This is a genomic window from uncultured Phocaeicola sp. (assembly GCF_948499155.1).
In the GTDB taxonomy this organism is placed as follows: Bacteria; Bacteroidota; Bacteroidia; order Bacteroidales; family Bacteroidaceae; genus Phocaeicola; species Phocaeicola faecalis.
The window spans coordinates 115,343-172,316 of sequence record NZ_CAOOSE010000007.1; the positions used below are offsets into that span (position 1 = coordinate 115,343).

The following is a 56,974-nucleotide window of genomic DNA, read 5'->3' on the forward strand; positions in this document are numbered from 1 at the left end:
TACAGCCTGACCACTCAATTCAAAGACGGCAAAGAGGGTATCCTGAATTATACCGCTGTTACTTTCGAATATTCAGGAGGCGCACACCCCAACCAATGGGAAAACTGGCTGAACTTTGACAAGAATACCGGCAAACGACTGACACTGAAAGACGTATTCATGGCAGGTTCAGAAGTTCCGATGAGCAAAATGTTGCTGGAAAAACTGATTGAAGAAATGGCAACAAGACTGGATAATAACAAAATCCAATCCTTGGAAGATTTACAAAATGAAGGAATACTGAACTCAACCAATATATATGTACCCGATAATTTCTTATTGGAGAAAGACGAAGCATCGTTCTTATACAACAAATATGATATTGCCCCGTATGCAGTGGGAACCATCGTCCTTTCACTGCCCTATACAGAAATAGAAAAGTACATGATACATCAACCCAACAACTAAGAAACAGAATGGAATTAATTTTAAAATACTTTCCCCATCTCACAGAGAAGCAAAAAGAACAGTTTGCTGCCCTGTATGATTTATATACTGACTGGAACAGTAAAATCAACGTGATTTCACGTAAAGACATTACTAACCTTTACGAACACCACGTGCTCCATTCGTTAGGCATCGCCAAAGTGATAAATTTCACTCCCGGTACCCGCATCATGGACCTCGGGACGGGTGGTGGCTTTCCGGGCATTCCTTTGGCAATTCTCTTTCCCGAAACTAAATTTCACTTAATAGACAGTATTGGAAAAAAAGTAAAAGTAGCGACCGAAGTAGCCGATGCTATCGGACTGACCAATGTCACCTTTCGTCATTGCCGTGCCGAAGAAGAAAAAGAAAAATTCGATTTCGTCGTAAGCCGCGCTGTTATGCCTTTAGGAGATTTAATAAAAATAATTCGCAAAAATATCTCACAAGAACAACACAATGCCCTCCCCAACGGACTTATTTGCTTGAAAGGAGGAGAATTGGAACAGGAAACAATGCCTGTAAAGCATAAGACTGTTATTTACGACTTGAAAGATGAGTTCTGCGAAGACTTTTTCGAAACTAAAAAAGTAGTTTACGTAACCATCAACGGTTAAATTATATAGATTGAAGCACCATGAAAATAAAGAGATTCGAGTTTAATATGTTTCCGGTAAACTGCTACGTATTATCGGACGAAACCAAAGAAGCGGTAATCATCGATGCCGGCTGTTTTTATGAAGAAGAAAAGCAGGCTTTAAAGAAATATATTGATGATAACGGACTTAACGTGAAACATCTGCTGAACACACATCTGCATCTGGACCATATTTTTGGTAATTCTTTTCTGCTGAAAGAATACGGTTTAAAAGCAGAAGCCAACCAAGCAGACGAATTTTGGCTGAACCAAGCAGACGCGCAGGCACGAATGTTTGGTTTCCAATTGCCCGAACCAACCGTTCCGCTGGGAAAATATGTATGCGACGGAGATATCATTACCTTCGGAAACACCAAGCTGGAAGCAATTCATGTCCCCGGACACTCTCCCGGTAGTATCGTTTATTATTGCAAAGAAGAAAGCTGTCTGTTTAGCGGTGATGTTTTGTTTCAGGGAAGTATCGGCCGCGCAGACCTCACAGGAGGAAACTTCGACGAACTGCGCGAACATATTTGCAGCCGTTTATTTGTTCTGCCCGGTGACACAATAGTTTATCCCGGACATGGAGACCCGACCACTATCGGTGCCGAAAAGAGAAACAATCCTTTTTTCAGATAAAATAAACATAAACCCTGCTGTTTCAATTTATTATGAATCCCGACAACAAGCCCGGAATCATCTGTAAGCAGCAGATACGATATTAAAAATATAAACCTATTATTAAACCATGAAAACAGATTTATTAGCCGACCGACATATCGGCATTCAGGAAGCTGACCTTCCCGCTATGTTGGAAAAAATAGGCGTAAAAAGCCTTGATGAACTGATTAACAAGACCATTCCGTCCAAGATTCGTTTGAAAGAGCCATTGGCATTGGAAACTCCGATGACCGAACGCGAATTTGCCGAACATATTGCAGGACTGGCCTCTCTAAACAAGATTTACACCTCTTACATCGGTATGGGCTGGTATGATACCATCACTCCCGCCGTTATTCAACGTAATGTGTTTGAAAATCCGGCATGGTACACCTCTTACACTCCTTATCAAACAGAAGTCTCGCAAGGACGTCTAGAAGCATTACTCAACTTCCAGACCGTAATTTCCGACCTCACGGCGATGCCTCTTGCCAACTGCTCTTTGTTGGATGAAGCCACCGCAGCGGCAGAAGCCGCAACCATGATGTACGGACTTCGCAGCCGCGACCAACAAAAGAAAGGTGCTAATGTATTGTTCGTAGACGAGAGTATTTTCCCACAGAACTTGGCGGTTATCCAAACGCGCGTTATTCCGCAAGGGATGGAAATCAAAGTAGGCAGTTACAAAGAACTGGAGTTTACTCCTGAAATATTTGCCTGCATCCTTCAATATCCGAATGCCAGCGGCAGCGTAGAAGATTATCGTGAGTTTGTAGAAAAAGCTCACGCTGCCAATTCTAAAGTAGCGGTAGATGCAGATATCCTAAGCCTTGCCCTACTCCTGCCTCCAGGCGAATGGGGAGCAGACATTGTGTTCGGAAGCACCCAGCGATTAGGTATTCCTTTATTCTATGGTGGCCCGTCAGCAGCATATTTTGCCACACGTGACGAATATAAACGCAATATGCCGGGACGCATCATCGGTCTGTCTAAAGATAAATACGGCAAAGTTTGTTATCGTATGGCTTTACAGACCCGTGAACAACACATCAAACGTGAAAAAGCAACTTCCAACATCTGTACAGCACAGGCTTTGCTTGCTACAATGGCAGGTTTCTATGCGGTATATCACGGACAAGAAGGCATCAAGAACATTGCCAAGCGCATCCACAGTATCACTACCTGGCTGAACAAAGCCCTGGCACGTCTAGGCTACATACAGCACAATGAAATATTTTTCGACACCTTGCGTTTCAGCCTGCCCGACCATGTATCGGCACAAAAGCTCCGCACGATTGCATTGAGCAAAGAAGTGAACTTGTGTTACTACGACAATGGCGACGTAGGCTTCAGCATCGATGAAACAACAGATTTGAAAGATGTCAATCTTCTACTCTCCATCTTCTCTATTGCTGCCGAAGAAACCATGCAGGAAGTAACCGACATCCCCGAAGCATCCTCACTGAACCGCGACTTACGCCGCCGCACTTCATTCCTGACACATGAAGTATTCAACAAGTACCACACCGAAACAGAAATGATGCGTTACATCAAACGTCTGGAACGCAAAGATATCTCTTTGGCACATTCCATGATTTCACTCGGCTCATGTACCATGAAACTAAATGCCGCTTCAGAAATGCTTCCACTGAGTAACTTGGGATGGATGGCTATTCACCCATTAGTACCTGAAGACCAAGCAAAAGGATATCAGACACTAATCAATAACTTAAGCGAGCAATTAAAAGTGATTACCGGATTTGCGGGAGTCACTCTCCAACCTAACTCGGGTGCTGCAGGCGAATATACCGGTCTGCGTGTCATCCGCGCTTATCTGGACAGCATTGGCCAAGGCCACCGTAACAAGATATTGATTCCTGCTTCTGCCCACGGAACAAACCCGGCATCGGCTGTACAATGCGGTTACACTACCGTCACTTGTGCTTGCGATGAGAAAGGTAATGTAGATGTAGAAGATTTGCGTGCCAAGGCTGAAGAGCACAAAGACGAGCTGGCAGCATTGATGATTACTTATCCATCCACTCACGGAATATTTGAACCTGAGATAGCCGAGATTTGTAAAATTATCCATAAGTGCGGTGCACAAGTATATATGGATGGGGCCAATATGAATGCACAGGTTGGTTTAACTAATCCGGGCACTATCGGTGCAGACGTCTGCCATCTTAACTTGCATAAAACCTTCGCCAGTCCTCATGGTGGTGGCGGCCCCGGTGTAGGTCCTGTTTGTGTAGCCGAACATCTGGTTCCGTTCCTTCCGGGACATTCCATTTTCGGAAACAGTTCCAATGAAGTTTCCTCTGCTCCTTATGGCAGCGCAGGTATCCTGCCAATCACATACGGGTATATCTGTATGATGGGCGCCGAAGGATTGACACGTGCTACCAAAACCGCTATTCTGAGTGCTAACTATCTGGCTGCATGTTTCAAAGATACTTATGGCATTGTCTACACAGGTGCTACAGGGTTTGTAGGACACGAAATGATTTTGGACTGCCGTTATCTGCATGAAGAAGCAGGTATCAGCGAAAATGATATTGCCAAACGTCTGATGGATTACGGTTATCATGCACCTACCCTGTCTTTCCCCGTACACGGTACGTTAATGATTGAACCTACCGAGAGTGAAAGTCTTTGGGAATTGGATAACTTTGTGAATGTGATGCAGACCATCTGGCAGGAAATTCAGGAAGTGAAAGAGGGCAAAGCGGACAAGGAAGATAATGTATTGCTCAATGCTCCCCATCCCGAATACGAAGTAGTTGCCAATGAATGGAACCACAGCTACAGTCGCGAAAAAGCTGCTTATCCTATCGAAACAGTACGTGAAAACAAGTTCTGGATTAATGTAGCGAGAGTAGATAATACATTGGGCGACCGCAAACTGTTGCCGACACGCTACGGAAAGTTTGAATAAGTCCGTAACAGCATCATAATAATAGAATCCCGAATATTCATTGTTAAAATGTGAATATTCGGGATTTGTTTTTGAGTACTCAGGACTCATGTCTGAAAATGGACCACATTGTTTTCTTGGTGATTTAAATATCATATCACAAACGAAGGGAAGAGTAAGCCTTTTCTTAGGGTCAGCCAAGGTCTTTTAAACGGAAGATTATTACAGTCTGCGGCAATGGACTGTACAGTCTACTGCAATGGACTGTACGGTCCACTGCAACGGACTATACAGTCCGCTGCCGGAGACTGTAGTAATCCGACTAATGGACAGGCATAATCGAAAGGACGAAAACGCTTAGGCCGGCTAATGAAACGGCTTAGGGAGTTCAACACTTGATATTCCCATAATAAAGAGATATGGAGATGAAAGGATTTCGTTCTGAGCTTAGAGGAGTAAGTGACTCAAAATTTTATGTCGTTTGATATTCGGATAGAGATACGGAGAAGAGACAAAACACGGACTTTTGCAGCTGACCCATTTTAAGTGCTATCGGCATTGAAAAAGCATTGCACGAATTGATGACGGATTGCACGAAACAATAAAGGTATCGTATTCCGCATCAATCCGTGCAATCTGTACTAAAAGAAGATAAACCAGCGTTTGGTTATCCATGATGATGGGCACATTCGTGCTCTCCTTCGGCATCATGGTGATGACAACCTTCGCCCGAGTCTTTTATCTCGCCTTTCAGATAAGCATTTGCCACATCAAGAACAGCTCCCGAGCAACCTCTTATCACCTTTATATGATGATTGGTTAGTACATTCAAGGCTCCTTGCCCCATATTTCCTGCTAGCATCACGCTCACTCCCATCTCCTCCAGTTGACCGGCTATATTCGATTTACATCCGCATCCTTCGGGAGAAGGCAACGTTTCGCAGCTCAGTATCTCATGATTTTGTCCAATCGTCAGAATGGTATAAAACTCACAATGACCGAAATGGTTGTCTACGACATTATTTCTGGTAGGAATTGCAATTTTAGTCATAACCATATTTTTATTACTTTAAGAATCAAAATAAGAATTAAAAGACACAGAGAAAGGGATTATGACAACCCCTCTATTTCTCCGTTTACAATATCAATATGCAGTGCTTGCGGCTCTTTCGGCAAGCCCGGCATACGCATGATTTCTCCGGCAATGACAACCAGCATCTCAGCTCCGGCATTCATCACAATATCCTGCACATGGAACTCAAAGCCCTCCACTGCACCATAAAGTTTAGGGTCGGTAGAAAATGAATACTGTGTTTTCGCAATGCAAATGGGGAAATGAGCATATCCCAGTTCTCCGATATGTTTCAACTTCTTGCGGGCAGCAGCACTGTAAGTGATAATATCCGCACCATAAAGATGAGCTGCCACTTTTGAAATCTTTGTTTCTACACTGTCTTCATTATCATAAGCAAAATGCAACGGCTCCGAAGGCTGTTCATCAATAGTCCTTACAACAAGTTCCGCCAGCTCCACGGCCCCCTCTCCACCTTGAGTGAAAGCATTGTTGACAGCAAAACCGACACCTTCTTTCGCACAATGGGTACGTAGAAAATCTATTTCCTCCTGAGTATCATCACCGTAACGGTTGAAGGCAACAATCACTGTCTGTCCGAAGGACCGCAAATTACGCAAATGTTTGTCCATATTGGCAATGCCCTGTTGCAAAGCTTCCAAATTGGGTTCCTTGATTTTGTCTTGGGCTACACCGCCATGCATCTTCAAGGCACGTGCCGTAACGACAAGCACCGTCAGTTTCGGAGCAATTCCGGCTTTGCGGCATTTAATGTCATAGAACTTCTCTGCACCGAGGTCGGCACCAAAGCCGGCTTCCGTAATAGTATAATCACCAAAGGTCATCGCCATCTTAGTTGCAAGGATAGAATTGCATCCGTGGGCAATATTGGCAAACGGGCCTCCGTGTACAAAAGCAGCCGTATGCTCGGTGGTCTGCACCAAATTAGGTGAAAGAGCATCTTTCAAAAGCACCGTGATTGCTCCCGCCACCCCTAAGTCTTTCACTGTGAAAGGCTTGTTATCGTATGTAAAGCCAAGCAGGATATTTTCAATACGACGGCGAAGATCATCTTCATCATTGGCAAGACAGAGAATCGCCATTATCTCTGATGCCGGAGTAATATCAAAACCCGACTCCTGAGTGATGCCGTTCGTTTTCGGCCCCAAACCGGTAACGATATAACGCAAAGAGCGGTCGTTGACGTCCAGTACTCTCTTCCACAACACTTCCTTCAAGCCGAAACCATTGTCGCGATTCTGATAAAGATAATTATCAAGCAAGGCAGAAATCATGTTGTGAGCAGAGGTTATTGCATGAAAGTCTCCCGTAAAATGAAGATTGATTTTATCCATAGGCAAGACTTGGGCATATCCTCCTCCGGCTGCTCCGCCTTTCATACCGAAACAAGGCCCCAATGAAGGTTCGCGCAAAGCAACGATGGCCTTCTTGCCAATCTTGTTCAACCCCAACGCCAACCCGATGGAGACGGTTGTTTTTCCGATACCGGCTTTGGTCGGAGTGATGGCAGTAACTAGAATCAGGTTATTCTTTTGTACCTTTTCCTCATCAATCTGGTTTTCGTCTACTTTGGCTATATATCGGCCATAATTACTAATGTGCTCAACAGGAATTCCGGTTTCGCGGGCTATCTGTTTAATCTTTGTCAGCTCAATGCTGCGTGCTATTTCAATATCCGATTTCATTTTTTTTATTTTAGGCGGCAAAGGTAATATAAATTGGTTACTTTTCAACTCTATTTTCGATTAAATCAAAGAGCGGAATACTATTAAACAGATAATCATGCCTTTTTGTTTTATCTTTATGTTTGCTTCCACCATTCCACAGACGTAAAATAACATTCCAACCAAATAGGAAAAGTACATGCATCTGTTATTCATTCCAACGGATGGTTAATATTTTCAGCTACAATTTGTCCGTCCAGCAATTGGATAACACGGTGTGCATACATCGCATCCCGTTGAGAATGGGTAACAATGACGATAGTAGTTCCTTGGTGGTTTAATTCGCTCAATAACTCCATTACTTCTATACCGTTCACCGAATCCAGATTTCCAGTAGGTTCATCGGCGAGAAGCAATTTACAATCCGTCACTACGGCACGAGCAATAGCTACACGTTGTTGCTGTCCACCAGACAGTTGCTGGGGATAATGGTTGACACGATGCAATAAGTTCACTTTTTCGAGAACTTTGTTTACTTTTTCTTTGCGTTTCCCGGCTTTAACCCCCATATAAATAAGGGGCAACTCCACGTTCTCATACACAGTGAGTTCGTCAATCAGGTTAAAACTCTGGAAAATAAAACCGAGATTGCCTTTCCGAAGAGCGGTAAGCTGGTTCTCGTTCATTTTCTCCACTTGCCTTCCCTCAAAAGAGTAAGAGCCGGAAGTGGGCGAATCAAGTGTACCCAAAATATTCAGCAGTGTTGACTTACCGCATCCCGAAGGCCCCATTATGGCAACAAATTCCCCTTGTTCTACCTGCAAAGTAACTTCGTTCAATGCCTTTGTCTGTACTTCTTCGGTAGTGAAGAGTTTTGTCAGTTTTTCAGTTTTAATCATAATCAGTTCAATATTTATTTGTTATTCATATTTCAAAATACGCATCGGCTTCAGGCGGATTATGCGCCACACTTGTTGAAAGACGGTAAGAAACGCAGTCAACATCAGCAACATGAAAGTAACTGCATATATCCACCAGGACAACGAAATGTGGAAAGCATATGTTTCCAACCAGCCGTCCATCAACACCGCTGATACAGGAATGCCGATGGCAGATGACAATACAATGAGTAGCATCAGTTCCTTAGTCAAGACAAAAAACAGACTGCTTTTATTGGCGCCAAGTACTTTACGGATACCCACTTCTTTCAAGCGCGACAAGGTTGAAAACAGTGTTACGACCCACAATCCGAGACAGGCAACAAACACAGTAAGTAAAGAAGCACAAGCAAATATCCAACCGAAATTACGGTCTGATTTATATAGGAAAGTGCTCAAATCATTCAAAAAGAAATAAGAGAATAAAGAAGTCGGAAAGTATTCACGATACAGCTGCCCAATTTCTGTCAAAGCACTATCTTCTCTTTCACCTGTCAGGCGGATTGAAATATAAGGAGTTGCAATAAACGGTACCCGTTCTTTCATAAAGAAGATAATGGGTTTGTATGCCACAGAAAGTGACTGCTGGTAATAGTTTCTCACCACCCCGATAATTTCAAGCGGATCAGGCACCACCTCCATTTTAACCTGTTGTCCCAATGCAGCTTCGGGCGATTCATAGCCTAACAGTCTAACAGCTTCCTCGTTGAGCACTATCCGGTTGAAATCACCACCAAAATCCTCAGAAAAATACCGCCCACATATCAGATCGGGCATATAGGCAAGCAGATAATCATAATCTACGGCAAACATCTGTATCAGTTTCACCTGCGAAGGATCGCTTCCATAGGGGCGATTGGTGAAGTAATTTGCCACCTCTACCCCAGGAACAGCCCCCGAAACAGTAACATGGCTTACATCCGCCCGCTGCTTCAGACGCTTGGTGAAACTTTCCATACGCAGTGCCAACCCCTCAGTAAATGAAGGATACTTAATGACCAACATATGTGAATGGAAACCAACAGAAGCCTCACTTTGCATATAACGAACCTGTCGGACTACTGTAAACATGCCGGCAATCAGGACAAAAGAAATCAGAAATTGAACCACAATCAGCACTTTCCTTATCCGGTTGCCGCGTTTGCCATGCAATAGTTTCCCCCTCATAATCTCTGACGGACGTATAGTAACCATCAGCCACGAAGGATAGAGCCCTACGACAAACGTACCGATAACAACAATTCCGGCTACAATCCCCCAAAAAGCGGGTAACATAAATATATCCGTCCCGAAGTTTTGCCCTGCCCAACGATAAACAAAAGGTAAAAGAAGTTCCAACCAACCAAAGGCTATCAGTGTAGCCAACAGATTCATAAAACCTGATTCAAAAAGCCCCTGGATGATAATCTGACGGCGCGAAGCGCCAAAAACCTTGCATAATCCGAACTCACGCCCGCGTTCCAGAAAACGCGCCACCGTCAGGTTCAAGGCATTTGCCCAGCCTATCAGTAGCAGGGCAACAGACATCACCGACAGGATAAAAACGGCAGCCCGACTCCCTTTCACTTCTTTCTCGTAGGCTTTTTGCGGAGTAAGGTGAATGTCCTCCAGCGGTATCAGTTCCACCGCCCAAGTCTTATGTTTCAGCGCATCGGTTTTATACTTATCGGATATGTTGAGGAAAGCCTCTTCGATCTCTGCCAGACGCTTTCCAGATATCAAGCGGACATAAGTATAAACCCCATGGATGTACCAAATGTCCTGCCGTTCTTTAGGAATCGTACTATATGAAAGTAAAAAATCGTATTGCAAATGAGAACGGACGGGCATATCCGCTATTACACCGGTTACTTCAAAATTTTGCTGCGATGAGGACGTACTGAAAGTCAATACTTTACCTATCGGATCTTCACCACCGAAATAGCGTTTTGCCGCACTTTCGGTCAGCACTATCGTATTAGGGCGTACCAATTGTCCGGCCTTATCTCCTTTGATTATCGGAAAATTGAATATTTCAAAAAAAGCAGGTTCGGTATAACAGTAATGTCCTTCGGCAAACCTCCTATCGAAATAATTCACCACTTGTTCGCGGTCTTGTGCCGTCACACGGACATACTTATCAATGCCGGCAATCTCGCGCTCCATTGTGGGCGCATGCCCGTAAGCTGTAGTCGCCCAATTATCTGTAAGCGTTTCGCCTTCATACAACCGACTTTCAACACGATATACACGCTCGGTATTGTGAAATGAATCGTAACTCAACTCCGACCATACATAAAGTATGATGAGCAGTGCTGTTGCAATACAAACAGACAATCCCATTATGTTTACCAGTACTAAAGATTTCTTAACTCGCTGGCCACGTATCACTTGCGAAAAGTAATTAATCATATTACAGACTTATTTTAATATTAATTTTTCATTATTACCAAACAATTCATATCCGGAAACAATCACCCGTTCCCCAGGTTTCAGTCCTTCAGTAACCTCATAGTATTGTGGGTTCTGCCGTCCGATACGGATAGGATGGCGAACAGCAAATTTACCACTTTCATCGACAACATACACCCATCGGCCTCCAGTTATCTGAAAAAAACCACCACGAGGAATCAGGACAGCCTTCACCGGATCACCCAACTGAAGATTGACATGATAAGTCTGCCCGGCACGGATATTCTCCGGGCGTCCTGTAGTAAAACGAAAATCAGTACGAAACTGCCCCTCTTTCACCTCTGGATATACTTTAGTCACTTCTAGTTTATAATTTTCACCGTCACGTGTGAAGTCGGCCGGCAACTTCTGAACCACTCGTTCTACATAATGTTCGTCAATCAATGCCTGTACTTTCAAGTCAGCAGTGATGATTTGCCCTATATGCTCGCCTGCCGCAATGGACTGCCCTATTTGGGCTTCAAGGTTTCCTACCTGCCCATCTATCGGTGCTTTTACCTTCAGATTCTCCAGCCGTTCACGCACCAAGGCAAGACTGCGTTTCATATTCAGTATATTCTCGTCAAGACTGGCGATCTGGGTCAAACGGAACAGGCTGTCCTGCCGGATGCGTTCGTCTAGTATAAGCAGTTGCTCACGAGCCGCCTCATATTCCTCGGTTGCCAACCGATAATCTTCACGAGCTATCAGTTGTTCTTCCAGCAAACGCTTGTATTGTTCGTAGCGTCGCCTTTTTGTAAGGAACTCTTTATGTATGCCGATACGTTCCTGTTTCAACCTCAGTCGTTCCTGTTCCATACTGATACGAGTATTTCGAAGCTCATTTTCCTGATAAGCAAGATCAGCTTCACTTTGCATGATGCCAATGTTAAGCAACGGATTGCTTAAACGAAGGATAGCATCCCCTTTTTTCACCATGGCCCCCTCCTCAAAAAGACGTTCCTCCACCCTTCCCCCTTCAATGGCATCCAGATAAATCATGCGACTGGGAAGTACCTGGCCGATGACACGGATATAGTCATTAAACTCACCTTCCTTGATAGTGACAATAGTTATCCGGTTCTTTTCCACTGCCATGGAAGAGCTGGTATCGCGAAAAAATAAATAAAGAATTAGTACTATTAAAAAAACGATGCCCACCCCACCGTAAATTTGTTTTGAGGTAAACCTTTTCTTGTGTTCTATTTGTGTATCCATATATTATTTTTATTAAAAACTTCCTGTCTGATAATAACTGGCCAAGCGCAAAGCCAACTCATACTGCAACCTTGCTCGCACTTGTTCTGCTTTTGCCGAAAGTAAACGATTGCGTGACTCCATCAACTGGAAGACCGAAACAAGCCCCTCCTCCCATTTACGTTCCATCTCTTTCAATACTTGTGTTTCGGTCTGTACTTGCAGCATAGCCTGCCGATGCTCCTCCAATCCTGCATGCAACGACAAAACAACTTGCTCCGTCCCAGTGCGCAAGTTATTTTTTTCCGCCTCAATACGATTACGCACACGTAATACGTTATTTTTTTTCTTTTTCAAAGAAGCGTAACGATCTAAACCGATAAATAAAGGGAACGAAACTCCCACACCTATATATTTATTCCAATGGTCGTGTATCTGGTGCAAGGAAAATAAAGAATTATAAAAATCAGACCCCCACGAAAAACGGGCATAAATAGTAGGACTGAGCTGTCCAAAAGCCACAGCCAACTCCTTACGCGCAGCCCGTTCCCACATTTCCATCTTCTTATAATCTGGCAATACGCGTGTGGACTGCAAATAGAGTTCTTCAGCATTTATCACAGGCAATGCCACCACACTATCTTTATCCGCACACACTACAGCTAATTCTTCGGACGCTTTCATCCCTATCAGGTCTTTTAAATAGAGAAGCGACATCTTCCGGTTCTTTGCATACGAACTGTAACGGGACACATCTCCCTGATAACGTGCTTTCACTTCTTGAAGATCGGAGGCAGACCGTAAGCCTAATGCCAAAAACATCTCGGTCTGCTTTAAATAGCGTTCGCCCAAATGTAATTGCTCTTCGGCCAACTGCAAAAGTTTTTCATCCAATATCACTTTATAATAAGCCTCAACCACTTGATAAGCCAACTCATTCTGTTTAGCCAGACGGCTCCACTCTTTTTCCTTTTGCACCAAACGGGTAAAGCGCAAACGGTTAATCCGCGTAAACCCTTCAAATAAAGAGAGGGTAACATCCATACCTATTGTTCCTTTGTTGTAAGAATCAGAAGTATACCTGTTAGTTCCAGGATCAATAGAACGGCCTATATGCCTGCCCACTTCTGCCTGTAAAGATACACTGGGCATAAACTTTCCCATAGCCGCCACATAATCTGTATGGGCTTCTTGCACCTCTATTTGTGTGTTTTTAAATTCGGGATTATGCCTCCAAGCATAGTGTATGCAATCATCTAACGTAGTCTGCCCACCTGCCGGCAAAACCAATCCGGACAATATATACGCAATTATCATTTTGTTTTTCATACTGTTTTTACTTTGATGGATACAGTAAAGCAAATGGTATGCCATAAACACCAAGCTATTAATTATCAACGATATACAAAATTGGAATTATCGGACACCGTCCATTTTTTAGACGGTACCGCGTCCAACTCATGGACACTCCCATTCCCTACAACCAGAACAAAGCTCGGTCATGGACAAACTTTTACAATGTATTTTAGGCCATAAATACCGACACTTCACTATGAAAGACTGAATTTAGAGGAGAAACTATTAAATAATCCTCCAAAAACGTCCAATTATTAGACACCTCATTTGCAGGAACAGGCAAAAGCAAATATCTTTATCCCCGAAAGCAAATTAATGATGGAAAAAGGAACTATTTTAATTGTAGACGATAATAAAGGAGTACTGGCTTCACTGGAACTTTTATTAGAAACAGAGTTCTGCGAAATTAAAACAGCCAGTAATCCTAACCAAATCATATCCATACTCAATACTTCGCCAATAGATGTCATCATTCTCGACATGAACTTTTCCGCTGGCATCAATAATGGCAACGAAGGCTTGTATTGGCTTAAACGCATCCGCGAAATCGCCCCTACCCTTCCTGTTGTAATGCTCACTGCCTACGGAGATGTGGAATTGGCCGTCAAAGCACTGAAGAATGAAGCCACCGACTTTTTACTGAAACCTTGGGATAATCAAACCCTTGTACGCAAAATAAAAGAAGCATTCGGCAACAGAAAGAAAAACAAAACTCCTTCCTCTATCCTAAACCATAAGCCACAAATGATTGTCGGACAATCGCCCGCCATGCAACAACTCATGAAAATGGTTATCAAAGTAGCACGCACTGATGCCAATATTCTTATCACCGGCGAAAACGGAACCGGAAAAGAAATGCTGGCACGCGAAATCCACCATCTTTCTTCCCGCCGGGAACAAGAGATGGTAACAATCGACATGGGAGCCATCAGTGAGTCACTGTTTGAAAGTGAACTTTTCGGGCACGAACGAGGAGCTTTTACCAATGCTTACGAAAGTCGCCCCGGAAAATTCGAGGCAGCTTCGGGAAGCACTCTCTTTATGGACGAAATCGGTAACTTGCCTTTAGGAATGCAAGCAAAATTGTTAACGGCATTACAAAACAGAAATATCACACGGATAGGTAGCAACAAAGTGATTCCCGTAGACATACGACTGATTTCAGCTACCAACCTTAATATTCAGGAGAGGATAGAATCCGGCCGCTTCCGTGAAGATTTGTTATACAGGCTGAATACCATCCATTTAGAACTTCCCCCTTTACGAGAACGCGGGAATGATATACTTTTATTTATAGATTACTTCATCCGCCGTTATGCCAACAAATACGAACGAAAAGACATTTCTTTGCATGAAAACGCATTAGAAAAGCTCCGTTCCTATCATTGGCCTGGTAACATCCGCGAGTTGCAACATTCCATTGAAAAAGCTATTATTCTATGTGAAGGCAACATAATCCGCCCCAAAGATATTTTTGTGAAACAGACATGGAGCCCCCAACTATCTACGGTTGTCCCCAACTTGGAAGAAGTGGAACGGCAAGCCATTGAAACAGCTATCCGGCAAAATGATGGTAACCTGACAGCAACGGCCGAGCAACTGGGTATCAGCCGCCAGACACTCTACAATAAAATTAAACGATTCAAACTCTGAGCTATTATGTCCTTCAGCCGTCATCTCTACACCGTCATCCTTTGTTATGTCCTTTTGATTTTAGGCGTAGCCGGAACTGGGTTGGTATTGGTCATCACCCACACCGGAATTATTATAGGATGCTTATTGATAACCATTTCCTTCTTTATAATCGGAGCCCTCGTAAAACGACTAAACAAATCTAATGCCAAACTCAGGCTCTTCTTCAATGCCATAGAAGACAAAGAAAACATGATACAGTTCAACGAGTATTCCGAGGACAAGGAGATGAATGCGCTCAGCCATTCTCTCAACCGCATAAACGAACTACTTGCCACTGCCAAATCCGACAGTCGAAAACAAGAAAAATTCTACTATTCTTTATTGGAAGAGATCCCAAGTGGTGTCATTGCATGGAATTCTGAAGGAAAAATCATACTGGCAAACAGTATGGCACTCTTGCTTTTAGGGTTTGAACAACTGATTTTCGTCCGCCAATTAAAACAGCGTTATCCCGAAATAAGAGACTTCCTTCAACAAAATAAGATACAAAAACCAGCTGTCATACATTCCATTGGCAAACGTCAGCTTTCGCTTTCCCTAAACTACATGAAACTGGAGTCGGAAACCATAACCCTGCTTGCCATCAAAGACATCAGCAATGAGTTGAGTGAGAAAGAAAGTGAATCATGGAGCAAACTAACACGCGTACTCACCCATGAAATCATGAATACCATAGCCCCCATTGTATCACTGGCACAAACACTTTCTGCCCGTCCCCAAACCGATGAAAAAATAACACGAGGCCTGAATGTAATACGTGAGCAAAGCGAACGATTAATGGAATTTACAGAATCTTACCGCCATCTTTCTTGTCTTCCTGAGCCTGTAAAAGAAACATTCTCGCTGACAACTGCACTTCATAACCTGGGGATACTCTTACAATCAGATTTCGAAATGGCACACATTCGGTTCACCCTGCGTAGCACTCCAAACGACATAACGGTTGAAGGAGACGAAAAACAACTTTCACAGGTTTTTCTGAACCTCCTTAAAAACAGCATCCAAGCCCTGGAAGGAGAAACTGAAGGGGAAATAGAAATCAACCTGACCCAATGCGAAAAATTGCGCATTCATATAACGGACAATGGGAAAGGGATTCCTATTGGACTACAAGAGAAAATCTTTGTACCATTCTTCACCACAAAAACAGAAGGAATGGGAATCGGCCTCAGCCTGTGCCAACAAATCATTAAAAAGCATGAAGGCAATTTCTACTTACAGGAAAGCCAAAAAGGAAAAACAGTTTTTGTCATAGAATGGCCGGATTCCCCCTGAAAACAAACTTCTAATATCATTAGATACCACTTTCTCCGATAACAGTTTTCACTCAAAGTATGGACAGGTATGTAATGCCCGCCCATACAAAAAAACTATTTTTTTACCCTCAGTTCATATAGGTCATGACGACGATCACGCAAATTACGCACACTGCCATAAGTATGCAATTCGTTCAGCAAGTCTAAATCTACATCCGATACAAGAATCATTTCTGTGTTCGGAGTAGCTTCCGCCCGTTTACCATCCGTCGGAAAAGCAAAATCACACGGAGTAAATACCCCCGATTGTGCATACTGAATGTCCATATTATGCACACGCGGCAAATTGCCCACGCTACCTGCAATAGCGACAAAGCACTCATTCTCAATGGCACGCGCCTGCGCACAGACACGAACGCGTGAGTAACCATTTTGTGTATCCGTAAGGAAAGGCACAAATAGAATCTGCATACCCTGATCTGCCATAATACGTGACAATTCGGGGAACTCTACGTCATAACAAATCAAAATACCAATTTTGGCACAGTCTGTATCAAATGTCTTAACCATCTTGCCTCCTGTCAATCCCCAGCTTTTTATCTCATCTGGAGTGACATGCACCTTCTCATACATTTCATAGGTTCCGTCACGCCTCACGAGGAAACCAACATTATACAGTCCTCCGTCCTCCTTGACATAAGGCATACTGCCCGTGATGATATTAATATTATAACTGATAGCCAGATTAATGAAGCGGTCGCGAACTTCTTCCGTATATTGCGCCAGTCCGCGGATACTCTGCGCCTCGCCCAGATGGTTGAATTTTGCCATCAACGGTGCATTGAAATATTCGGGAAAGAGGACGAAATCACTCTTGTAATCAGATACCGCATCGACAAAAAACTCTACCTGTTCAAAGACATCATCCAACGTCTTGTAAGGTCGCATCTGCCATTGCACCAAACCTACCCTGACGGTAGTTTTCCTGTCTACATAATCCTCTGTAGGTTCTTGATAATAAATGTTATCCCATTGCAGCAGGGTGGCGCAATGCTTTGATTCCTCATCATTGGGAAGATAATTCTTCATCACACGCCGAACATGGAAATCATTGGATAACTGGAAAGTAAGTACCGGATCATAAATTTCCCGAGAACGCACCTTTTCAATATATTCTTTTGGACGCATATCGTCGGCATACTTATAATAATTAGGGATACGCCCTCCAAACATAATTGCTTTAAGATTCAGCTTCTCGCACAACTCCTTACGGTATTCATACATACGTCGCGCCAAACGCAGCCCCCGATACTCCGGATGGATAAACACTTCTATGCCATAGAGGATATTGCCATCGGGCTTATGGGTGCAGAATGTTTCATTCCCCGTGACTTTAGCATAAGTGTGATCGCCTTTCACCATATCATAATCGACAATGATGGAGAGGGCACAACCCACTATTTTATCGTCTACTACTGTTACTACTTGCCCTTCGGGGAAAATCCCGATTAGCGTTTTAATTTGCTCATGTGTCCAGAAAACATCTTTATCCGCATAAACTCGTGTGAATGACTGTGATAACTGGGCATAATCTTCGATCTGTAAATTTCGGACCTCTACTTTGTTGATTTTGTGCATCGGTTCCATAACATTTCTTTTTATACCTTAAAATTGGAAGCAAAGTTATAAACAAAAAGACAAAAACCGATGAGAAACGGCTTTTATTTCTGTTTTTACTTAAATGTCGCCTACACCTAAATTATAATAAAGGAGTAAGTGAGGCATATCCCGACTATCTGAATTGGACTTCAACCTCCGGTCATCATATAAATTGGCTCGACAAACAGAACTCAGCCTACATATATTGATAGGGATTTAAAAACTTTTCATTACCTTTGGAGCGTTAACCCTATAACAAACAAAAAAACAAACAACATGCTATGAATAAAGAACTAGAAATGAATCCCAACCAATTGGTAGCTTTTATCGGTAAGCCTTGTGCTGAATTCACTAAGGCTGATATTATACGCTATATCCAAGAAAACGGTATCCGTATGGTTAACTTTATGTATCCTGCAGGAGACGGACGCCTGAAAACACTTAATTTTGTAATCAACAATCTTGGATATCTGGACGCCATTCTCACATGTGGCGAACGAGTAGACGGTTCCAGCCTGTTCCCTTTTATCGAAGCCGGAAGCAGTGACCTCTATGTAATTCCACGTTTCCGTACAGCTTTCCTTGATCCATTTGCCGAAATACCAACTCTGTCCATGCTTTGCTCTTTCTTTAATAAGGATGGCGAACCATTGGAAAGTTCTCCTGAACATACATTGCAGAAGGCATGCAAAGCTTTTACCGATGTCACCGATATGGAATTTCAAGCAATGGGGGAACTGGAATATTATGTAATTGCCCCCGATAGTGGAATGTTTCCGGCAACCGACCAAAAAGGATACCATGAATCAGCTCCCTATGCCAAATTCAATGATTTCCGCACACAATGCATGGCTTATATTGCACAAGCCGGCGGACAAATCAAATACGGTCATTCCGAAGTTGGTAATTTCACCCTGAACGGCATGATATACGAACAAAATGAAATTGAATTTCTGCCTGTACGGGCTGAAGATGCCGCCGACCAACTAATGATTGCCAAATGGATTATCCGTAATCTGGCTTATAAGAATGGTTATGATATTACTTTTGCACCGAAAATCACTACCGGCAAAGCCGGTTCGGGACTGCATATCCATATGCGTATTATGAAAGACGGACAAAATCAGATGCTACACAATGGTGTATTATCGGATATAGCTCGCAAGGCCATTGCCGGAATGATGGTTGCCGCCCCCTCGATTACAGCTTTTGGCAATACGAACCCGACTTCTTATTTCAGATTGGTTCCGCATCAGGAAGCTCCTACAAATATTTGCTGGGGTGACCGTAACCGTTCGGTTCTAGTCCGGGTACCTTTGGGATGGGCAGCAAAAACAGATATGTGCATGACTGCAAATCCTTTGGAAAGCCAAAGCAATTATGATACCACCCAAAAGCAAACAGTGGAAATGCGTTCACCGGACGGCTCGGCCGATCTCTATCAATTAATAGCCGGACTAGCCGTGGCTTGCCGACATGGTTTCGAGTTGGAGAATGCATTGGACATAGCAGAAAAGACTTATGTAAACGTAAATATTCACCAAAAGGAAAATGCAGACAAACTAAAAGCACTGGCACAGCTTCCCGACAGTTGTACCGCTTCTGCCGAGTGCCTGCAACAGCAGCGTGAGATATTTGAAAAATACAATGTATTCAGCCCGGCCATGATTGACGGAATTATCAGCAAACTGCAAAGTTACAACGATAGAACCCTGCGTAGCGAACTGAAAGACAACCCTGAAGCGATGTTGGCTTTAGTAAACAGATATTTCCATTGCGGATAAAATTTGCCTAACAAACTTTTATAAATAATACTCAGAAAAAAGAACTTGCTCAAACGATGACGATAAACAGTCTTCTGCTTGAGCAAGTTTTATTTTATACAATCTGAATACTATCAGATTCGGTTATCGTGCCTTTTTAGTGATAACCTCAGGCAACGGAGCTTTTTCCACAGAAACAGTCCCTCCCAAGTTCCGCAAGTAATCAATAAAGACAACTGTCGGTTCAAGATTCAAATCATTAAATTCCTTGACCGGTTTCTGAAAGAGTCCTGCATCATAACCATCTCCACCGTCAGTAATAAAAGAATCCAGCACAACAATACATTTCCCTGTATCCTTTATCTTTTTTCCTGTAATCAAATCAGTAACAGAAGTAACGGTCACTCCATCCGATGCCAAATCAAGTGCCAAATGAGATGTCTGCAAGAAGCCATTCTTATTAACACGCCCATCAGTCAACAATTTCTTCAACTCTTTACCAGAGAAATGGAACGCAAGCAAATGTCCTTGGAAGGGTAACACATTTCCTGCACGCAACTTCGTCACCTCCCCTTTCAATATACTTGCACGTAAACCACCGTAATGGTTTACCCCGACAACCGACAGCTTACTATATTTCTTCGATGCCTGAGAATGCTTACGGAAAGCATCCGCATAGGCCGCAGTCACATAAGCACCTACAGAAGTATAATCTCTTTTATTAATATTACGGTCATGGATTAAATCATTTTCAGCCGCAGTAAGCACCTCCTCAAAGCCATACTTGTCCATCTCCTTATTTACCAGCGAGTCAATAGCCGGATTCCCCTCTCCTGCTACCCGAATCGTGTCTCCACCAATATACTGAATGACATACTTGCCTGCATCTTGTTTCACTTCAAAATTCAATTTTCCCAGATGAGTGCCATTCACGCCCGCTTGGACAATGGGAAGATGATTTACCTCAGCCAGCACCACTTTGTGCGAGTGACCGGAAATAATGGCATCCACACCTTCTACCCATGGAAGCCGCTTTGCATTTTCTTCTTCAATCACATCGGGATTGGACATGTCCGTGCCAATATGCATCAGCAACACCACCATATCCACTTTTCCATCCTTTTTAAGACCGGTTGCAACCTGAACACGTGCCGCCTCCACGGGATTTATAAAATCAAGCCCCTTAATATTTTCAGGACTTGTCTTGACTGCCGTATCTGTAGTTGTCAAACCAACAAAAGCGATTCTGATATTGCCGCCATTCTTAAGTGGCTGCACCACCACCTTGCAAGGTGCCAACCACTCCAGCGGAGCATGCCCTTCTTTTGCTACAATATTAGCTGCGATATAATCCATACATACTGCTGCCGTATCCACCAAGAAAGGTAACCCCCAGTCGAATTCATGATTTCCTATTGCCGACATTTTGACATCCATCTCTTTAAACATCTCCGGCAGTGGCTTTCCACGAGTGATTCTAGAGAAATAACTTCCACTAAAGTTATCCCCCACAGAAACAACAACAGTATTTTTATTCTTGGCTTTCTCTTCCAAAACCGCCTGGACCAATTCAGCAGCTCCGGGAACATTGCGGTCTTTCACAAATGCACCATGAAAATCATTGAATGACAAAAAAGAAACAGTATCAGCAACAGTCAAATCAAAATGATGTTCTCCCCCATGAACTTGCCCGAATACGACGAATGGCAAACTAATTAACAGGCCACAACATAAAGCAACCTTTCTCAAAAATGTTCTGTTCATAATAAATATATTAATAGATTTCCTTTTCAGAGGAACAAAGATAGGAATTGTTTCGCCAACACCAATATTTCATCGACAAATTCGGTATGCTGCCTAAAAAAGGCCAACGTATTTCTACATTGACCTTCTCTCTTAGAGCGGAAAACGAGACTCGAACTCGCGACCCTAACCTTGGCAAGGTTATGCTCTACCAACTGAGCTATTTCCGCAATTATTCATCTAATGGTGCCCAGAACAGGACTCGAACCTGCATGCCTCTCGACACACGCACCTGAAACGTGCGCGTCTACCATTCCGCCACCTGGGCTTTTCGTGAGCGGAAAACGAGACTCGAACTCGCGACCCTAACCTTGGCAAGGTTATGCTCTACCAACTGAGCTATTTCCGCAAATATCTATTTTTTGGTGAAGGAAATGAGACTCGAACTCACACGACATAACTGTCACCACCCCCTCAAAGTGGCGCGTCTACCAATTCCGCCATTCCTCCATCAACTAAGAAATTCTTGTGTAACAGTGCCCAGAACAGGACTCGAACCTGCATGCCTCTCGACACACGCACCTGAAACGTGCGCGTCTACCATTCCGCCACCTGGGCTTCTCTGTGTAACTCGCTTGTCACTACGCACAAGATTTCTTTCGTGAGCGGAAAACGAGACTCGAACTCGCGACCCTAACCTTGGCAAGGTTATGCTCTACCAACTGAGCTATTTCCGCAATTTCCGCTTTCGGTTTTGACTGACCAGCAGCTGTTTCCCGATTGCGGTTGCAAAGGTAGTGCTTTTTTCTAAACCTCCAAAACTTTTCCGTACTTTTTATAGTACACTCATTACATTATTTCACCAAATTCCTCATTATCAATACAAATTGGAATTAATTTTTTCTTATATATCACGACATACGGTCCCTATAATCTTCATATCCGAAATGCTTATATACCTCCAAGGTATCATTTGTATGCCAAATGGCAATGGAAGGATGATGAATTCCATTGAACATATTTGTCTTTACCATGGTATAATGAATCATATCTTCCAGCACGATTCGTTCTCCTATCTGTAAAGGATGGTCAAAACGCCAACTGCCCATATAGTCGCCGCTCAAACAACTGTTCCCGCCCAAACGGTAAATATACTCTTCCGGCTTGGCTGTTTTAACCGCTTCCGCCGGCAATGTTTCTGCTCCGCGTACGGTCGGCTGATAAGGCATTTCAAGACAATCGGGCATGTGACAGGTAAAACTGACATCAAGAATGGCTGTCTTAATTCCACGACTCTCAACAATATCAACCACCGAAGCCACAAGGGGACCGGTTTGCCAAGTGAAAGCGGAGCCCGGTTCCAAAATAATGTCCAAATGAGGATAGCGTACTTTCAGGCCCTTGAGGAGAGCCACAAGATGGTCTGTATCATAATCCTTACGTGTCATCAAGTGTCCCCCACCCAGATTCAACCATTTTATTTGGGGAAACCAGCGGGAAAACTTAGCCTCGATATGTTCCAGCGTATGCTCCAGCTCATAAGAACCGGATTCGCAATGGCAGTGGCAATGAAAACCCTCAATGCCGGCCGGCAATGTTTCAGGCAACAAATCGGCTGTCACTCCGAAACGGGTGCCGGGAGCGCATGGGTTGTAAAGTTCCACTTCCACTTCCGAATATTCGGGATTGATGCGAATGCCACAGGAAATCTTATCCCCATTCGCCTCAACCATCGGATAAAAACGACGGAACTGATTGAAAGAATTGAATGTAATATGACTGCTGAACTGCATGATGGCAGGAAAGTCCGTTTCTGTATACGCAGGAGAATAAGTATGTGCCTTGCTCCCAAATTCTTCATAGGCCAAACGCGCTTCATACACCGAACTGGCAGTAGTATAACGGATATATTCCCTGAAAATGGGGAACGACTTCCACATGGCAAAGGATTTAAAAGCTAGAATAATCTCTACTCCGGCCTTGTCAGCAACGTTTTTTATCAAACTCAGATTCTTTCTGAGCAAACTTTCATCCATCACATAGCATGGAGACGGTATTTTATCTATATCTATCATATTTATTAATGTCTTTACTATATTAAAACTACTATCCTACCACCTTAAACCGTGCAAACTTCAATAACAATTGTTTTTCTCCCGCATTACGGAAACGTACGGTCGCTTTACTGTTTTCTCCGGTTCCTTCTATTTTTATCACATCACCGATACCGAAACGCTCATGCTCTATCACCTGACCGGCCTGCACATTGACAGGCAATGAGGCTGATGTTGGCGACTTCACACTCGTCGCTGCTCCTACCTTCGTCAAGTTGCGCGGCACCGTAGGGCGAATCATTTCCACTTTCGGCTTCCCCCCCAACTGCAAGCGTTCATTCTGCTCACGGCGGAAACGCCCGGCCCCTTCGTCTATTCTTCTTGCCATTTGCTCTTCTTGAGGCAACTGCAAGAAATGCACATCAATGTCTTTCAAAAAACGGCTCGGACTGCTGAATTCCATCTTTCCGTATTTAAAACGGCTTTTGGCAAAAGAAAGATAACAATGCTCTTCGGCACGGGTTATCGCGACATAGAACAAGCGGCGTTCTTCTTCCAGTTCCTTATATGAATTAAGCGACAATGCACTGGGAAACAAGTTTTCTTCCAACCCCACCACAAACACATTTTTAAACTCCAATCCTTTGGCAGAATGGATGGTCATCAACGTTACTTTCTCAGCATCCCCTTCCTTATCGCTGTCCTGATCTGTCAGCAGAGATACTTCCGACAAGAAATCCGTCAAGCGGACATTTTCATTACCCTCCTCCTCGCGTGTAGCACAAAAATCATGCATACCATTTATCAGCTCCTCTATATTCTCCTGCCGGCTCAAATTCTCAGGGTCATTACTCTGGTAAATTTCATTCATAATGCCCGATTGACGCACAATCAGCGTACCGGCCTCATACGCGTTCTTTTCCGCCGCCTCTCTTATAAAATTCTCTATCACTTCACGAAAGCCCTGCAACTTGGCATGTGTACCTTTATTAACAGACACTCCATAAGTCAAAGGCTCCTCCAATACTTTCCAGAGGCTGACATGATTCTGCGTAGCGGCATCTATAATCTTGTTCAACGTAGTGTCCCCTATTCCTCGTGCCGGATAATTTACCACTCGCTTGAAAGCCTCTTCATCATTCGGATTGACAGCCAGACGAAAATAAGAAATAATATCCTTTATTTCCTTACGTTGATAGAACGATAGCCCTCCATAGATTTTATAAGGCAAGTTATGCTTACGCAAGGCCTCTTCAAAAATACGGCTTTGAGCATTGGTACGATACAGAATGGCAAAATCATTGTATGAATAATGTTCGCGTGAGCGAAGCCTCAGTATTTGGTTGGCAACAATCTCACCCTCTTCCACATCACTATATGCATTAAACACTCCGATAGGTTCCCCTTTCGCCTTTTCGGAAAACACTTCTTTGCGAATTTGTTCACTATTCTTCTCTATCAGACTGTTGGCAGCGCAAACAATGGTTTGAGTAGAACGGTAGTTCTGCTCAAGTTTAAAGAGTTTGGCACCTTTATAGAGTTGTGTGAACTTCAGGATATTATCAATATTTGCACCCCGGAAAGAGTAAATGCTTTGTGCATCATCGCCCACCACGCAGACATGCTGATGCTCTTTTGTAAGCTGGAGAACGATACTATGCTGCGCAAAATTGGTATCCTGATACTCGTCTACCAATACATAACGGAATTGTCCGGCATATTTCTGACGAATCTCAGGATGGTCGCGGAACAATAGATAAGTGTAGACCAACAAATCGTCAAAGTCCATCGCATCACTCTGCCGGCAACGCTCCCAATAGCGATGATAGATATCGCGTGTAGCCGGCACTTTGGCATTCACATCATTCTGATAAAGATCCGCATTCGATGCATACGCATCCGGTAATACCAAATGATTCTTTGCATTACTGATGCGTGACTGAATCATTCCCGGCTTGTATGTCTTATCATCCAAATGCATCTCTTTTACTATAGACTTTATCAGGCTCTTTGAATCCGAAGAATCATAAATAGTGAAATTGGAGGTAAAGCCGATGACGTGTGCCTCCGACCGCAGAATGCGCGAAAAGATGGAATGAAAAGTCCCCATCCATAAGTAGCGGGCCTCTTCACCCACCCGGCGGGCGATGCGTTCCTTCATTTCACGGGCAGCCTTGTTGGTAAATGTCAATGCCAGAATAGACCACGGCTGATATCCTTGCTCTAACAAATAAGCTATTTTATAAGTCAGCACACGAGTCTTTCCCGACCCTGCTCCGGCAATAACCAAAGAGGGGCCGTCATTGTAAAGCACCGCATTGCGCTGGCTTTCATTAAGTTCTTCTAAATAATTTGTCATACGTTTCATCTTTCGCCCACAAAGATAGAGAAAGTTTAAGTTTATCTGAACATTTCGTGCAGCAATAATGTTGTTATAACAGAAGTTTAATTCAAAACTCGACTTGAAATGAATATTATATTAACAACTTTAATTTCTCTAGTTATGACTTACGAAATGCCAAAACTCCCGTATGCAAACAACGGGCTCGAACCTGTAATCAGCCAGGCCACTATAGATTACCATTATGGTAAGCACCTGCAAACTTATGTAAACAACCTTAACGCACTTGTACCGGGTACTGAATTCGAAGGCAAGAGTGTGGAAGAAATTGTAGCCACTGCCCCCGACGGAGGTATCTTCAACAACGCCGGACAAGTATTGAATCATACATTATATTTCCTTCAGTTTGCTCCGCAGCCCAACAAGCACGAGCCGTCAGGCAAACTGGCCGAGGCTATCAAGCGCGACTTCGGAAGCTTTGACAACTTCAAGAAAGAAATGAACAACGCTTCCACTACCCTGTTCGGTTCGGGATGGGCATGGCTTTCGGTCGACAAAGACGGTAAGCTGCATATCACTAAAGAAGCGAACGGCAGCAACCCGCTGCGCCACGGATTGAAACCACTACTGGGCTTCGACGTTTGGGAACATGCCTATTATCTGGATTACCAGAACCGCCGTGCCGACCACGTGAATAAGTTGTGGGAAATCATTGATTGGGATGCAGTGGAAAAACGTATGTAAAAGGCCACACTAGTTACACATTAATTATAAAAATAGGAGTGCGTTAAAACTAAACCGGCCTATCCAATCGTCAGCTGCAGGGGCAGGGTTTGCCTGCCCGAAGACACAAAGTAAACTGTTTTCGGGCGAGCGAACCTTGCCCCTGCGAACTTAACGACAGCATTATCCACGTTTCGATACACCCTCATCTTTCTTTGCTATTCCCTTTTATAGTAACACAGGGAAAAAAAATCCACTGATTTATAGCATTATTCATTTCTTTTCCTATATCTTTGTGACCGTAAAAACAAAGGGGTGCCCCACGGATAACGATGAATGGGCTGAGATTATACCCTGTGAACCTGATGCGGTTAGTACCGACGAAGGGATTGTTACTTCTTGCCTATACATCCTCCGGCTTAAAAGCAACTCTTTGTATTTACATACAAATTCATAAACTCCTAACTTATGAAACTGAAAGTAAACAGCAAAGAAACAGAAGTGAAGGACGGATGCACCGTTGCCGAACTTGCCTCACAGTTGGCATTGCCCGAGAAAGGTATAGCCATCGCCGTAAACAACAAGATGACTCCCCGCACAGAGTGGAACGAACGCATATTGCAACCCAATGACAGTTTGGTAGTGATTAAAGCTGCCTGTGGAGGATAAGGCCGATGGAACTTCAATTCATTACACATTTCACCGATACTTATTCCTATTATGATTCGGCACGCATGGCTCTCGAAGGCGGTTGCCGCTGGATTCAGCTACGCATGAAAGATACTCCTGTCAGCGAGGTGGAACGCGAAGCGCTGCGTCTGCAACCTTTATGCAAGGACTACGGTGCCACCTTTATCATAGACGACCACGTGGAGTTAGTCAAGAAAATCCATGCCGATGGCGTACATCTGGGGAAAAAAGACATGCCCATAGCCGAGGCCCGGAATATATTGGGAAAAGAATTTATCATAGGAGGCACCGCCAATACATTCGACGATGTAAAGATGCACTATGCAGCCGGGGCTGATTACATCGGCTGCGGCCCGTTCCGTTTCACCACAACCAAAAAGAATCTTTCGCCGGTGTTGGGTCTGGAGGGTTATCGCTCCATTGTGACACAAATGAGAGAGGCCGGTATTCATCTGCCCATTGTTGCCATCGGAGGCATAACTTTCGAGGATATTCCTTCTATCATGGCAACCGGTGTCACAGGAGTCGCCCTTAGCGGAACGATTCTGCGTGCAGACAACCCCATAGAAGAGACAAGACGAATCATAAATATCGAAAAGATAAACAACAAATAAACTATAACTACAATGAAGAAACTCATCATTGCCGGAAAAGAATTTGACTCCCGCTTATTTTTGGGAACCGGCAAATTCTATTCAAACACCATCATGGAAGAATCTATCCTGGCATCAGGATGCGAAATGGTGACAGTAGCCATGAAACGTATCGAGCTCGATAATAAAGAAGACGATATGCTGAAACATATCATTCATCCGCATATCCAGTTATTACCCAACACTTCGGGGGTACGCACCGCCGAAGAAGCCGTTTTTGCCGCACAAATGGCACGTGAAGCATTCGGAACCAACTGGCTGAAACTTGAAATCCACCCCGACCCGCGTTACTTGCTGCCGGATTCCACAGAAACACTGAAAGCTACCGAAGAACTGGTGAAACTGGGTTTTGTCGTATTACCTTACTGTCAGGCAGACCCCACTCTGTGCAAACGTCTGGAAGAAGCCGGTGCCGCAACCGTCATGCCTCTTGCAGCTCCCATCGGTACCAATAAAGGCTTACAGACACGTGATTTCCTGCGCATCATCATCGAGCAATCCTCTGTCCCTGTGGTAGTGGATGCCGGAATCGGTGCTCCAAGCCATGCTGCCGAAGCGATGGAGATGGGGGCAGACGCCTGTCTGGTCAATACAGCCATTGCCGTTGCCGGAAATCCGGTGGAAATGGCAACCGCATTTAAAGAAGCTGTCATCGCCGGCCGCCGTGCATACGAAGCCGGATTGGGTATTGTCGGGCAAAACTTGGTTGCCTCCGCTTCATCACCTTTAACTTCATTTTTAGATTAAAATAAGAATATGATGGACAAAGAACAAGATAAAAAGGCATACGCTCACGCCGAGAAAGCATACATGCAAGGAACCCTGTTTCCCTACATCAAAGTAGGTATGCAAAAGGTAAACCTCACTCCCACCGTCAACATTGTGAACGGTGAGAAAATGACAACACCCAACAATCCTGTCTACATCTATGACACCAGCGGTCCCTTCAGTGACCCTGATATTGAGATAGATTTGAAAAAAGGGCTCCCCCGTATGCGTGAAAGCTGGATTACCGGACGCGGCGATGTGGAACAACTTCCTTCCATTACAAGCGAATACGGAAAAATGCGCCGCGACGATAAAAGCCTGGACCATCTACGCTTTGAGCATATCGCTTTGCCCTATCGCGCCAAAGCAGGAAAAGCCATCACTCAAATGGCATACGCCAAAGCAGGTATCGTTACACCGGAAATGGAATATGTAGCTATCCGCGAGAACATGAATTGTAAGGAACTGGGAATTGAGACATACATCACTCCCGAATTCGTCCGCGACGAAATAGCTGCCGGACGCGCCGTACTTCCTGCCAACATCAACCATCCCGAAAGCGAACCGATGATTATCGGCCGCAACTTCCTTGTCAAGATTAACACGAACCTCGGAAATTCGGCCACCACCTCTTCTATAGACGAAGAAGTAGAAAAAGCGGTATGGAGCTGCAAATGGGGAGGCGACACACTGATGGACCTCTCGACAGGAGATAATATTCACGAGACACGTGAATGGATTGTCCGCAACTGTCCCGTACCCGTGGGTACTGTACCCATCTATCAGGCATTGGAAAAAGTAAACGGAAAAGTAGAAGACCTCAGTTGGGAGATTTATAAAGATACATTAATAGAGCAATGCGAACAGGGAGTGGACTACTTTACGATTCATGCCGGGATACGCCGACAGAACGTACACTTGGCAGACAAGCGGCTTTGCGGCATCGTGAGCCGTGGGGGAAGCATTATGAGCAAGTGGTGCCTGATGCACGACAAGGAAAGTTTCTTGTACGAACATTTCGACGACATCTGTGATATTCTGGCACAATATGATGTAGCCATATCCTTAGGTGACGGACTCCGCCCCGGCTGTATCCAGGATGCCAACGATGAAGCTCAGTTTGCCGAACTGGATACGATGGGCGAGCTTGTGCTTCGCGCATGGGACAAGAACGTACAGGCATTCATCGAAGGCCCGGGACATGTGCCTCTGCATAAGATTAAGGAAAACATGGAACGTCAGATTTCACATTGCCATAACGCACCGTTCTACACCCTCGGCCCATTGGTTACGGATATCGCTCCGGGCTATGACCACATCACTTCGGCTATCGGCGCAGCACAAATCGGTTGGCTGGGCACTGCCATGTTGTGTTATGTCACTCCGAAAGAACACCTCGGACTGCCCAACAAAGAGGATGTTCGCGTGGGCGTAATTACTTACAAGATAGCCGCTCATGCCGCAGATTTGGCAAAAGGCCATCCGGGTGCACAAATCCGTGACAATGCATTGAGCAAGGCACGATATGAATTCCGTTGGCGCGACCAGTTCCATTTGAGCCTCGACCCGGAGCGCGCGTTGGAATACTTCAATGAAGGGCGCCACACGGACGGTGAATATTGCACCATGTGCGGACCGAACTTCTGCGCCATGAAACTGAGCCGCGACCTGAAGAATGTAGAAGGCAAGGGATAAATCGTGTTCTCGTCCATCGTAGGGGCAGACCCATGTGTCTGCCCGAATGCATCCACAAATGCACCATTCGGGCGGACATTCGGGATGCATTCGGATAATTAATCGTCACAGAAAAAACAAATGGAAGAAGATTTCAAGAAAGCACTGGAAGGCGCTTTAGGAAGAAAATACATAGACAGCATAGTGGAACAGGTGATGGATTCACCTGCCCGCTTTGACAACCTCTATGCCCTCACCCGGCACGAAGACAAAAAGATAGCCTGGCGTGCTACATGGGCTTGCGAAAAACTGAGCATCCTCGCCCCTTCCCTGTTGATAAACAAAAGGGAAGAGCTGATGCAGCGAGCCATACAATGCCCTCATGACGGCATACGGCGGTTGCTATTGAACACGCTTCTTCATCTTCCTGTCTCCGAGCCCATTAATGTAGCTTTCTTCGACTTCTGTCTGAACGGAATGTTATCGCCTGCCGAAAGTGTAGCCGGACAAGCCGTATGTATGAAACTGGCATACACCATCTGCCTGAAAGAACCGCAACTGATGGGAGAACTGGAAGCATACTTGCAGAACATGGAACCGGAATACTATACAGCAGCCGTGCAATGCGCACGCAACAACATCCTAAAGAAAATAAGGAAATGAATAATCAGAAAATCAAGATGTATAATCCTGAAATCCATCACCGTCACAGTATACGCCTGAAAGAATACGATTATTCATCAGAAGGTTTGTATTTCATCACGGTTTGTGCACAGGACAAGAAGTGTATGTTTGGAAAGATTATAAATGGAGATATGTATTTGAATGAAGCAGGAAGGTTAGTAGAAAAGTGGTATTTAAAATTACAAGAAAAATACCCGGACATTATATGTATGGAACATATAATCATGCCCAATCATTTCCATTGCATCATCCGTATTGTAGGGGCGGGGTTTGCCCGCCCGAATGCATCCACCGGAACATCCGCACATATTGATAACGATGAAATGCCCTATGCGGAAAACAGGGCGGGCAAACCCCGCCCCTACGAGCCGACAATTGGTCAAATAATAGGTTTCTTTAAATATCAAACAACCAAAGAAATCGATTTGCCTATACGTTTGTGGCAACGCAACTATTACGAACACATCATCCGCAACCAGCATTCATACGAAGAAATATCGGATTATATCATCACCAACCCATTACGATGGGAGAAAGACCAATTATTCATTGAACAATAACAGAACAATAAAAAAAATAACTATCATGTTTTCAGAAGAACTTGAAAAAATAGATTGGGAGGAAACCACCAAAGCCATCTACTCCAAGACAGAGAGTGACGTGCTTCGCGCCCTCAGCAAAGAGCATTGCGACGTAGACGACTTTATGGCACTCATCTCTCCCGCAGCAGCAAAATACCTGGAGCCGATGGCACAACTAAGCAAGAAATACACTGAAGAACGTTTCGGCAAGACCATCTCCATGTTTATACCTCTATATATAACAAACTCCTGCACCAACTCATGTGTGTATTGCGGTTTCCATATCAGCAATCCGATGGCACGCACCATCCTCACCCCCGAGCAGATGGAAGATGAATACAAAGCAATCAAGAAACTCGGTCCGTTTGAAAACCTGCTGTTGGTAACCGGCGAGAATCCTGCCAAAGCCGGAGTCCCTTATCTTGCCAAAGCACTGGACATTGCCAAAAAATACTTCAGCAATCTGAAAATAGAAGTAATGCCCCTCAAAGCCGAAGAATATGCCGAACTGAAGGAACACGGACTGAATGGTGTCATCTGCTTTCAGGAGACTTACAACAAAGCCCGTTACAACGTATATCATCCGCGCGGAATGAAATCCAAGTTCGAATGGCGTGTCGACGGCTTCGACCGTATGGGGCAGGCAGGCGTTCACTCCATCGGTATGGGTGTCCTCATCGGACTGGAAGAGTGGCGCACCGACGTGACCATGATGGCCTACCACCTGCGCTATCTACAGAAAAAGTACTGGAAAACAAAATACAGTGTCAACTTCCCCCGTATGCGTCCGGCAGAGAACGGCGGCTTCCAGCCGAATGTCATCATGAACGACCGCGAACTGGCGCAACTCACTTTCGCCATGCGCATCTTCGACCATGATGTAGACATCTCCTATTCCACCCGCGAACCGGCACACATCCGCGATAACATGGCAGGACTGGGCGTCACCACCATGAGCGCCGAAAGCAAAACCGAACCGGGAGGCTACTATACGTATCCGCAAGCCTTGGAGCAATTCCATGTAAGCGACGAGCGTACGGCCGTAGAAGTGGAACGCGCACTGAAATCATTAGGACGAGAACCGGTATGGAAAGACTGGGACGCTTCCTTTGACCAATTCACGTTAACGCGATAAGCAATACAGACAGTATCAAACCTCCTCACACAGCCTTTCGATATAATCGTATCACCTTAGTGATGAAACTACATCACCCGGCAGATTCAATTATATCACTCTGGTGAGGAAATATAATCACTTGAATGAAACGATAAACGCGACCATAAGATATGGAAAGATACAACCGTCAAATCCTTCTCCCCGAACTGGGAGAAGGAGGACAACAGCGCCTCCAACGCGCCAAAGTCCTTATAGTCGGTGTAGGCGGGCTGGGCTCCCCCATCGCCTTATACCTGACAGGAGCCGGAGTGGGCACCATCGGACTAATGGACGATGACGTGGTAAGCATCAGCAACTTACAACGCCAGGTGCTCTATAGCGAAACCGAAGTAGGTATGCACAAGGCTACCCAAGCCAAGAAACGTCTCGAAGCCCTGAACAGCTCCATACGAATCAATGCCTACCCTCATCGGCTCACCATAGAGAATGCCGTCGAAATTATCAGCCAATACGACATCGTGGTCGACGGATGCGACAACTTCGCCACCCGCTACCTCATCAATGACACTTGCGTACAGTTGGGCAAGGTCTATGTATATGGTGCCATCCGCGCTTTCGATGGGCAAGTGTCTGTATTCAATTACCAAGGCGGCCCGAACTATCGCCACTTTTTTCCGGAGGAAGACGAAATGCTCTCCATGCCCCACCCGCCCAAAGGCGTACTTGGAGTGACCCCCGGCATGGTGGGATGCGCTGAGGCAACCGAAGTACTGAAAGTAATAGGCGGATATGGTGAAGTGCTAAGCGGCAAATTATGGGTTATCGACCTCATGACGATGGAGACGCACATCCTCTTCTTAGAAAAATAAAATCTTTTATGGTGCAAAGTATTGCTTTATCCATTTTTTATATTACCTTTGTAACCATAATAAACCCTTAATCTTCATTTGCCTGTGAAGGTCGACGAAGATTTTTTTATTTATAGCTTCTCCCCCAACCGTTAAATAAATACAGCAAACTACTAGGAATATTACATATTGATTACTATCTTTGCTTAGCAATTAATTGAAAAGTATGAAGTTAATTCTAATCACAACCCCCACATATTTTGTGGAGGAAGACAAGATAATCACGGCCCTGTTTGAGGAAGGACTGGACACACTCCATCTGCGCAAGCCCGACACAGCGCCCATGTTCGCCGAACGGCTGCTCACCTTGATTCCCGAACAGTACCATAAACGCATCGTGGTGCACGGACATTTCTATCTGAAGGATGAATATAAGTTGAAAGGCATTCACCTGAACGGCCGCAACCCCAATCCACCCGAAAACTATAAAGGGCATATCAGTTGCTCATGCCACTCTTTAGACGAAGCAAAGGAACACAAGCAAGCGTGTGACTATGTTTTTCTGAGTCCTGTATTCAACAGCATCTCCAAGATGAACTACAACTCCGCTTATACGGCCGAAGAACTTCGTGCCGCCGACAAAGCCGGCATTATCGACAAGAAAGTTATCGCACTGGGTGGCATTGATGTGGACAATATCTTAGAGGTAAAAGACTTCGGCTTTGGCGGAGCAGCCATCTTGGGCGCGTTGTGGAATAAGTTCGATACACGCTGCGACCGCGACTACCGATTGTTGATAGAACACTTCCGCAAACTGAAAAAGTTGGCGGATTAACTAAAAGCAAAGAGAAACAGAGAAAAGAAATGCATATTCTTGCCCGAAAAAAGGCGTTTAAAAGAATACGAATTAATTTTTAATGTTCGATTTTTAAATTCTAATTATAATATGTACCTTTGCACGCAAATTAACAAATAGGTAATATCTATTACAAAATGAGTAAAACATCTCCTTTTAAAGTATTCTCGGGAACAAACTCGAAATACCTTGCAGAAAAAATTTGCAACAGCCTCGGCTGCGAACTGGGAAACATGAACATTACACACTTTGCAGATGGTGAATTTGCTGTTTCCTTCGAAGAGTCAATTAGAGGTGCCCATGTATTCTTAGTGCAATCTACCTTTCCTAATTCTGACAACCTGATGGAACTGCTGCTGATGATTGACGCAGCAAAAAGAGCTTCTGCCAAAAGCATCGTAGCCGTTATCCCTTACTTCGGATGGGCTCGCCAAGACAGAAAAGACAAACCGCGTGTTTCTATCGGTGCCAAACTGGTGGCTGACTTGCTGAGTGTAGCAGGTATCGACCGTTTGATTACCATGGACTTGCACGCCGACCAGATTCAGGGTTTCTTCAACATTCCGGTAGACCACCTGTATGCATCAGGCATCTTCTTGCCCTACATTCAGTCGCTGAACCTTGAAAACCTTGTAATCGCCACTCCCGACGTGGGAGGTTCCAAGCGTGCCAGCACATACGCCAAATACCTTGATGTGCCTTTGGTATTGTGCAACAAGACTCGCGAAAGAGCAAACGTAGTGGCTACTATGCAGATTATCGGTGACGTGAAAGACAAAAATGTCATCTTGATTGACGACATGGTGGATACAGCCGGTACAATTACCAAAGCTGCCGATATCATGAAGGAAGCCGGAGCCATTTCTGTCCGCGCCATTGCTTCCCACTGTGTGATGTCCGGCCCTGCTTCCGAACGCGTTCAAAATTCCGGTTTGGAAGAAATGCTGTTTACAGACAGTATTCCTTATTCTAACCGTTGTGCCAAGGTGAAACAGCTGACTATCGCTGATATGTTTGCTGAAACAATTCGCCGCGTGATGAATAACGAGTCTATTTCAGACCAATATATTATCTAATTTCAGTAGATAAGAAGATAGAGAGAAACAGAGGGTTGTGTTAAAACGTGGATAATACTGTCGTTTAGTTCGTAGGGGCGAGGTTCGCTCGCCCGAAAACAGTTTGCTTTGTGTCTTCGGGTAGGCAGACCCTGCCCCTACAGCTGACGATGGGATATAGTTTTGACACACCCTCTGTTGTTTTTTATAAAATCCGTGAGCCCGGCATTTCACCGGCAGCAAGAAGGATTATCTCCTTTTGCGGTGTCTCCTGCGGCGACGTTGTGATTTCTCATATTGATAGCGCTGTATCCGTCTGTAAACCGTATACACCAGCATCACTCCGACCGATACAAATATCACGACCACAATTCCCAATCCAAGATTATCCCCTTTCACACGCGACCACATTTCCAACACCGCCTCCGTACGGTCACCCGAATCACGAATCATGGCACAACGTTCCACCACACGACGATCAGGATACTGCACCTTGTCAATCCGGACACTATCTGCTTCCGGACCAAAGAAATAGCTCAAATCGGAATAATAGTTCAGAGCCGTATCTATCTTCTCTTCCAATATTTCGGGAGTGGCAACAGAACTCACATAACCGCAGGCGTCCATATTGCGCAAAGCAACTTCAGGACGGCACAGGTAATTGATAAAATAACTGGCAGCCTTCACATTGCGGGCATACTTGGGAATCACCCAACCGTCATACCACACATTACTCCCCTCCTCAGGCACTTCATAATCCAAGTTTACTCCCACAGCATCGGCTTCTTCGATTGCCCATACTGCATCTCCACTCCAAGTCATGTTGAGCCATGCCTTGTTTTTAGTCATCATCTCCTTTCCAAAATCAGCTTCCCAACCGGCTATCAGAGGCTTCATGGCCTTCAAGTACTTCTCTACCGTATCGACAGATGCCTGTGAATAGTTGTTCATCAACTCTTCCACCGTCACCTTCCCCTCTTTCAAGTTTTCGCTGTTGGCATAGATAAGGGCTGTTCCGTAGGCATCACGGTAGCTCTCTTTCATCAAGATTTTATTCTTGTACTTGAGATTCCACAGACTCGCCCATGTCTTGGCATCTTCCGCAGGAACATGGTCTGTATTATACAGAAGTCCGGCCGTTCCCCACATATATCCGATGGCATAATCGGAAGCACGGCGCCCCGGCTGACTCAACTTATCCAACTGCTCGCGGATATAGGGAGACTCGTTATGCAAATAATTAGGAGTCTTACCAAAAGCTGTATCAATAGGCAGCAACAGGTTCTTCTTCAACATTCGCTCGATGATATACTCTGAAGGACATACCACATCAAAGTCCTCATGACCGCGTTCAATTTTGGTCAGCATGATTTCATTGATATCGAAGGTCTGATAAACGATACGGATGTCCTCACCCGTTTGCTCTTTATACCATTCGGGAAATTCGGCAAGCACATCTTCATCGATATAGTCTGCCCAATTGTATATCTTCAGCACATTTTCACGAGGTTCGCCCGTGTTGTAGCATCCCGTGAGTGAAAGTAACCCGCAGGCGCATGCCACTATCCATTTATTCATCTTTATCTTCATCTTCTTATGCCTCTTTTTTCTTGCTCGAACGGCGGTTGATTATGATAAGCAACACCAGCACCAATACAAATATAATGGTTGAAAGGGGACGAAGTTCGGGAGTAAGTCCGCCTTTCCGCGCATCGGCATAAATATAGGTAGACAGAGTCTCCAGTCCTTCATTGCCGATAGTGAACACGGTAACGGCAAAATCGTCGATAGACAGTGTGACTGCCAGCATGAAACCTGAAATCATCCCCGGAAGTATTTCGGGAATAATCACTTTGCGAAGCGCCTGCATGGGAGTTGCCCCCAAGTCAAGTGCCGCTTCATAAATATTCGGGTTCATCTGTTTGAGGCGCGGCAATACACTCAGAATCACGTATGGCGTGCAAAATGTAATGTGGGCCAACACCACAGTAGTGTATCCCTGAGGAATACCCAGTGAAACAAACAGCAGAAACAGCGAGATACCGATGATGATATCGCCGTTCAGAATAGGGATATTATTGACAAAGCTGATTGCCTTGCGCGAACGGGCACGCAGATTGAATATGCCGATGGCAGTGATACTTCCCAATAACGTGGAAACCGTTGCAGCTATCAGCGCGATGGTCAGTGTATTAATCAGGGCATTGGTCAACGAGTGATGAGTGCCTGTGGTGAACAGCGACGAATAAAGTTTCGTTGAGAATCCTGTCCAATTGCCCAACACCTTTGCCTCTGTAAAAGAATAAATCATAATGATAAAGATAGGGGCATAGAGCAATAATAACAGGAGCCACAGGTATCCCTGGCATAATATTTTCTTTACCATAAGCCACCTCCTTCATCATTGCCCTTGTCATCTGAGGCAAACAAAGTGGTAGCACCAATCAAGAACAGCATGATAAGTGAAAGCGCTGCCCCATAGTTCCACATACTGTTATTGATATTTTCCTGAATGGTAGTACCAAACAGCTTTATATTGTTCATTGTCAGCAATTCGGCAATTGCAAATGTCGAGATAGTGGGCATGAATACCATGAGAATACCACTCACAATGCCGGGCATAGACAATGGCAACACTGCCTTAAAGAACACCTGTACCGGATTGGCGCCCAAGTCTTGCGCTGCCTCCACATAACTTTTATCCAACTTCTGCAATGTGTTATAAATAGGATAAATCATAAAAGGCAGGAAGTTATACACCATGCCGAATATCAACGCTCCTTCGCCCAACGGCACATTCATAAAGTCGAAAAGCGCCACTGTCGCCAACGTACGAATCAGGATATTGACCCACATGGGAAGGATGAAGAGCACTACAATGGTTTGCGCATACTTCATTCGGGTCTGCGTCAGAATGTAAGCGGCAGGATAACCCAACAGAATGCACACGACCGTCGTAATAATGGCAACGCCAATGGAATAGACAAACGTATTGATGGCCTCCGGATGGGCAAAGAATTTAGCAAAATTACCGAAAGTAAAATGCCCGGCATCGTCCATAAATGCATAAACCACTATCAGAAGAAGCGGAAGAATAACAAATATCGCCGAAAATATCACGTAAGGGATAGTCCAACTCTTACGCGAGGACAAGAAGAATTGTATTGTTCTGAGCACCTCTTTTCTTTTTTATTAATCTACAATCTTTATTATTTTAATCTTTTCAGGCAGAATACTGATACCCACATGGTCACCATTGTCCCATACATCGTTGGTATCTACATAAATATCTTCACCCCAGTCCGATGCAACAGTGAGGTGGTAATGGTCGCCTTTGTAAAGGATAAAACGCACATCGCCGGTTAATGTTCCGTCTTCTTCATTGTCTTGCAGGATAATATCCTTAAATGCCACCACTACTTTTACTTTTTCACCCGGTTCGATGTCCTTCACAGGCAGACATTCAAAATGGCAGCCCAAGAAATCAACATGATTTTCGTCTACCATCTCTCCCTCGAAAGTATTGCATACGCGCTCTTTCTTCATGATATGGATGTCAAACGGTTTAACCAGCAGACCTACTTCCTGTCCCACATCAAAGTGATGGTAGTCCTGCACAATAAACTCATAACCGTTTGCCACAACAACCATCTCATAATGTACTCCCTTGAAGATGGAAGAAGTAACTGTACCCGTAATCTGTGCAGCATCCGAAAGAGGGAAAATGTACCAGTCCTCAGGCCGAACCACCACATCTACAGGCATATTCTCGCCAAAACCTTCGTCCACGCACTCAAACTCTACACCGGCAAAACGCACTAACTTGTCTTTTATCATTACGCCGTTCAGGATATTACTCTCTCCGATAAAATCGGCGACAAATGAGTTGATGGGTTCATTGTAGATATCTACAGGAGTACCTATCTGCTGAATGCGCCCCTCACTCATCACCACAATCGTATCACTCAGTGTGAGAGCTTCTTCCTGATCGTGTGTCACATACACAAAGGTGATTCCCAATGTTTTATGCATCTCCTTCAGTTCCATCTGCATATCTTTACGCATCTTCAGGTCAAGAGCTGCCAACGGTTCGTCGAGGAGCAATACTTCCGGTTCATTCACAATGGCACGGGCTATGGCCACACGTTGCTGCTGACCGCCTGAAAGCGAGTTGACATCACGATATTCATAATCGGTCATCCCCACCATCCGGAGGGCTGCCTTTACTTTCTTTTCAATGGTCTGTTTGGGAAGTTTCTTGAGTTTCAACCCGAACGCTATATTGTCATATACATTCAGATGTGGAAACAAGGCATACTTCTGAAATACGGTATTTACCGGCCTTTTATGTGGCGGAGTTTGTGTAATCTCCTGCCCTGCTATTCGGATTTCTCCTTCCGAAGCGGTCTGAAAACCGGCAATAAGGCGCAAAAGCGTAGTCTTTCCACATCCCGAAGGACCCAGAATCGTTACGAATTCTCCTTTTTTCACGTACAAGTTGATGTTATCCAATGCTATTTTATCGCCAAAAAACTTGGAAACATCCTTAACCTCAATTATATAATTAGACTGTTGCATACTACTTTTTGTAACTGGACGACGAACGCCTCTACATTTTCGCGCGCAAAGATAGAGAAATAATCATAATTATCGGCTATTTGACATGGGAATCTGACAGAAATGCAAATATACGCTTCCCAATCAGACTATCCGGAAACAATGACACAACTAAAAGTACTGTTTTCCTGATTCCGGTTCATTCTTCACAGGCGGACATTCGGGCAATATGAACCAGAATGTCGATCCTTCTCCCAGCTTAGATTTCACCCCTATCTTGCCTCCCATTGCTCTGATAATGCTGCTGCATATCGGAAGCCCCAAACCGGTGCCCTGTTTAAAGCTGTCCAATTGGACAAAACGCTCAAACACCTGACTTTGATTTTCTTCCGGAATACCGCAGCCGGTATCTGTCACATAGAAATATATTTCTTCCTTCCGCTTTTCATATCCCATAATAATGCTGCCCTGCGTGGTGAACTTAATGGCATTGGTCATCAAATTGGATACCACCTGAATCAACCGTTGGCGGTCTGTGCGTATCATGCAGTCGCCCACACTTGCCACACATTTTATCACAACATCAGGATTGGCGGCATTTCGCATTTGGAATATCTTTTCCAATTCATACATCATGGCATTGACATTTACATTGCTCCACACAAAATCCAATGTATCCGACTCAATCTTCGAGAGATCCAAAATGTCACCTATCAATTGCAAAAGTTGGTTGCTGTTCTGCTCAATAATTTGCTTGAAGCTATCAAAATCTTCTTTGTCTTCCGAAGTGACCAACAGATTGGCAAAACCTACAATCGCATTCAAAGGAGTACGAATCTCATGACTCATATTTGCCACAAAAGCAGACTTCAGCTTATCTGAACTTTCGGCTTTTTCTTTTGCCTCGCGCAACGCTTCTTCCGTTTTCTTCTGCTCATTGATATCGACATTTACTCCCAACAAAACGATGTTTCCATTATCAGGATCGAATGTCTGCTGAATAAGAAACTGCTTAATCCATCTGGGCTCACCGTTCACTATCAGATGAATATTCCTTTCCAAAGGCTTCACCTTTTCATGTCTGGCCTTCTCCACATACTCCGTAAACTCCTGTTGCCGGGATGTATCCGTATCTACATATTTCATGTGGGAAAAGATGGTATTCAAATCTATTTCAGAAGAGACTCCCAGGTTCTTGAGATATTCCGGTGTCACCAACTGCTCATTCTTCAACAAATTTATAGAAGAGAAACCGATGTTGGAGGCAGATGAAGCTGCACTAATCATCTCGCGGAAACTCTTGTTTTGCCGCAAGGTTTTGTGAATTAAGGTATTCTCTACCCAAATAATCAGGATATTCTCCACATTACCGGCCGCGTCTCTCAAATAGTTGACAATAAAACGAAAATAGTGCACATCTTTATGACGACTCTTTACATAAACCTGATTAATCAACTCATAATCGTATTTCACTTCGCCCGATACCGGAATGCCGGACTTCATCATCTCCTTAAACTCAGGATTGATGCAGGGATTGGTATAAATATTGAGCTGATTGACTGCGTCCCCCTTAGACTCCAACCCCATATAGTCTACATAAGCGTCATTCACCTCTATCAGTGTTCCTTCTTTATCGCAAATGGCACAACCTACAGTCACATTATCGAAGAAACAAAGAAATTTCTCATTGCTGTGCTTCAATGAAGATTCCAACGCTCGCTCCTCACTGATATCATGTACGGTCAATATCACATAATCATGACCGTTAAGCGACAGATACCGTCCCGAAACCATCATGCTGTATAGAGTGGCAGGAAGGGAAGATATCTGAATATCCATCGTAGTCTCGAAATTACTAAAACTGCCGTGATTCTTAAGCACTTCTCTTATCTTACTTCTTATCAAACAGTTGCGACACTTCTCATGCTTATTGCACGTAGCTGTTTCACGAGCATACCGACATTGCAAGATTTCTCCAAAACACTTCCAATCTTCCCGGCAAGGCATATTACAAACCGTATAATAATTGGTTTTAACGACATGGGAAGTTTTGTCTATCAAGAAAATAAATTCATGGGCATTATTCCAAATAGCAGCGTAGAATTGTTGGGCTAACTTTATTTCTTTCGCCATAGTTCTTTCCCTGATAGTGGTCCATACTAACAAAAGAAACAGGATAGTAATTAGTGCAAGACTGAATATTAACATTTCATAAATGGTATTTAGGCACAAAGATAACCATTTGAAACAAATGCACTCACATTATCTTGCAAAAAAACACATAATATTCTATATATTCTTAATGGACAGATGAAAATAAAAACTTTTTTTTCTCTTCTGTATTAATTAAGTAACTATCTTTGCGTCCAAATTATAATATCATCACAATGAAAAAATTAGTTTATTTATTGGCAGTAGGAAGCTTGGCTTTCACTGCATGTAACAATTCACCCGCTTACAAAGTATCGGGAACAGTAGAAGGTCTTGCCGACGGCGACACTATTTATTTGCAGGAATACAAGAATGGCGACTGGGTGAAACTGGATTCTACCACTGTAGCAGGAGGTGCTTTCACATTCACCGGAAGACAGGATACAGCAACAAACTGCTTTATCATTTATGCAAAAGACGGAAAACGTAACCGTGCCGACTTCTTCCTCGAAAACGGAAATATCACTGTAGCATTGGGCGAAGAAAACAAAATCGGCGGTACTGCAAACAATGATGTTTACCAGCAGTTTAAAGACAACTTCATCGCTATGAGCAAAGAAATGAACGATATGTATCGTAGCGCAATGGCTGATTCTACACTGACTGACGAACAGCGCGAAAATGTAATGAAAGAAATAGAAAAGAAGGACAGTATCGCCATGGATATGGTCTTTAATACTATCGAAGCTAACATTACGAATGCGGTAGGTATACAGTTGCTTCCTTCTTATGCTGCTGCATTCGATTTGGAAAAACAGAAATCTTTAGTTGAAAAAGTTCCCGCTCAGTTTGCCAACAATGACCGTATCGCAAAACTGAAGAAACATATTGAAACTGTAGAAAAAACTGCTGTTGGTCAGAAATACATTGATTTCTCTATGGATACTCCTGAAGGTCAAACAGTGAAGTTGTCTGATTTCATAAGCAAGAACAAATACACATTGATTGACTTCTGGGCCAGCTGGTGTGGACCTTGCCGCAAGGAAATGCCGAATGTAGTTGCCGCTTACAAGGAATTCAAGAATAAAGGTTTCGGTATCGTAGGCGTTTCTCTGGACAACAATCTGGATAAATGGAAAGAAGCTATCACCACTCTTGATATCACATGGCCGCAGATGTCTGATTTGCAAGGCTGGAACAATGCAGGCGCAAAACTGTATGGCGTAAATTCTATTCCTGCCACTGTTTTAGTTGACCAAGAAGGAACTATCGTTGCACGCAACCTGCGCGGCGAAGATATTAAAGCCAAATTAAGCGAGCTTTTAAAATAAGAGAAGAGCAATATCCTATAAACGGAAATGGAGTGTGTCAAAACTAAACCAGCCTATCCAATCGTCAGCTGTAGGGGCAGGATTTGCCTGCCCGAAGACACAAAGTAAACTGTTTTCGGGCGAGCGAACCTCGCCCCTACGAACGAAACGACAGCATTATCCACGTTTTGACACAACCCCTTTCTATTATAAGAGAAACAGCTTTCACACAGAATCCCCATGAATAGGACGTTTCAATATCCGTTTTGTGTGAAAGGAGATTACTCTTCCTTTTGGAACACACACAGTCTTTCACTGTACTAAATATAAAAGAGAGCCGTCCCCCCAACAGGAAACGGCTCTCTTATTATATTATCATGAAATCACTCTGAGAAACAGAGAGATACACTTACTTCAATGAATTATACGAACCAACGAACATAGCAGAAGTCCTGACGGTGAGGCAAATCTACATTCTTCGGGAACATACGGTATGATACCTTAAAGCTGCCGGAGTTAGAAAGACTATGTTTAACCTGGAATGTGTACAGATTACCTTCTTTCTTGATTACTTCCATCGGCTCTACAGAATAGATATGCTCTTTACCTTCTGCATTGGTGTAAGTAGTAACCAGTTCGATACCTACAGCATCATCCAGTCCCTTTTCGTCCACTACATAAGTTATAGTATATTCTTTTCCGGTCTCGATATTACCGCTAGCCAATTCTTCATTCTTTTCGCTGGAAACGATTTCAATAGAATCCCATAATTCTGCAACCTTTTCCTTCCATGCGGCAATTTCTTTTGCTTTAGCATAGTCGTTAGCTACCAATTCTTTGAAACGTTTAGCTTCTTTGGTATAGAACTTAGAATAGTAGTCATCCAACTGACGCTTCATAGTGTAATGAGGAGCTACCTGAGCAATAGAGTTCTTGATAGTCTTCACCCAACCTTCAGAATAACCCTTGCGGTTACGTGCATAATACAATGGCAGGATTTCATTTTCCAGAATACTGTAGATAGTAGCAGCATCCAACTGGTCTTGATGATCCTGATTCTGATAAGTACGTTTTTCTGTCAACGCCCATCCTGCACCTTCGCGGTAGCCTTCCAACCACCATCCGTCGAGTACAGAGAAGTTTACTACACCGTTCATCAAAGCTTTCTCACCTGATGTACCTGATGCTTCCAAAGGACGAGTCGGAGTATTCATCCAAATATCAACGCCAGAAACCAAACGACGAGCCAACTGCATATCGTAGTTTTCCAAGAAAATAATTTTGCCCAAGAACTCAGGACGACGAGAGATTTCTACAATCTTCTTAATCAATCCCTGACCTGCACCATCGTGCGGGTGAGCTTTACCTGCAAACAAGAACTGTACCGGATAGTCAGGGTTGTTCACAATCTTAGCCAAACGTTCAATATCAGTAAACAACAGATGTGCACGTTTGTAAGTGGCAAAACGACGAGCGAAACCAATCATCAAAGCATTCGGATTGATCTTTTCCATCAAAGAAACGATGCGTGAAGGATCACCCTGATTCTTCAACCAACTTTCACTGAACTGCTTGCGGATGTGGTCTACCAATTTATTCTTCAAAGCCTGACGAGTTGCCCAGATTTCTTCGTCAGCCACATTATATATAGCTTCCCAAATCTTTTCGTTAGACTGGTCTTCCATAAAGTTGGGAGCAAAATGCTTCGCATAGAGCTTTTTCCATTCTGTCGCACTCCAAGTAGGGAAATGAACACCATTGGTTACATAACCTACATGGCTTTCTTCGGGGAAATAGCCCTTCCAAATACCTGAGAACATTTCCTGAGATACTTTTCCGTGCAACCAACTCACACCGTTTACTTCCTGACAAGTGTTGCAAGCAAAAGTAGACATACAGAAACGCTCGCCGGCATCTCCCGGATTGATACGTCCCATATCCATCAAATCTTGCCAGCTGATACCCATACGTTGCGGATAACCGCCCATGTACTTGCCGAACAAACCTTCATCGAAGTAGTCATGACCGGCAGGCACCGGAGTATGAACCGTATAAAGAGAAGAAGAACGAACGACCTCCAAAGATTGGTCGAACGTCAAACCACCTTCTACATAGTCACACAGACGCTGAACGTTGCATAATGCAGCATGTCCTTCATTACAGTGATAAATATCTTTCTTGATACCTAATTTCTTCAGCATCAACACACCACCGATACCTAACAGTATTTCTTGCTTCAAACGGTTTTCCCAGTCACCACCATAAAGCTGATAAGTGATAGGACGGTCAAACTCGCTGTTCATTTCATTATCTGTATCCAACAGATACAAAGGAACACGACCTACATTGACTTTCCACACATAAGCATGAACGAAATAGTTCAGATAGGGAACATCGATAACCATCGGTTGTCCGTTGTCATCCAATACACGTTCGATAGGCAAACTACCGAAATTCTGAGCTTCGTATCCTGCTACCTGCTGTCCGTCCATCGAAAGGCTTTGAGTAAAATATCCATAGCGATACAAGAATCCGACACCACACATATCTACGTTGCTGTCTGATGCTTCTTTCAGGTAGTCACCTGCCAAGATACCCAAACCGCCCGAATAGATTTTCAGAACGTGTGTCAAACCATACTCCATACAAAAATAAGCTACAGAAGGGCGCTTGGCGTCGGGCTGCACATCCATATAAGCTCTGAACTTTGCATATACATCGTTCATGCGTTTCAGGATATTTTTATCCTTTGCCAGTTTTTCCAGTGTTTCATAGCTCAATCGTTCTAGAAGAACTACAGGATTTTGTCCAGCTTCCTTCCACAAAACAGGGTCTAAATCTCTAAACAACTCAGTTGCCTCGTAGTTCCATGCCCACCAGATGTTGCGTGCTAATTCTTCTAACTTTTTCAATTCCTCAGGAATGCGTGATTTTACAGTTACGTCTTTCCAAGTAGGAGTATTTGCATTACTAATCTTGATTTTCATGTCTCTCTAATTATATTAATATTATATTCAATTTTCAACCTAATAAAAGCCTTTTCTGTGCATTGCGTAATGCCACGTCATAAGCCTCATAATAATATTTAATAAAGTGCTTCCACAAAGCTTTTTCCGCAATGTCGGCAGCACGTTTACGTATCATCTTGATTTCAGCCTCAGTCATGCCGGAAAATACCGAAATATTATCTTTTATAACGTCTGCCACTTCAGAATAGTTGTAGTCCGAACGGTGAATCACTTTCACACCATCTTTCAGCTCACTATACGAACCCTTCAGTGAATTCACCCAAAGTCCGAAACCTGCCAAGTCAGTAGTGATTGTCGGCACATGGAAAGCAACACTTTCAAGCGGAGTATATCCCCATGGTTCATAATATGAAGGATAAACGCTCAAATCATGTCCCAATACCAAATCATAGTACTCCATATTAATAATGCCGTCTTTTCCATCCAAATAGCAGGGAACAAAGATAACCTTCACTTTATCGTTGGCAGAATTTGCCATTCCCAAATACTTCATCATGTCGAGCACCTGGTCGTGACTCATGTTATGCAACCAATGAGTAATAAACGGGCATTCCAACGGAGTAGTATAGTTTTTATTGCTCTTCAAACGTTCCATCAAATCTTCACGAGGGTCTCCCACCCATCCCGGAACATTGATAAATGCCAATACCTCCTTCTTCAGATTCTTGTCACGAGTCAATCGGTTCAAAGCTTCCAAATACACATTGATGCCTTTATTCTTAAATTCGTAACGTCCACTGGTGCCTAATATCAAAGTATCATCACTCAAATTTACTCCCAATAACTTATTAGCGAGATTCAACAGAGTGGCGCGTGCTTTCTTACGTTTAGCAGTAAAGGTACGTCCCTGTGGAACAAAATCATCCTCAAAACCATTCATTAAAATCACATCTGCCGGTTTCTCCAACAGTTCCTTACATTCATTATTAGTGATTTCACTGACAGTGGTAAAGCAATCCACATGATGTGCCGTTTGCTTTTCTATAGAGTGCTTGGCCTCCATATTAAGTTCACGTGCCATCTGATCACCATTGTAAGCAAATAAATAATCGTAAAGAGGTTTATTGTTACCGGCAATCGAGCGGCCGATAGAAGTAGCATGAGTAGTAAATATTGTTGCTATTTCGGGAACTGCCTTCTGTAGATAGAGTGCTCCCATACCTGTCATCCATTCGTGAGCCTGATAAATGACCTTATCATTTTCCGTCAGATTGAATCGGTAGAAACTTTCAACAGTTTTTCCTGCTGCATAAGAGAACATGGATGCTTCGTCATAATCTCCGTATGCATGAAGCGAATCCACTTGGAAATCTTCCCACATTTGTCCGTATATCTCATTCTTCTTTGAAAAGAACGGATAAAAATCCACTAATATAACTATGGGTTCTCCAGGGATATTCCAACGTCCGATACGGACTTTCAAACCATCGTTTTTCAAAGCATGTCCACGCCATGCCGCACACAAATTCTCATTCTCGATAAACAAGGGGTTCTCTTTTCCTGCCCACACATCCGGACCTATAAAAAACACTTTATCCTTGTAAATATCTTGCAGTGTTTTTGCTCTTGTTGACAACACTGTATAAATGCCCCCTACCTTATTACACACTTCCCAACTCGCTTCGAAGATATAACTGGGGGTTAATAGTTCTTTTGCCATCTATATACCTAATCTTATTTTCGAGTGCAAAGGTACACAATTTCAATGAGATAATAAAGTTTTTCCAGAACTTTGTTAGAAATTTCAGACTCACTTATTAACTTTTACCATTTCATATTTAACATTTATCACAAAGAAAGCTGATATAAGTAACAATAGTAAGTATTTTAATCAATTTATTCTCCTTTAGGACAAGAAAAAGGGCTATTTCCGTAAATATACGAAAACAGCCCCTTTTATTAAAGAACTAATCTGATTATGCAACCAATGCAGAACCCATCAAGAAGGTTGCAGCCAAAGCAACAATGGCATACAATTCGGGGAATACAGCTAAAATCAATGTATTACCGAATACATTGTGTCCCTGACCGATGGCAGCGATACCATTGGCACAAACTTGTCCCTGACGAATAGCAGAGAAGAGTGCTACAAGGCCCAAGGCGATTCCCGAACCAAGCACGGCAGCAGCCTGAATACCTGTAATAGCCGGAGTCAAAACACCGAAAATACTTTGAAACATGAAGTAACCGGCGAAACCATACAAACCTTGTGTACCGGGAAGTGCGGTCAACACCAAGAAGTTACCGAAAGCGCTGTCGTTCTTCTTTAATGCGCCGATAGATGCATTACCTGCTATAGTTACACCGTATGCACTACCTATACCTGATAAACCAACCATAATTGCGATGCCTATGTAGGCAATCAATAAATTCATTTCCATAATTCTTCTATTTTTTAATTTTTAAATTCTTTATTTATCAAACTCTTCCTAAAAGGAAAATTCCTTTTTATGTCATCCTGAACTTTACAAAGGATCTGCAAGCAAGTTTGCAAATTTTTCATCTCATTCAGAACAACAAGCTGAATAAATTTTAAACAGCTCTAATTTTTAAATGGCTTATATTCCTTGCCTCCACCTTCGTAACCCGAATTCTTGAAGAACTCTACAAAAGTAAGACGCATCGGGTGAACCATTGCACCCAGAATATTCATAAACATATTGATAGAGTGACCAATCAGGAAAATTAGTACCATCACTATCGGACCGGCAATAGCATTGTCGGGACTCATACCCGCAGCCAGGCTGTTAAACACACTGGCAAGAATACCGCCCGAAAGTCCTAATGCAAACAAACGCACATACGAAAGGATATCACCCAGCAAGCCGGTCGCCATATTGTAGGAATCCCACAAACCCAGACCGATGTTGAGGAAAATATTCTTTCCGGGACTGTTGAACAGGAAAATAAGCACTGCGGCTATACCCAGTATTACCAAATGGGCTGTTCCACCCATCGGCATCACATCACCCAAAAGGAATGCCAATGCCATACTTACCAGTACTATAATCCATCCGACTGTGGAAAGTGCATACTTAAATCCGAACTGGATTGTCTGATTAGCAGCTTTCAGTATCATACCAAAGATAATCTGTACCGCTCCCAAAATCAATGAAAGGTTGAACATCCACTGATTGTCAAGGAAGAACAAATCGCGCATCTTGTTAAAGAACGGAATATCGTTACCATACAGATTGAATCCGAAGAATGTCCCTGTCAGCATACCGCAGAAGAAGGTAGCGGCTCCCAATAACTGCACCAAAGTCAAAACAGACTTCATGGATGCACTGATGTTCTTCGCTACCATGCGATAAACAGTCACTCCCAATACCATGAACAGACCGTAACCCGAATCGCCCAGACACAGCCCGAAGAAGAGCATAAAGAAAGGGGCAAAGAATGGAGTCAAATCCAGTTCATTATATTTAGGAAGCATATACAACTTCATAATCGGTTCGAATAGACGGAAAAATCCTTTGTTATTGAGCTGAATGGGTACATTGTCTTCAGGAGTTGGATCAGCAACTTCAAAGTACACCTCCTGCCGGTTCAGGAACTTTGTGATTTCCGGAATCCGTGAAGCCGGCGCCCAGCCTTGCAGCAACATCAATTTGTTGTCCGCAGCCTGTTCCGTATTCAGCACAACTTTAGAAAATTCTATCTGCGAATGAACATTAGCCTGTGCAGCTTGCAAGGAAAGTAACTTCTCCCCTGCTATGGCAGTCAGCTTCTCGTCCACTTCCTTTATCTTTTGCTCCATGCCTTCGCACTTGGCAATGAGCCGGCTCAGTGACATTACGGGCAGTTTGGCTGTCTCCACTTCCAATTCGGGCAATGAACCTTTCTTAGTTATAGTGATAAAATAGATGCGTGAACCGATACGGTTGATCTCCGTAGCATGGTACGCTTCCAGCCATTCCTCATTAAAGTTTTTCTCTGAGCAGATATAGAAATTCACCTGATATCCAGCATCTTGTAATCTCGTAACTGATGCTGGGTCAAAGTCTCCCCATACTTCCAATGCGGCACGTTCCTTGTCACAAGCCTGCAACTGGTGTTGTAACTGCGTCTTTTCCAGTTGAAGGGCTTCCACTTCTTCCAGTGCTTTTTCTCCGCGAGCAACATCGCCTTTCTGCTCTTTCAGTTCGGCATTGAGTGCTTGCAGAAACTTTACTGTAGAAGTGTAGCGGTTGGACAGGCGGATGCTTTCCTGAAGTTCGGTGTTCTCCGGTGTTCCCTGTGCTTTTTCTGCCACGTGGATTACGCCCAAGTCACGGATGCTTTGCAGGAATTGTTCATATTCCTTATGATAGATAAGGAAAGTCAACTTCTTCATTTTTGTAATCATGCCTCTGCCTCCTTTCTTTTCTCTTGAATGGATTTCAAAATCTTCTGCGATGATTTGGACAGGTTCTCCTCGTCCTCCATAAATCGTTTAATTTTTCGCAGAGCATCCTGATATCCGGGTATCTGTACCTTCTCAAAAAGATTCACTTTTTGAGTGGTCTTTTTACGCGCATGTTCCAGTAGGTTCAGTTTGGCAAGCATAAATTCCCTTTCGATAGCGGTCTGTGCCAGCCCTTTCAACAAATGTATTCCGTCGGAATACCATTTCGGACTGTTGAACAGGCTATAGGGACGAATGTCAAAGTCTACGTTTTCCAACAACGGAACCCGTACACCGGCAATCTTCTTTATACCCAAATGAACGTCACTCACTTTTATTAATGAAGCATCAAACTCATTCCAAAGTGCGAACATGGCCTCGTATGCCTGAATTTGTTTTTCAAGCCTTTCCTCCAGCTCGGCAGCTTCGGTCTTGCATCTCTTTACTTCCATACGCAAGGCGCTTTCCTTATTCTTAATGATAGGAAGCGTGCGCACGCGGACCTTGAGTTGCTTCTCAAGCTGCTGTAGCGAGGTCTTGTTATATTGAAACTTTATTGCCATTTCGTTCTAACTTTTTATTTATCATCCGAAGGGCTTTTATTCTCCGAAACGATACTGCTATTACCTTTCTTTTGATAAATGAGTTCTATTTCTTCCAGTGTTCTTCTACCAGTTCTTTCTTGATGTTCACCTCTTCCGGCTTAAAGTACTTGCTGAACAATCCCCATGTAACATCCAGCATTTCAGTAGTATCCAGATTCACATCAATGGCCAGCAATTGGTTTGCGTAATCTTTGGCGAATGCCAAAGTACGTTCATCATAGTTAGTCAGGTCAAAACCGTTTTCCATCTTAGTCTTGGCATTGGCAGCATCGGCATATAGACGCACCGCAGCATTCATTACTTGTGGATGGTCTTTACGAGTCTTCTTACCACTCACCAACTGTTTCAAACGGGACAACGAACGGAATGGGTCAACAATAACCTTACCGATATCACTATCACGACGCAGGAACAACTGACCTTCGGTAATATAACCTGTATTATCAGGAACGGCATGTGTAATATCACCGCCACTCAGGGTAGTTACCGCAATGATAGTGATTGAACCGCCTGCAGGGAATTGAACCGCCTTCTCGTAAATCTTCGCCAAATCCGAATAAAGAGAACCCGGCATAGAGTCTTTGGACGGGATTTGGTCCATACGGTTGGACACGATAGCCAATGCATCGGCGTAGCTGGTCATATCGGTCAGCAACACCAATACTTTCTGGTTATGTTCTACTGCAAAATATTCGGCAGCCGTCAACGCCATATCCGGAATCAGCAGACGTTCTACCGGCGGATTTTCCGTGGTATTTACAAAGCTGATGATACGATCAAGCGCACCAGCGTTAGAGAATACATTTTTAAAGTACAGGTAGTCATCGTTTGTCATACCCATACCGCCCAGAATAATCTTGTCCGTTTCAGCACGCAATGCTACGTTTGCCATTACTTGATTGAACGGTTGGTCGGGATCGGCAAAGAAGGGGATCTTCTGTCCTGACACCAATGTATTGTTTAGGTCGATGCCGGCAATACCGGTTGCAATCAGTTCCGACGGTTGTTTACGACGAACCGGATTCACTGACGGACCACCGATAGGTACTTCCTGTCCTTCTATTTCCGGTCCCCCGTCAATCGGGTCACCGAAAGCATTGAAGAAACGTCCGGCCAACTGCTCGCTTACTTTCAGCGTAGGCGATTTACCCAAAAATACAACCTCGGCATTGGTGGGGATACCTTCCGTACCCTCGAATACCTGCAAGGTCACTTCATCGCCCATGATTTTTACCACCTGGGCCAACTTACCGTTTACCATAGCCAATTCATCATAGCCTACTCCTGACGCTTTCAGCGAACAAGTAGCCTTGGTAATCTGGCTAATCTTAGTATATATCTTTTGAAATGCTTTTGTTGCCATCTCTACTAATTATAAATTAAAGATTAAATATTAAAATCAGACGCTTCTCTCGGCAACCAACTCTTGCAACTGCTTCTTGAAATCTTCGTATTTCTCAGATTTATATTTCGAATAGTTCATCTGTTTGCAGATATTGATCATCTTCTTAAAGTAATCCATTACTTCAAGGAAGGTGTCAAACTTAAATTCCGTATGACAGATGTCGATGACCATGTTCAGGATATCTTCCTGACGTTCCATCGGGGTTACAGAGTCAATTTCATCGAAGGCATCCTGTTGCAGAATCACAAAGTCAATCAATTCCGATTTCCAGAAAATGACATGATATTCCACAGGTACACCGTCATCACCCAAGATATTAATCTGTTCGGCAATTTCCTTACCGCGCAGCAACCGGGTCTTGATTTCGTTTACCTTACCAATCCATTCACCGTTAATACGTTTTGCGATATAATCCTCAAATTCAGGATATTCCAAATACTTGGAATAAGAGTCAATCGGATTCACAGCCGGATAACGTTTTCTATCAGCACGTTCCTGCTCCAAAGCATAGAAACAACGGGCCACCTTCTTGGTATTTTCGGTTACAGGTTCCTTCAAGTTACCACCTGCCGGAGATACGGTACCGATAAAGGTGATAGAACCGCTCTCATTATTATTCAGATGCACATAGCCTGCACGTCCGTAGAAGTTGGAAATAATAGCTGAAATATCCATCGGGAAAGCGTCCGGGCCAGGCAATTCTTCCATACGGTTGGACATTTCACGCAATGCCTGCGCCCAACGGGAAGTGGAGTCTGCCATCAACAATACCTTCAGTCCCATGGCACGATAGTATTCTGCAATCGTCATGGCAGTGTACACAGATGCTTCGCGGGCAGCAACCGGCATGTTTGAAGTATTCGCGATGATAATGGTACGTTCCATCAATTTACGTCCCGTATGCGGGTCTACCAATTCGGGGAATTCTGTAAAAATTTCCACAACCTCATTTGCACGTTCGCCACAGGCAGCGATAATTACAATATCTGCTTCTGCCTGTTTAGAGATAGCATGCTGAAGCACAGTCTTACCGGTACCGAACGGACCGGGGATAAATCCCGTACCACCTTCTACAATCGGGTTTACGGTATCAATCACGCGCACACCGGTTTCCAGCAGTTTATAAGGACGCGGTTTTTCTTTATAATTAGTCATAGCCTTCTTCACCGGCCACTTCTGAATCATGTTCACAGGAATATCTTTTCCGTCTTTATCTGTCAGGACAACTACTGTATCTTCAATACTATATTCGCCTTCCTTTACAATAGATTTTACCTTATAAGTACCATCCAACTGGAATGGAACCATAATCTTCAACGGTTGGAAGTTTTCGTCTACCTGACCTAACCAAGCCGAAGGCCCTACTTCATCTCCCACTTTTACCAACGGAATGAAATGCCATTTCTTTTCCTTGTCCAACGGATAAGTATATTGTCCGCGTTTCAGGAAGACACCATCCATTTTGTCAAGATCGTTTTGCAGACCATCGTAGTTTTTAGACAACATACCCGGACCCAAAGTCACTTCAAGCATGTGTCCTGTAAATTCGGCTTCGGCACCCACTTTCAGTCCACGTGTACTTTCAAACACCTGCACATACACATTGCTGCCTACCACCTTAATAACCTCCGCCATCAACCGGTCGCCGCCTGTCAGAATGTAGCAAATTTCATTCTGAGCTACCGGCCCGTCAACGGTGAGAGTAACCATGTTGGCAATTACGCCACTAACAGTTCCTTTTGTTGCCATATATCTTTAATCTGTTTATTATCTGAATTCTTCGGGAATCTGTACCTCATCCTTCAGTTTGTCAATAATCTGACGGAACAATTCGCTTCCCTTTTCCTTATCCATAGAAATCCAACGGCCAATCATTTCCAGTTTCAATAAGAACACGAAAATCCGTTCTACCGTAAAATAGTTGAAGAAGACAGCGTCTTCCATCCAGTTCCATTTCAACAAATCTATCTTCTTTTCCCTTTCCACCAGTTCATCAATCTCGCTGATGCGTAGCACCGGTTCAAAATACTCCAGCATCTCGGTCAAGCCGAAATCGCGGGCATTCGAGGTGCGGACCATTTCGCTCACATCAGTCTTGCCCACTACCACCTGTGACACGTCCATCTTGTATTTACGTGCAGCCAGTGCAGCCAGTATATTATTGACATTCAGATTAAATTCAAACCAGGAAGAAACGAATTGATTACCGCAGTTCATGGCGTAAGCATAATAATATGCAGATAGCATATCCTCCGCACGATAGAGTTCTTCGGCAGGAAGAGTCAGATAAGCAGTAATAAATTCATAAAGGTAAGATGGATATTTCTTATCCGGAGCATCGCCTTCACGTACCGAACTAATAAGTGCCAGTAACTCATCCGCGGAGTAATTTCCATCGGCATCGGTCACTGCTTCTTTATCTTTCAGCAGTTTCAGCAAATTAGCATTATCGAATTTTAGATAAAACAAGTCAATTAGTTTTCTATCCTTTTCCGATAATTCCGGGTATAATTCCGATTTAAAATTGGCGACCGTATAGTTCAGCTTACCATCTTCCAATGAAAGATCCGGTAAACCGGCTACCAGGCAATAATAATTTGTCATAGTCACGTTTTAAAACAACATTTCTACTAATTGAGGACGGAGGAAGTCTTTGAAGTAGTTTTCAAATTCCTCTTCACCGAAGTTTACTTTGTAAGAACCATCAGCCGGTGAAATCGTGAAAAGAGCTTTAGTACCGTTCACTTGATCTATTTTAACTCCTTTGTCCAACAAAGCTTTGGCATTTGCAGCAAAATATTTTTTAAGTCCTTCAGCGTCTGCAGTAGAGATAACGATAGGCTCGTTGGCAGACCATTGAGTAGCTAAGGAAACGATAAATTTATTCAGATATTCCTTGTCGGCCACAAAATCTTTTACTGCTTTACTTACTACCTCATTTGTCAGTAAAGTAGTAATTTCGGTTTTCAATGCATTCACTGCTTGTCCGGCAAACAATTTAATTTCTGATCGTGTATTTTCGGCTGTTTCTGTTGCCGATTTACGAGCGGCTGCAACAATAGATTCAGCTTCTTTACGAGCATCCTCTACAATCTTCGCTGCTTCTTCGCGAGCGTTACTGACAAGTCGCTGTGCTTCTTCGTTTCCTTTTTCCACACCTTCGCGATAAATCTTATCGGTAAGCTCCTGAATTTTATTTTCCATATTCTTAGAAGATATTTTTTTGAGTTTAACACTTTCTTTCTTCAATAATTTCAAAAAGAATAGCCCAAAAGTACAAAATTCAATGATAGAAAAAGAATTTAATGATAGAATTTACACTAAAAGTACTGCAAAAAGAGAAAAATATACCACATTCATGTTACATAACATAATCTCTCTGCTAAGTAGATTAGTAAATTATTAGAGAAAAGGATATTTTTCATTCCCTTTGATAAAGAAAAGGGTGTATGAAAATCATAGACTAAATATATTCGCGAATGCTGCTGCCTCTCGCTTGCTCCTCTCAAGAAAGAATGAAGCCACGTTCAACTATGGATAATCATAATCATGGATCAATCCGAAAGCCCTGTGGGTGATAAACGTGAACTATGAGTTACAATTGCTGGTATCAAATCAAGCGATCGTCTGATATACTTAATTTATAATGCCTTAAAAGAATCTGCATTCTTACATTGTAAGATTGGAATTTCCTCAAAATATGATGCCACACACTTTTTAACTTAATCTATAATCATATCTAACACGAATCTTTTAAACACGAGTTCCACCGTTTTTTTAGGGTCAAGTCAAAAAGTATGTGGGCATAATATTGGAGAAAAATTGAAAGTCTGCAATGCTAAAAACATACATCCTTCCAAAGTATTATAAATCAAGTACATCAGACGAGCACCTGATTGGACGTCAGCATTGTAACTCAGAGTTCATGCTTATCACCCACGGGGTTTTCAGATTGACCCCAACATAGTATTTCAATTTTAGAGATTATACACTATAAATACAAAAAGCCTCCG

At 43.6% G+C, this 56,974-nt stretch carries 42 protein-coding genes, 6 tRNA genes, 1 pseudogene and 1 riboswitch (1 of these 50 only partly in view); of the genes and pseudogenes, 19 read left to right on the forward strand and 30 right to left on the reverse strand.

The window, feature by feature from the left end:
• The 4 genes from QYT14_RS07635 to gcvP form a co-directional block, all read left to right on the forward strand.
• Positions 1-447 carry the 3' portion of an RsiV family protein gene (locus QYT14_RS07635; RefSeq protein WP_237039302.1) on the forward strand. The gene continues 414 nt to the left of window position 1, outside the view, so the window shows 447 of its 861 coding nt (coding positions 415-861); the start codon falls outside the window, past its left edge; its stop codon occupies positions 445-447.
• A gap of 8 nt (positions 448-455) precedes the next feature.
• Complete coding sequence (gene rsmG / locus QYT14_RS07640) at positions 456-1,082, forward strand: 16S rRNA (guanine(527)-N(7))-methyltransferase RsmG (protein ID WP_288324737.1); 627 nt, start codon at positions 456-458, stop codon at positions 1,080-1,082.
• Between the two features lie 20 nt (positions 1,083-1,102).
• Positions 1,103-1,741: an MBL fold metallo-hydrolase gene (locus QYT14_RS07645; RefSeq protein ID WP_288324736.1), complete on the forward strand. Its 639-nt coding sequence runs from the start codon at positions 1,103-1,105 to the stop codon at positions 1,739-1,741.
• A 109-nt stretch (positions 1,742-1,850) separates the two neighbouring features.
• Positions 1,851-4,700 (forward strand): aminomethyl-transferring glycine dehydrogenase, encoded by a 2,850-nt coding sequence (gcvP, locus tag QYT14_RS07650; protein WP_288324735.1) that lies wholly within the window; start codon positions 1,851-1,853, stop codon positions 4,698-4,700.
• Positions 4,701-5,346: 646 nt separating this feature from the next.
• Here the strand turns inward: gcvP and QYT14_RS07655 are convergent.
• The 6 genes and pseudogenes from QYT14_RS07655 to QYT14_RS07680 all read right to left on the reverse strand — a co-directional run.
• Positions 5,347-5,745: pseudogene (locus QYT14_RS07655) on the reverse strand (NifB/NifX family molybdenum-iron cluster-binding protein); the annotation flags it as partial.
• Positions 5,746-5,789: 44 nt separating this feature from the next.
• Positions 5,790-7,457 carry a formate--tetrahydrofolate ligase gene (locus QYT14_RS07660; RefSeq protein WP_288324733.1) on the reverse strand — a complete coding sequence of 556 codons (1,668 nt, stop codon included), beginning with the start codon at positions 7,455-7,457 and terminating at the stop codon, positions 5,790-5,792.
• A 191-nt stretch (positions 7,458-7,648) separates the two neighbouring features.
• Positions 7,649-8,335 carry an ABC transporter ATP-binding protein gene (locus QYT14_RS07665; RefSeq protein WP_288324732.1) on the reverse strand — a complete coding sequence of 229 codons (687 nt, stop codon included), beginning with the start codon at positions 8,333-8,335 and terminating at the stop codon, positions 7,649-7,651.
• A 21-nt stretch (positions 8,336-8,356) separates the two neighbouring features.
• A complete protein-coding gene (locus QYT14_RS07670) occupies positions 8,357-10,762 on the reverse strand; it encodes an ABC transporter permease (RefSeq protein ID WP_288324806.1) in 2,406 nt (801 codons plus the stop codon).
• Positions 10,763-10,774: 12 nt separating this feature from the next.
• On the reverse strand, positions 10,775-12,022 hold the full coding sequence (locus QYT14_RS07675; RefSeq protein ID WP_288324731.1) for an efflux RND transporter periplasmic adaptor subunit: 1,248 nt from the start codon (positions 12,020-12,022) through the stop codon (positions 10,775-10,777).
• A 12-nt stretch (positions 12,023-12,034) separates the two neighbouring features.
• Complete coding sequence (locus tag QYT14_RS07680) at positions 12,035-13,330, reverse strand: TolC family protein (RefSeq protein WP_288324730.1); 1,296 nt, start codon at positions 13,328-13,330, stop codon at positions 12,035-12,037.
• Positions 13,331-13,675: 345 nt separating this feature from the next.
• Here QYT14_RS07680 and QYT14_RS07685 point away from each other — a divergent pair, with 345 nt between their 5' ends.
• Together QYT14_RS07685 and QYT14_RS07690 are read left to right on the forward strand one after the other, a co-directional pair.
• The gene (locus QYT14_RS07685) at positions 13,676-15,010 is read left to right on the forward strand and encodes a sigma-54 dependent transcriptional regulator (protein ID WP_288324805.1); all 1,335 of its coding nucleotides are present in this window, start codon (positions 13,676-13,678) and stop codon (positions 15,008-15,010) included.
• 6 nt (positions 15,011-15,016) lie between these two features.
• Entirely contained in the window at positions 15,017-16,327 is a 1,311-nt protein-coding gene (locus tag QYT14_RS07690) for an ATP-binding protein (protein WP_288324729.1), read from the forward strand.
• Between the two features lie 95 nt (positions 16,328-16,422).
• Here the strand turns inward: QYT14_RS07690 and QYT14_RS07695 are convergent, their stop codons facing one another.
• Positions 16,423-17,955: a bifunctional GNAT family N-acetyltransferase/carbon-nitrogen hydrolase family protein gene (locus QYT14_RS07695; protein ID WP_288324728.1), complete on the reverse strand. Its 1,533-nt coding sequence runs from the start codon at positions 17,953-17,955 to the stop codon at positions 16,423-16,425.
• 293 nt (positions 17,956-18,248) lie between these two features.
• Here QYT14_RS07695 and QYT14_RS07700 point away from each other — a divergent pair, with 293 nt between their 5' ends.
• On the forward strand, positions 18,249-19,751 hold the full coding sequence (locus QYT14_RS07700) for a glutamine synthetase family protein (protein WP_288324727.1): 1,503 nt from the start codon (positions 18,249-18,251) through the stop codon (positions 19,749-19,751).
• Positions 19,752-19,874: 123 nt separating this feature from the next.
• On the opposite strand, the gene QYT14_RS07705 is transcribed toward QYT14_RS07700, so the two are convergent.
• The 9 genes from QYT14_RS07705 to QYT14_RS07745 form a co-directional block, all read right to left on the reverse strand.
• Positions 19,875-21,494: a 5'-nucleotidase C-terminal domain-containing protein gene (locus QYT14_RS07705; RefSeq protein WP_288324726.1), complete on the reverse strand. Its 1,620-nt coding sequence runs from the start codon at positions 21,492-21,494 to the stop codon at positions 19,875-19,877.
• 136 nt (positions 21,495-21,630) lie between these two features.
• Positions 21,631-21,703: transfer RNA gene (locus tag QYT14_RS07710), tRNA-Gly, on the reverse strand.
• Between the two features lie 14 nt (positions 21,704-21,717).
• Positions 21,718-21,801: transfer RNA gene (locus tag QYT14_RS07715), tRNA-Leu, on the reverse strand.
• Between the two features lie 8 nt (positions 21,802-21,809).
• Positions 21,810-21,882 (reverse strand) — tRNA-Gly (locus QYT14_RS07720).
• 14 nt (positions 21,883-21,896) lie between these two features.
• A tRNA-Leu gene (locus QYT14_RS07725) sits at positions 21,897-21,983 on the reverse strand.
• 27 nt (positions 21,984-22,010) lie between these two features.
• A tRNA-Leu gene (locus QYT14_RS07730) sits at positions 22,011-22,091 on the reverse strand.
• Positions 22,092-22,137: 46 nt separating this feature from the next.
• Positions 22,138-22,210 (reverse strand) — tRNA-Gly (locus tag QYT14_RS07735).
• Between the two features lie 174 nt (positions 22,211-22,384).
• The gene (gene nspC, locus QYT14_RS07740) at positions 22,385-23,548 is read right to left on the reverse strand and encodes a carboxynorspermidine decarboxylase (protein WP_288324725.1); all 1,164 of its coding nucleotides are present in this window, start codon (positions 23,546-23,548) and stop codon (positions 22,385-22,387) included.
• 31 nt (positions 23,549-23,579) lie between these two features.
• Entirely contained in the window at positions 23,580-25,886 is a 2,307-nt protein-coding gene (locus tag QYT14_RS07745) for a UvrD-helicase domain-containing protein (protein ID WP_288324724.1), read from the reverse strand.
• A 108-nt stretch (positions 25,887-25,994) separates the two neighbouring features.
• Between QYT14_RS07745 and QYT14_RS07750 the strand changes: the two genes are divergently transcribed.
• From QYT14_RS07750 to QYT14_RS07800, 11 genes are all read left to right on the forward strand, one after another.
• Positions 25,995-26,612, forward strand: a complete 618-nt coding sequence (locus tag QYT14_RS07750; RefSeq protein WP_288324722.1) for a superoxide dismutase — start codon at positions 25,995-25,997, stop codon at positions 26,610-26,612.
• A 280-nt stretch (positions 26,613-26,892) separates the two neighbouring features.
• Positions 26,893-26,997, forward strand: a riboswitch (TPP riboswitch).
• A 62-nt stretch (positions 26,998-27,059) separates the two neighbouring features.
• Positions 27,060-27,260, forward strand: a complete 201-nt coding sequence (gene thiS, locus QYT14_RS07755) for a sulfur carrier protein ThiS (RefSeq protein WP_237039285.1) — start codon at positions 27,060-27,062, stop codon at positions 27,258-27,260.
• A 5-nt stretch (positions 27,261-27,265) separates the two neighbouring features.
• Positions 27,266-27,895 (forward strand): thiamine phosphate synthase, encoded by a 630-nt coding sequence (locus tag QYT14_RS07760; protein ID WP_237039284.1) that lies wholly within the window; start codon positions 27,266-27,268, stop codon positions 27,893-27,895.
• Between the two features lie 12 nt (positions 27,896-27,907).
• Positions 27,908-28,681, forward strand: a complete 774-nt coding sequence (locus tag QYT14_RS07765; protein WP_237039283.1) for a thiazole synthase — start codon at positions 27,908-27,910, stop codon at positions 28,679-28,681.
• A gap of 12 nt (positions 28,682-28,693) precedes the next feature.
• Complete coding sequence (gene thiC / locus QYT14_RS07770) at positions 28,694-30,397, forward strand: phosphomethylpyrimidine synthase ThiC (protein WP_288324804.1); 1,704 nt, start codon at positions 28,694-28,696, stop codon at positions 30,395-30,397.
• A gap of 120 nt (positions 30,398-30,517) precedes the next feature.
• Positions 30,518-31,039: a hypothetical protein gene (locus QYT14_RS07775; protein ID WP_288324721.1), complete on the forward strand. Its 522-nt coding sequence runs from the start codon at positions 30,518-30,520 to the stop codon at positions 31,037-31,039.
• A complete protein-coding gene (locus tag QYT14_RS07780; protein WP_288324720.1) occupies positions 31,036-31,620 on the forward strand; it encodes a transposase in 585 nt (194 codons plus the stop codon). Before QYT14_RS07775 ends, QYT14_RS07780 begins: the two co-directional genes overlap by 4 nt.
• 25 nt (positions 31,621-31,645) lie before the next feature.
• Positions 31,646-32,776 carry a 2-iminoacetate synthase ThiH gene (thiH, locus tag QYT14_RS07785; RefSeq protein WP_237039280.1) on the forward strand — a complete coding sequence of 377 codons (1,131 nt, stop codon included), beginning with the start codon at positions 31,646-31,648 and terminating at the stop codon, positions 32,774-32,776.
• A 152-nt stretch (positions 32,777-32,928) separates the two neighbouring features.
• Positions 32,929-33,627 (forward strand): HesA/MoeB/ThiF family protein, encoded by a 699-nt coding sequence (locus QYT14_RS07790; protein ID WP_288324719.1) that lies wholly within the window; start codon positions 32,929-32,931, stop codon positions 33,625-33,627.
• A 205-nt stretch (positions 33,628-33,832) separates the two neighbouring features.
• A complete protein-coding gene (locus tag QYT14_RS07795) occupies positions 33,833-34,441 on the forward strand; it encodes a thiamine phosphate synthase (RefSeq protein ID WP_288324718.1) in 609 nt (202 codons plus the stop codon).
• A 158-nt stretch (positions 34,442-34,599) separates the two neighbouring features.
• Positions 34,600-35,538, forward strand: coding sequence for a ribose-phosphate pyrophosphokinase (locus tag QYT14_RS07800; RefSeq protein WP_237039277.1), 939 nt, complete (start codon positions 34,600-34,602; stop codon positions 35,536-35,538).
• A 228-nt stretch (positions 35,539-35,766) separates the two neighbouring features.
• Here the strand turns inward: QYT14_RS07800 and QYT14_RS07805 are convergent, their stop codons facing one another.
• The 5 genes from QYT14_RS07805 to QYT14_RS07825 all read right to left on the reverse strand — a co-directional run bounded on the left by QYT14_RS07805 (position 35,767) and on the right by QYT14_RS07825 (position 42,207).
• Complete coding sequence (locus QYT14_RS07805; protein WP_288324716.1) at positions 35,767-37,107, reverse strand: ABC transporter substrate-binding protein; 1,341 nt, start codon at positions 37,105-37,107, stop codon at positions 35,767-35,769.
• Between the two features lie 4 nt (positions 37,108-37,111).
• Entirely contained in the window at positions 37,112-37,903 is a 792-nt protein-coding gene (locus tag QYT14_RS07810; RefSeq protein WP_237039275.1) for an ABC transporter permease, read from the reverse strand.
• Positions 37,897-38,694 carry an ABC transporter permease gene (locus QYT14_RS07815; protein ID WP_288324715.1) on the reverse strand — a complete coding sequence of 266 codons (798 nt, stop codon included), beginning with the start codon at positions 38,692-38,694 and terminating at the stop codon, positions 37,897-37,899. Before QYT14_RS07815 ends, QYT14_RS07810 begins: the two co-directional genes overlap by 7 nt.
• A gap of 15 nt (positions 38,695-38,709) precedes the next feature.
• Positions 38,710-40,095, reverse strand: coding sequence for a polyamine ABC transporter ATP-binding protein (potA, locus tag QYT14_RS07820; protein WP_288324714.1), 1,386 nt, complete (start codon positions 40,093-40,095; stop codon positions 38,710-38,712).
• Positions 40,096-40,245: 150 nt separating this feature from the next.
• The gene (locus tag QYT14_RS07825) at positions 40,246-42,207 is read right to left on the reverse strand and encodes a PAS domain-containing sensor histidine kinase (protein ID WP_288324713.1); all 1,962 of its coding nucleotides are present in this window, start codon (positions 42,205-42,207) and stop codon (positions 40,246-40,248) included.
• Between the two features lie 254 nt (positions 42,208-42,461).
• Here QYT14_RS07825 and QYT14_RS07830 point away from each other — a divergent pair, with 254 nt between their 5' ends.
• Positions 42,462-43,556 (forward strand): TlpA disulfide reductase family protein, encoded by a 1,095-nt coding sequence (locus tag QYT14_RS07830; RefSeq protein WP_237039271.1) that lies wholly within the window; start codon positions 42,462-42,464, stop codon positions 43,554-43,556.
• A 401-nt stretch (positions 43,557-43,957) separates the two neighbouring features.
• On the opposite strand, the gene QYT14_RS07835 is transcribed toward QYT14_RS07830, so the two are convergent.
• The 9 genes from QYT14_RS07835 to QYT14_RS07875 all read right to left on the reverse strand — a co-directional run bounded on the left by QYT14_RS07835 (position 43,958) and on the right by QYT14_RS07875 (position 56,165).
• Positions 43,958-46,522 carry a glycosyltransferase family 1 protein gene (locus QYT14_RS07835; RefSeq protein ID WP_237039270.1) on the reverse strand — a complete coding sequence of 855 codons (2,565 nt, stop codon included), beginning with the start codon at positions 46,520-46,522 and terminating at the stop codon, positions 43,958-43,960.
• Positions 46,523-46,556: 34 nt separating this feature from the next.
• Positions 46,557-48,224, reverse strand: a complete 1,668-nt coding sequence (locus QYT14_RS07840) for a glycogen/starch synthase (protein ID WP_288324712.1) — start codon at positions 48,222-48,224, stop codon at positions 46,557-46,559.
• A 256-nt stretch (positions 48,225-48,480) separates the two neighbouring features.
• Entirely contained in the window at positions 48,481-48,945 is a 465-nt protein-coding gene (locus QYT14_RS07845) for a V-type ATP synthase subunit K (RefSeq protein ID WP_288324711.1), read from the reverse strand.
• A gap of 161 nt (positions 48,946-49,106) precedes the next feature.
• Positions 49,107-50,912 (reverse strand): V-type ATPase 116kDa subunit family protein, encoded by a 1,806-nt coding sequence (locus QYT14_RS07850; RefSeq protein WP_288324710.1) that lies wholly within the window; start codon positions 50,910-50,912, stop codon positions 49,107-49,109.
• Positions 50,909-51,514, reverse strand: a complete 606-nt coding sequence (locus tag QYT14_RS07855; protein ID WP_005939038.1) for a V-type ATP synthase subunit D — start codon at positions 51,512-51,514, stop codon at positions 50,909-50,911. The genes QYT14_RS07850 and QYT14_RS07855 overlap by 4 nt, the downstream gene beginning before the upstream one ends.
• An 85-nt stretch (positions 51,515-51,599) precedes the next feature.
• Positions 51,600-52,919 carry a V-type ATP synthase subunit B gene (locus QYT14_RS07860; protein ID WP_237039267.1) on the reverse strand — a complete coding sequence of 440 codons (1,320 nt, stop codon included), beginning with the start codon at positions 52,917-52,919 and terminating at the stop codon, positions 51,600-51,602.
• A 36-nt stretch (positions 52,920-52,955) separates the two neighbouring features.
• The gene (locus QYT14_RS07865; RefSeq protein ID WP_237039266.1) at positions 52,956-54,710 is read right to left on the reverse strand and encodes a V-type ATP synthase subunit A; all 1,755 of its coding nucleotides are present in this window, start codon (positions 54,708-54,710) and stop codon (positions 52,956-52,958) included.
• A gap of 18 nt (positions 54,711-54,728) precedes the next feature.
• The gene (locus tag QYT14_RS07870; protein ID WP_237039265.1) at positions 54,729-55,565 is read right to left on the reverse strand and encodes a DUF2764 domain-containing protein; all 837 of its coding nucleotides are present in this window, start codon (positions 55,563-55,565) and stop codon (positions 54,729-54,731) included.
• 9 nt (positions 55,566-55,574) lie between these two features.
• The gene (locus tag QYT14_RS07875; RefSeq protein ID WP_286156713.1) at positions 55,575-56,165 is read right to left on the reverse strand and encodes a V-type ATP synthase subunit E family protein; all 591 of its coding nucleotides are present in this window, start codon (positions 56,163-56,165) and stop codon (positions 55,575-55,577) included.
• Positions 56,166-56,974: the final 809 nt, after the last annotated feature.

What these genes read in the sequence shown, in the direction of transcription:
- rsmG (WP_288324737.1), top strand. Translation starts at nt 456, where the DNA reads ATGGAATTAATTTTAAAATACTTTCCCCATCTCACAGAGAAGCAAAAA.
- QYT14_RS07645 (WP_288324736.1), top strand. Translation starts at nt 1,103, where the DNA reads ATGAAAATAAAGAGATTCGAGTTTAATATGTTTCCGGTAAACTGCTAC.
- gcvP (WP_288324735.1), top strand. Translation starts at nt 1,851, where the DNA reads ATGAAAACAGATTTATTAGCCGACCGACATATCGGCATTCAGGAAGCT.
- QYT14_RS07660 (WP_288324733.1), bottom strand. Translation starts at nt 7,457, where the DNA reads ATGAAATCGGATATTGAAATAGCACGCAGCATTGAGCTGACAAAGATT.
- QYT14_RS07665 (WP_288324732.1), bottom strand. Translation starts at nt 8,335, where the DNA reads ATGATTAAAACTGAAAAACTGACAAAACTCTTCACTACCGAAGAAGTA.
- QYT14_RS07675 (WP_288324731.1), bottom strand. Translation starts at nt 12,022, where the DNA reads ATGGATACACAAATAGAACACAAGAAAAGGTTTACCTCAAAACAAATT.
- QYT14_RS07680 (WP_288324730.1), bottom strand. Translation starts at nt 13,330, where the DNA reads ATGAAAAACAAAATGATAATTGCGTATATATTGTCCGGATTGGTTTTG.
- QYT14_RS07685 (WP_288324805.1), top strand. Translation starts at nt 13,676, where the DNA reads ATGGAAAAAGGAACTATTTTAATTGTAGACGATAATAAAGGAGTACTG.
- QYT14_RS07690 (WP_288324729.1), top strand. Translation starts at nt 15,017, where the DNA reads ATGTCCTTCAGCCGTCATCTCTACACCGTCATCCTTTGTTATGTCCTT.
- QYT14_RS07695 (WP_288324728.1), bottom strand. Translation starts at nt 17,955, where the DNA reads ATGGAACCGATGCACAAAATCAACAAAGTAGAGGTCCGAAATTTACAG.
- QYT14_RS07700 (WP_288324727.1), top strand. Translation starts at nt 18,249, where the DNA reads ATGAATAAAGAACTAGAAATGAATCCCAACCAATTGGTAGCTTTTATC.
- QYT14_RS07705 (WP_288324726.1), bottom strand. Translation starts at nt 21,494, where the DNA reads ATGAACAGAACATTTTTGAGAAAGGTTGCTTTATGTTGTGGCCTGTTA.
- nspC (WP_288324725.1), bottom strand. Translation starts at nt 23,548, where the DNA reads ATGATAGATATAGATAAAATACCGTCTCCATGCTATGTGATGGATGAA.
- QYT14_RS07745 (WP_288324724.1), bottom strand. Translation starts at nt 25,886, where the DNA reads ATGACAAATTATTTAGAAGAACTTAATGAAAGCCAGCGCAATGCGGTG.
- QYT14_RS07750 (WP_288324722.1), top strand. Translation starts at nt 25,995, where the DNA reads ATGAATATTATATTAACAACTTTAATTTCTCTAGTTATGACTTACGAA.
- thiS (WP_237039285.1), top strand. Translation starts at nt 27,060, where the DNA reads ATGAAACTGAAAGTAAACAGCAAAGAAACAGAAGTGAAGGACGGATGC.
- QYT14_RS07760 (WP_237039284.1), top strand. Translation starts at nt 27,266, where the DNA reads ATGGAACTTCAATTCATTACACATTTCACCGATACTTATTCCTATTAT.
- QYT14_RS07765 (WP_237039283.1), top strand. Translation starts at nt 27,908, where the DNA reads ATGAAGAAACTCATCATTGCCGGAAAAGAATTTGACTCCCGCTTATTT.
- thiC (WP_288324804.1), top strand. Translation starts at nt 28,694, where the DNA reads ATGGACAAAGAACAAGATAAAAAGGCATACGCTCACGCCGAGAAAGCA.
- QYT14_RS07775 (WP_288324721.1), top strand. Translation starts at nt 30,518, where the DNA reads ATGGAAGAAGATTTCAAGAAAGCACTGGAAGGCGCTTTAGGAAGAAAA.
- QYT14_RS07780 (WP_288324720.1), top strand. Translation starts at nt 31,036, where the DNA reads ATGAATAATCAGAAAATCAAGATGTATAATCCTGAAATCCATCACCGT.
- thiH (WP_237039280.1), top strand. Translation starts at nt 31,646, where the DNA reads ATGTTTTCAGAAGAACTTGAAAAAATAGATTGGGAGGAAACCACCAAA.
- QYT14_RS07790 (WP_288324719.1), top strand. Translation starts at nt 32,929, where the DNA reads ATGGAAAGATACAACCGTCAAATCCTTCTCCCCGAACTGGGAGAAGGA.
- QYT14_RS07795 (WP_288324718.1), top strand. Translation starts at nt 33,833, where the DNA reads ATGAAGTTAATTCTAATCACAACCCCCACATATTTTGTGGAGGAAGAC.
- QYT14_RS07800 (WP_237039277.1), top strand. Translation starts at nt 34,600, where the DNA reads ATGAGTAAAACATCTCCTTTTAAAGTATTCTCGGGAACAAACTCGAAA.
- QYT14_RS07805 (WP_288324716.1), bottom strand. Translation starts at nt 37,107, where the DNA reads ATGAAGATAAAGATGAATAAATGGATAGTGGCATGCGCCTGCGGGTTA.
- QYT14_RS07810 (WP_237039275.1), bottom strand. Translation starts at nt 37,903, where the DNA reads ATGGTAAAGAAAATATTATGCCAGGGATACCTGTGGCTCCTGTTATTA.
- potA (WP_288324714.1), bottom strand. Translation starts at nt 40,095, where the DNA reads ATGCAACAGTCTAATTATATAATTGAGGTTAAGGATGTTTCCAAGTTT.
- QYT14_RS07825 (WP_288324713.1), bottom strand. Translation starts at nt 42,207, where the DNA reads ATGGCGAAAGAAATAAAGTTAGCCCAACAATTCTACGCTGCTATTTGG.
- QYT14_RS07830 (WP_237039271.1), top strand. Translation starts at nt 42,462, where the DNA reads ATGAAAAAATTAGTTTATTTATTGGCAGTAGGAAGCTTGGCTTTCACT.
- QYT14_RS07835 (WP_237039270.1), bottom strand. Translation starts at nt 46,522, where the DNA reads ATGAAAATCAAGATTAGTAATGCAAATACTCCTACTTGGAAAGACGTA.
- QYT14_RS07840 (WP_288324712.1), bottom strand. Translation starts at nt 48,224, where the DNA reads ATGGCAAAAGAACTATTAACCCCCAGTTATATCTTCGAAGCGAGTTGG.
- QYT14_RS07845 (WP_288324711.1), bottom strand. Translation starts at nt 48,945, where the DNA reads ATGGAAATGAATTTATTGATTGCCTACATAGGCATCGCAATTATGGTT.
- QYT14_RS07850 (WP_288324710.1), bottom strand. Translation starts at nt 50,912, where the DNA reads ATGATTACAAAAATGAAGAAGTTGACTTTCCTTATCTATCATAAGGAA.
- QYT14_RS07855 (WP_005939038.1), bottom strand. Translation starts at nt 51,514, where the DNA reads ATGGCAATAAAGTTTCAATATAACAAGACCTCGCTACAGCAGCTTGAG.
- QYT14_RS07860 (WP_237039267.1), bottom strand. Translation starts at nt 52,919, where the DNA reads ATGGCAACAAAAGCATTTCAAAAGATATATACTAAGATTAGCCAGATT.
- QYT14_RS07865 (WP_237039266.1), bottom strand. Translation starts at nt 54,710, where the DNA reads ATGGCAACAAAAGGAACTGTTAGTGGCGTAATTGCCAACATGGTTACT.
- QYT14_RS07870 (WP_237039265.1), bottom strand. Translation starts at nt 55,565, where the DNA reads ATGACAAATTATTATTGCCTGGTAGCCGGTTTACCGGATCTTTCATTG.
- QYT14_RS07875 (WP_286156713.1), bottom strand. Translation starts at nt 56,165, where the DNA reads ATGGAAAATAAAATTCAGGAGCTTACCGATAAGATTTATCGCGAAGGT.